Source organism: Vibrio splendidus 12E03 (assembly GCF_000272105.2).
Taxonomy (GTDB): Bacteria; Pseudomonadota; Gammaproteobacteria; order Enterobacterales; family Vibrionaceae; genus Vibrio; species Vibrio splendidus_I.
Window position 1 is genome coordinate 57,672 of the sequence record NZ_AJZD02000032.1, and the last position, 57,671, is coordinate 115,342.

At 44.5% G+C, this 57,671-nt stretch carries 52 protein-coding genes (2 of these 52 cut by a window edge); 15 read left to right on the forward strand and 37 right to left on the reverse strand.

The features are described 5' to 3' along the window. The 5 genes from surA to A142_RS03615 form a co-directional block, all read left to right on the forward strand. Positions 1-307, forward strand: the 3' end of a protein-coding gene (gene surA / locus A142_RS03595; RefSeq protein ID WP_019826916.1) for a peptidylprolyl isomerase SurA. The gene continues 992 nt to the left of window position 1, outside the view; only the last 307 of its 1,299 coding nucleotides appear in the window; the start codon falls outside the window, past its left edge; its stop codon occupies positions 305-307. Beyond that, positions 294-1,286, forward strand: a complete 993-nt coding sequence (pdxA, locus tag A142_RS03600) for a 4-hydroxythreonine-4-phosphate dehydrogenase PdxA (RefSeq protein WP_029405752.1) — start codon at positions 294-296, stop codon at positions 1,284-1,286. Before surA ends, pdxA begins: the two co-directional genes overlap by 14 nt. Further along, the gene (rsmA, locus tag A142_RS03605) at positions 1,283-2,098 is read left to right on the forward strand and encodes a 16S rRNA (adenine(1518)-N(6)/adenine(1519)-N(6))-dimethyltransferase RsmA (RefSeq protein ID WP_017062942.1); all 816 of its coding nucleotides are present in this window, start codon (positions 1,283-1,285) and stop codon (positions 2,096-2,098) included. Before pdxA ends, rsmA begins: the two co-directional genes overlap by 4 nt. A gap of 88 nt (positions 2,099-2,186) precedes the next feature. Beyond that, positions 2,187-2,567 (forward strand): Co2+/Mg2+ efflux protein ApaG, encoded by a 381-nt coding sequence (gene apaG / locus A142_RS03610; protein WP_004735899.1) that lies wholly within the window; start codon positions 2,187-2,189, stop codon positions 2,565-2,567. A gap of 29 nt (positions 2,568-2,596) precedes the next feature. Then, on the forward strand, positions 2,597-3,400 hold the full coding sequence (locus tag A142_RS03615) for a symmetrical bis(5'-nucleosyl)-tetraphosphatase (RefSeq protein WP_019826920.1): 804 nt from the start codon (positions 2,597-2,599) through the stop codon (positions 3,398-3,400). A 74-nt stretch (positions 3,401-3,474) separates the two neighbouring features. On the opposite strand, the gene folA is transcribed toward A142_RS03615, so the two are convergent. The 6 genes from folA to rplU form a co-directional block, all read right to left on the reverse strand. Then, complete coding sequence (folA, locus tag A142_RS03620; protein WP_017062944.1) at positions 3,475-3,954, reverse strand: type 3 dihydrofolate reductase; 480 nt, start codon at positions 3,952-3,954, stop codon at positions 3,475-3,477. 36 nt (positions 3,955-3,990) lie between these two features. Then, a complete protein-coding gene (locus A142_RS03625; RefSeq protein WP_017068807.1) occupies positions 3,991-4,464 on the reverse strand; it encodes a threonine/serine exporter family protein in 474 nt (157 codons plus the stop codon). After that, positions 4,464-5,231 carry a threonine/serine exporter family protein gene (locus tag A142_RS03630; RefSeq protein WP_017061378.1) on the reverse strand — a complete coding sequence of 256 codons (768 nt, stop codon included), beginning with the start codon at positions 5,229-5,231 and terminating at the stop codon, positions 4,464-4,466. The genes A142_RS03625 and A142_RS03630 overlap by 1 nt, the downstream gene beginning before the upstream one ends. A gap of 164 nt (positions 5,232-5,395) precedes the next feature. Next, a complete protein-coding gene (cgtA, locus tag A142_RS03635) occupies positions 5,396-6,568 on the reverse strand; it encodes an Obg family GTPase CgtA (protein ID WP_017061377.1) in 1,173 nt (390 codons plus the stop codon). Positions 6,569-6,891: 323 nt separating this feature from the next. Beyond that, a complete protein-coding gene (gene rpmA / locus A142_RS03645; RefSeq protein WP_004735905.1) occupies positions 6,892-7,149 on the reverse strand; it encodes a 50S ribosomal protein L27 in 258 nt (85 codons plus the stop codon). A 19-nt stretch (positions 7,150-7,168) separates the two neighbouring features. Continuing rightward, a complete protein-coding gene (gene rplU, locus A142_RS03650; protein ID WP_004740823.1) occupies positions 7,169-7,480 on the reverse strand; it encodes a 50S ribosomal protein L21 in 312 nt (103 codons plus the stop codon). 268 nt (positions 7,481-7,748) lie between these two features. On the opposite strand from rplU, the gene ispB reads away from it, so the two are divergent. After that, positions 7,749-8,720, forward strand: coding sequence for an octaprenyl diphosphate synthase (gene ispB / locus A142_RS03655; RefSeq protein WP_017061376.1), 972 nt, complete (start codon positions 7,749-7,751; stop codon positions 8,718-8,720). A gap of 104 nt (positions 8,721-8,824) precedes the next feature. Here ispB and A142_RS03660 read toward each other — a convergent pair whose 3' ends face one another. Both A142_RS03660 and mdh read right to left on the reverse strand, forming a co-directional pair. Next, entirely contained in the window at positions 8,825-9,016 is a 192-nt protein-coding gene (locus tag A142_RS03660; protein WP_017061375.1) for a hypothetical protein, read from the reverse strand. 123 nt (positions 9,017-9,139) lie between these two features. Then, positions 9,140-10,075 carry a malate dehydrogenase gene (gene mdh, locus A142_RS03665; protein ID WP_009847834.1) on the reverse strand — a complete coding sequence of 312 codons (936 nt, stop codon included), beginning with the start codon at positions 10,073-10,075 and terminating at the stop codon, positions 9,140-9,142. Positions 10,076-10,407: 332 nt separating this feature from the next. Between mdh and argR the strand changes: the two genes are divergently transcribed. The 4 genes from argR (at position 10,408) to A142_RS03685 (ending at position 15,565) form a co-directional block, all read left to right on the forward strand. Continuing rightward, positions 10,408-10,878 carry a transcriptional regulator ArgR gene (argR, locus tag A142_RS03670; protein WP_004740827.1) on the forward strand — a complete coding sequence of 157 codons (471 nt, stop codon included), beginning with the start codon at positions 10,408-10,410 and terminating at the stop codon, positions 10,876-10,878. A gap of 342 nt (positions 10,879-11,220) precedes the next feature. Beyond that, positions 11,221-12,189, forward strand: coding sequence for a TAXI family TRAP transporter solute-binding subunit (locus tag A142_RS03675; protein ID WP_008220541.1), 969 nt, complete (start codon positions 11,221-11,223; stop codon positions 12,187-12,189). A 254-nt stretch (positions 12,190-12,443) separates the two neighbouring features. Further along, the gene (locus A142_RS03680; RefSeq protein ID WP_019826930.1) at positions 12,444-15,023 is read left to right on the forward strand and encodes a TRAP transporter permease; all 2,580 of its coding nucleotides are present in this window, start codon (positions 12,444-12,446) and stop codon (positions 15,021-15,023) included. 104 nt (positions 15,024-15,127) lie between these two features. Then, complete coding sequence (locus A142_RS03685; protein WP_004740830.1) at positions 15,128-15,565, forward strand: universal stress protein; 438 nt, start codon at positions 15,128-15,130, stop codon at positions 15,563-15,565. An 83-nt stretch (positions 15,566-15,648) separates the two neighbouring features. Here A142_RS03685 and A142_RS03690 read toward each other — a convergent pair whose 3' ends face one another. Together A142_RS03690 and A142_RS03695 are read right to left on the reverse strand one after the other, a co-directional pair. Further along, a complete protein-coding gene (locus A142_RS03690; protein ID WP_019826932.1) occupies positions 15,649-16,611 on the reverse strand; it encodes a D-2-hydroxyacid dehydrogenase in 963 nt (320 codons plus the stop codon). 36 nt (positions 16,612-16,647) lie between these two features. Then, positions 16,648-17,382: a pseudouridine synthase gene (locus A142_RS03695; RefSeq protein WP_019826934.1), complete on the reverse strand. Its 735-nt coding sequence runs from the start codon at positions 17,380-17,382 to the stop codon at positions 16,648-16,650. 158 nt (positions 17,383-17,540) lie between these two features. On the opposite strand from A142_RS03695, the gene A142_RS03700 reads away from it, so the two are divergent. After that, the gene (locus A142_RS03700) at positions 17,541-18,812 is read left to right on the forward strand and encodes an NRAMP family divalent metal transporter (protein ID WP_019826937.1); all 1,272 of its coding nucleotides are present in this window, start codon (positions 17,541-17,543) and stop codon (positions 18,810-18,812) included. An 88-nt stretch (positions 18,813-18,900) separates the two neighbouring features. Here the strand turns inward: A142_RS03700 and rapA are convergent, their stop codons facing one another. Then, the gene (gene rapA, locus A142_RS03705) at positions 18,901-21,810 is read right to left on the reverse strand and encodes an RNA polymerase-associated protein RapA (protein WP_019826939.1); all 2,910 of its coding nucleotides are present in this window, start codon (positions 21,808-21,810) and stop codon (positions 18,901-18,903) included. Positions 21,811-22,274: 464 nt separating this feature from the next. On the opposite strand from rapA, the gene A142_RS03710 reads away from it, so the two are divergent. Continuing rightward, positions 22,275-23,654, forward strand: a complete 1,380-nt coding sequence (locus A142_RS03710) for a PhoH family protein (protein ID WP_019826941.1) — start codon at positions 22,275-22,277, stop codon at positions 23,652-23,654. A 101-nt stretch (positions 23,655-23,755) separates the two neighbouring features. Here A142_RS03710 and tldD read toward each other — a convergent pair whose 3' ends face one another. The 26 genes from tldD to A142_RS03840 all read right to left on the reverse strand — a co-directional run bounded on the left by tldD (position 23,756) and on the right by A142_RS03840 (position 54,721). Further along, complete coding sequence (gene tldD / locus A142_RS03715) at positions 23,756-25,201, reverse strand: metalloprotease TldD (RefSeq protein WP_019826943.1); 1,446 nt, start codon at positions 25,199-25,201, stop codon at positions 23,756-23,758. A gap of 19 nt (positions 25,202-25,220) precedes the next feature. Beyond that, complete coding sequence (locus tag A142_RS03720; protein ID WP_019826945.1) at positions 25,221-26,033, reverse strand: carbon-nitrogen hydrolase family protein; 813 nt, start codon at positions 26,031-26,033, stop codon at positions 25,221-25,223. A gap of 65 nt (positions 26,034-26,098) precedes the next feature. Further along, a complete protein-coding gene (locus A142_RS03725) occupies positions 26,099-29,971 on the reverse strand; it encodes a YhdP family protein (protein ID WP_019826947.1) in 3,873 nt (1,290 codons plus the stop codon). Positions 29,972-29,981: 10 nt separating this feature from the next. After that, positions 29,982-31,451: a ribonuclease G gene (gene rng / locus A142_RS03730; RefSeq protein ID WP_004740839.1), complete on the reverse strand. Its 1,470-nt coding sequence runs from the start codon at positions 31,449-31,451 to the stop codon at positions 29,982-29,984. Positions 31,452-31,471: 20 nt separating this feature from the next. After that, positions 31,472-32,095 (reverse strand): Maf family protein, encoded by a 624-nt coding sequence (locus A142_RS03735; protein WP_019826949.1) that lies wholly within the window; start codon positions 32,093-32,095, stop codon positions 31,472-31,474. Between the two features lie 7 nt (positions 32,096-32,102). Next, positions 32,103-32,591 (reverse strand): rod shape-determining protein MreD, encoded by a 489-nt coding sequence (gene mreD, locus A142_RS03740; RefSeq protein ID WP_019826951.1) that lies wholly within the window; start codon positions 32,589-32,591, stop codon positions 32,103-32,105. Then, positions 32,581-33,468 (reverse strand): rod shape-determining protein MreC, encoded by an 888-nt coding sequence (mreC, locus tag A142_RS03745; protein WP_008220573.1) that lies wholly within the window; start codon positions 33,466-33,468, stop codon positions 32,581-32,583. Before mreC ends, mreD begins: the two co-directional genes overlap by 11 nt. A gap of 94 nt (positions 33,469-33,562) precedes the next feature. Then, positions 33,563-34,606 (reverse strand): rod shape-determining protein, encoded by a 1,044-nt coding sequence (locus A142_RS03750; RefSeq protein ID WP_004740843.1) that lies wholly within the window; start codon positions 34,604-34,606, stop codon positions 33,563-33,565. Between the two features lie 150 nt (positions 34,607-34,756). Further along, complete coding sequence (locus tag A142_RS25370; protein WP_019826953.1) at positions 34,757-39,124, reverse strand: DUF6701 domain-containing protein; 4,368 nt, start codon at positions 39,122-39,124, stop codon at positions 34,757-34,759. Beyond that, the gene (locus A142_RS03760) at positions 39,121-39,579 is read right to left on the reverse strand and encodes a hypothetical protein (protein ID WP_019826955.1); all 459 of its coding nucleotides are present in this window, start codon (positions 39,577-39,579) and stop codon (positions 39,121-39,123) included. Before A142_RS03760 ends, A142_RS25370 begins: the two co-directional genes overlap by 4 nt. Beyond that, the gene (locus A142_RS03765; RefSeq protein ID WP_019826957.1) at positions 39,569-40,291 is read right to left on the reverse strand and encodes a PilW family protein; all 723 of its coding nucleotides are present in this window, start codon (positions 40,289-40,291) and stop codon (positions 39,569-39,571) included. Before A142_RS03765 ends, A142_RS03760 begins: the two co-directional genes overlap by 11 nt. Next, a complete protein-coding gene (locus A142_RS03770) occupies positions 40,291-40,653 on the reverse strand; it encodes a type IV pilus modification PilV family protein (protein WP_019826959.1) in 363 nt (120 codons plus the stop codon). The genes A142_RS03765 and A142_RS03770 overlap by 1 nt, the downstream gene beginning before the upstream one ends. Next, a complete protein-coding gene (locus A142_RS03775; RefSeq protein ID WP_019826961.1) occupies positions 40,650-41,147 on the reverse strand; it encodes a type II secretion system protein in 498 nt (165 codons plus the stop codon). The genes A142_RS03770 and A142_RS03775 overlap by 4 nt, the downstream gene beginning before the upstream one ends. A gap of 122 nt (positions 41,148-41,269) precedes the next feature. Next, positions 41,270-41,761 (reverse strand): type II secretion system protein, encoded by a 492-nt coding sequence (locus A142_RS03780; RefSeq protein WP_019826962.1) that lies wholly within the window; start codon positions 41,759-41,761, stop codon positions 41,270-41,272. Positions 41,762-41,796: 35 nt separating this feature from the next. Continuing rightward, positions 41,797-42,372 carry a prepilin-type N-terminal cleavage/methylation domain-containing protein gene (locus tag A142_RS03785; protein ID WP_019826964.1) on the reverse strand — a complete coding sequence of 192 codons (576 nt, stop codon included), beginning with the start codon at positions 42,370-42,372 and terminating at the stop codon, positions 41,797-41,799. A gap of 79 nt (positions 42,373-42,451) precedes the next feature. Beyond that, on the reverse strand, positions 42,452-42,907 hold the full coding sequence (locus tag A142_RS03790; protein WP_019826965.1) for a hypothetical protein: 456 nt from the start codon (positions 42,905-42,907) through the stop codon (positions 42,452-42,454). Between the two features lie 3 nt (positions 42,908-42,910). Next, positions 42,911-44,134, reverse strand: a complete 1,224-nt coding sequence (locus tag A142_RS03795; RefSeq protein ID WP_019826967.1) for a type II secretion system F family protein — start codon at positions 44,132-44,134, stop codon at positions 42,911-42,913. Positions 44,135-44,146: 12 nt separating this feature from the next. Next, complete coding sequence (locus A142_RS03800; RefSeq protein ID WP_019826969.1) at positions 44,147-45,871, reverse strand: GspE/PulE family protein; 1,725 nt, start codon at positions 45,869-45,871, stop codon at positions 44,147-44,149. Next, a complete protein-coding gene (locus A142_RS03805) occupies positions 45,861-47,006 on the reverse strand; it encodes a tetratricopeptide repeat protein (protein WP_029405753.1) in 1,146 nt (381 codons plus the stop codon). Before A142_RS03805 ends, A142_RS03800 begins: the two co-directional genes overlap by 11 nt. A gap of 2 nt (positions 47,007-47,008) precedes the next feature. Continuing rightward, positions 47,009-47,848, reverse strand: coding sequence for an ExeA family protein (locus A142_RS03810; protein ID WP_019826973.1), 840 nt, complete (start codon positions 47,846-47,848; stop codon positions 47,009-47,011). Positions 47,849-47,895: 47 nt separating this feature from the next. After that, positions 47,896-49,554 carry a pilus (MSHA type) biogenesis protein MshL gene (mshL, locus tag A142_RS03815; protein ID WP_019826975.1) on the reverse strand — a complete coding sequence of 553 codons (1,659 nt, stop codon included), beginning with the start codon at positions 49,552-49,554 and terminating at the stop codon, positions 47,896-47,898. Positions 49,555-49,569: 15 nt separating this feature from the next. Then, positions 49,570-49,902, reverse strand: a complete 333-nt coding sequence (locus A142_RS03820; RefSeq protein ID WP_019826977.1) for a hypothetical protein — start codon at positions 49,900-49,902, stop codon at positions 49,570-49,572. Further along, positions 49,895-50,542 carry a type 4a pilus biogenesis protein PilO gene (gene pilO, locus A142_RS03825; protein ID WP_019826979.1) on the reverse strand — a complete coding sequence of 216 codons (648 nt, stop codon included), beginning with the start codon at positions 50,540-50,542 and terminating at the stop codon, positions 49,895-49,897. The genes A142_RS03820 and pilO overlap by 8 nt, the downstream gene beginning before the upstream one ends. Further along, positions 50,542-51,984, reverse strand: coding sequence for an MSHA biogenesis protein MshI (locus tag A142_RS03830; RefSeq protein WP_019826981.1), 1,443 nt, complete (start codon positions 51,982-51,984; stop codon positions 50,542-50,544). Before A142_RS03830 ends, pilO begins: the two co-directional genes overlap by 1 nt. 2 nt (positions 51,985-51,986) lie before the next feature. Next, positions 51,987-54,002, reverse strand: coding sequence for an RNase E specificity factor CsrD (gene csrD, locus A142_RS03835; protein WP_019826984.1), 2,016 nt, complete (start codon positions 54,000-54,002; stop codon positions 51,987-51,989). Between the two features lie 161 nt (positions 54,003-54,163). Then, complete coding sequence (locus A142_RS03840; protein WP_017061342.1) at positions 54,164-54,721, reverse strand: single-stranded DNA-binding protein; 558 nt, start codon at positions 54,719-54,721, stop codon at positions 54,164-54,166. Between the two features lie 278 nt (positions 54,722-54,999). Here A142_RS03840 and A142_RS03845 point away from each other — a divergent pair, with 278 nt between their 5' ends. The 3 genes from A142_RS03845 to uvrA all read left to right on the forward strand — a co-directional run. Further along, positions 55,000-55,647 carry a LuxR C-terminal-related transcriptional regulator gene (locus A142_RS03845; RefSeq protein ID WP_029405754.1) on the forward strand — a complete coding sequence of 216 codons (648 nt, stop codon included), beginning with the start codon at positions 55,000-55,002 and terminating at the stop codon, positions 55,645-55,647. A 156-nt stretch (positions 55,648-55,803) separates the two neighbouring features. Beyond that, the gene (gene galU, locus A142_RS03850) at positions 55,804-56,676 is read left to right on the forward strand and encodes a UTP--glucose-1-phosphate uridylyltransferase GalU (RefSeq protein WP_019826989.1); all 873 of its coding nucleotides are present in this window, start codon (positions 55,804-55,806) and stop codon (positions 56,674-56,676) included. A gap of 150 nt (positions 56,677-56,826) precedes the next feature. Beyond that, positions 56,827-57,671, forward strand: the start of a protein-coding gene (gene uvrA, locus A142_RS03855; RefSeq protein ID WP_019826991.1) for an excinuclease ABC subunit UvrA. The gene runs 1,987 nt beyond the window's last position; only the first 845 of its 2,832 coding nucleotides appear in the window; it begins with the start codon at positions 56,827-56,829; its stop codon lies beyond the right edge, outside the window.

Genomic DNA, 57,671 nt, shown 5'->3' on the forward strand with positions numbered 1-57,671 from the left:
TTCTGCAGTACAAGATGGTGAACTAGGCTACCAAACACCAGATTTGTATGTACCAGAGTTCAAACACCAAGTAGAAACGCTACCTGAAGGCAAAATCAGTGCACCATTCAAAACCGTACACGGTTGGCACATCGTTGAAGTACTAGACCGTCGCGAAGTAGACCGTACCGATTCAGCTTTGAAAAATAAAGCTTACCAAATTCTATTTAACCGTAAATTCAACGAAGAAGCTGGCGCCTGGCTACAAGAAGTAAGAGCAAGTGCCTTTGTTGAAATGGTTGAGGACGACCAAGATGACAACAACTAAACGTATTGTCATAACCGCAGGTGAGCCAGCTGGGATAGGACCAGACTTAACTCTGGCTCTATCTCAAGAGAGCTGGCCTCATCAACTCGTGGTTTGTGCCGATAAAACACTGCTAGCCGAGCGAGCCAAAATACTTGGTATCGAAGTCGATCTGCTAGATTATGACGCAAACGCAACTAAGCAACCGCAACGTGCTGGCACACTGGTAGTGAAACACGTTCCACTTGCTGAAACGGCAGTTGCAGGTCAACTCAACGAGGCTAATGGTCATTACGTATTAAATACTTTAGAAACCGCAGCAATTGGCTGTATGAATGATGAATTTGATGCTATTGTCACCGGCCCTGTTCACAAGGGTGTAATTAACCGAGCTGGCGTTGCTTTTAGCGGCCATACCGAGTTCTTTGCAGAGAAGTCCAATACACCACTAGTGGTGATGATGTTGGCAACAGAAGGGCTGCGTGTTGCGCTAGTAACAACGCACATCCCACTAGCTTATGTATCTCAAGCTGTGACCGAAGACAGATTAGAGCAAATTATTGCTATTCTGAATAAAGATTTGGTTGAGAAATTTGCTATTGAGAAACCAACTATCTACGTATGTGGCTTGAATCCACATGCTGGTGAAGATGGTTGTTTAGGGCGTGAAGAGATTGAAACCATCACCCCGACGCTAGAAAAAATTCGCCAAAAAGATGGCATCAATTTAGTTGGCCCATTGCCAGCAGATACCATCTTTAATGAAAAATATTTGCAAGATGCAGATGCTGTTTTAGGTATGTATCACGACCAAGTACTCCCGGTATTGAAATACAAAGGGTTTGGTCGCTCAGTGAACATCACGCTTGGCTTACCGTTTATTCGTACATCAGTCGACCACGGTACCGCCTTAGACTTGGCAGGGAAAGGCCAAGCCGATACAGGGAGCTTTAGAACAGCGCTCACGCACGCCATTGAATTAGTAGAGAAAAAGCAATGAGAAATGATGTCCACTTAGGGCACAAAGCGCGTAAACGTTTTGGTCAAAACTTCCTTAACGATCCATACATTATTGATGGCATCGTATCGAGTATTAACCCACTACCCGGTCAAAACTTGGTAGAGATCGGTCCTGGTCTAGGCGCAATTACTGAGCCTGTGGGTAAGCTTGTCGATAAATTTACCGTTATCGAATTGGATAGAGACCTTGCAGAACGTCTTCGTAACCATCCAGATCTTGCTGACAAGCTAACGATCCGTGAAGGCGATGCGATGAAGTTCGATTTCCAAGAACTGGTTAAGCCGAACAATAAACTACGTATCTTTGGTAACTTGCCATACAACATCTCTACACCATTGATGTTCCACCTTTTTGAATTCCATAAAGACGTGCAAGACATGCACTTTATGCTTCAAAAAGAAGTGGTTAACCGTCTAGCAGCTGGCCCTGGCAGCAAAGCTTACGGTCGCCTTACTGTAATGGCTCAATACTACTGTAAAGTGACGCCAGTGCTAGAAGTGCCACCAACAGCCTTCGTTCCGCCACCGAAAGTAGACTCAGCAGTCGTTCGCCTACAGCCATACGAAGTGCTGCCTTACCCGGCAAAAGATCTGAAATGGCTAGATCGCGTGTGTCGTGAAGGCTTTAACCAGCGTCGTAAAACAGTTCGTAACTGCTACAAGAGCTTAATCGATAAGGAAGTGCTTGAAGAGCTAGGTATCAACCCAAGCATGCGTCCTGAGAACTTAACGCTCGAGCAGTTTGTCGACATGGCAAACTGGTTGTACGACAGTCACAACGCTGACAAATAAATAAAAAAGGCTCCTACACTTCGGTTAGGAGCCTTTTTTATGTAATACTTTAATTACATTAAGTATATCAACAACAAAAGGTGCGAATATGGATATATCTACGCCTTGTATCAAATGCCAAGTTCACTCTAAGTACATAGAAGAACAATCTGAGCCAACGAAGAATCGTTATGTCTTCGCCTACATTATTACCATAAAAAACCTAAGTAAAACAACGGTGCAGCTTATGTCTCGCCGCTGGTTAATTACCGACTCTAACGGCAAGCAACTCACCATTGAGGGTGATGGTGTGGTTGGGCAACAACCCGTGATTGAAGCCAACGACGAATACACCTACACAAGCGGTACTGTCATCGAAACCCCTGTTGGCGTTATGCAAGGTCACTATGTGATGACCGATAATAAAGGAATTGATTTTATTACCGAAGTTGACCCATTCAGACTCGCTATCCCTAATATTCTTAATTAGCCGTACATCCGTATCTACAGGAAATTATTGTGTCGAATTATATTGTCGGAGACATCCAAGGGTGCTTCGACGAACTTCAATTACTGCTTGAAACCATCAACTTTGATAAACACCAAGATACTTTATGGGTCGCTGGAGACTTAGTTGCTCGAGGCCCTAAATCATTGGAGACGCTACGCTTTATTCGTAGCCTTGGTGACGCAGCTAAGGTTGTATTAGGCAACCACGACTTACACCTTTTGGCGGTGTCCTTAGGGCTATTTCCAGCGAAACCAAAAGATAAGACTCAAGCGATTCTTGATGCTGAAGATCGTGAAGTGCTACTCGAATGGTTAAGACAACAGCCTTTGCTTCAGGAACATCCAGAGTTCGTGATGTGCCATGCGGGTATCTCACCTCAGTGGAATATGGAAAGAGCACGTATTGAAAATCGAGAGATCGTATCCTTGCTGAAGTCGGACAGGTGGCAATGGCTAATCGAAAACATGTACAGCAACGCACCTGATTTATGGCATCAGGATTTAAATGATATTGAGCGCTATCGTTATGCGATCAATAGCCTGACAAGAATGCGTTTCTGTTTTGAAGATGGCCGTCTCGACATGGCATGTAAGCTACCACCGAATGAAATTACCGATGAACCATTAGTGCCATGGTTTGACCTTCCGCAACGCATAAAGCTCGATAAAACCGTTGTTTTTGGACACTGGGCTGCGCTTGAAGGCTATAACGGAAAAGACGTAATTGGACTTGATACTGGATGCGTCTGGGGAGGTGAATTGACAATTCTTCGCTGGGAAGATAAACAGTTTTTCACTCAGAAAGCGCTATAAAGATACGAGAAACTTGCGCTACCTTGGTAGGGTAACGCAAGCATTTTTCAGAGACTAGCTATTGATAACCACAGTTAACGCTCGAGAATCACAAACTCCATGTTGTGTTTGTTTTTCTCGTCAGCTTGATAGCTCTCGTTAAAGCTCTGCTTCCAACCTTCACCCCAGTCAGGAAATTGTGTATCTCCATCGACGGCGAAATCGATGTAAGTCAGATACAACTTGTCCGCTTTAGGTAAGCAGCTCTCATAAATAGATCCGCCACCAATGATCATCACCTCTTCAACATCACTGAGTAGCTCTAGAGCCTGTTCAATAGAAGTTACCGTCGTTACACCTTCAATCTTTAAACTCTCATCACGGCTGATTACGACATTCAACCGACCCGGCAAAGGGCGTCCAATAGAATCGTAGGTCTTACGTCCCATCACGACTGGTTTACCCATAGTCGAGCGTTTAAACCATGCAAAATCCGCAGGTAAATGCCAAGGCATCTGATTGTCTTTACCAATTATACGGTTATTGGCCATTGCCGCTATCATGCTGATGATCATAAATCGAAAGTCCTGTCCCTAAAAAGAAAATTAACGCTAAACGATAGGTCTACGGCGATAGAATAACAGCCCTGGCACAGCTAAGCCAACCGCCAACCCTGCGATAATGAACATCGATTTTAAAAAGTTCTCCATCAACATTGCCAACAACTCAGGCGTGTAGCCTGCCCTGTTAATCTCCACCATCGCAATCATCGCCTTGAAGGCAAACACACCTGGCACCATAGGAATTAGAGCTGCAACCGTAAACACCTTCGGATGTGCTAACAGTTTATGTGACCAATGAACCCCTATCATACCAACCACGGTTGCGGCGAAGAACGTCGCCCATTCGATTGGAATACCAAAGTGCATCATCAGATACCGGCTACCATGACCGATAGAACCACCGAGTGCACAATAAACTAAAGCACGTTGCGGAACGTTAAACACCAATGCAAACCCAACAGCAGGAATAGCGGCGAAAAACATATCGTTGAGCAGACCTAAAAACAGTTCGAAAATACTCATTAGCTTGCCCACCCCCAAACATCTGATAGACTCATCGCCGCGACAATGCCCAAGCTCGTCGCCAGAGTTAATAAGCTGGCCATGGTAAAGCGCGCTAACCCCATATTAATATGGCCTTTAAGCATATCAGCGACGGAGTTAATCAGAGGAAAACCAGGTACTAACATTAATACAGATGAAGCCATCACGATCGTGGGTTGGCCGCCAATATTGTAAAGTACGGCTTGAGCTGAAATGGTCGTGGTAACGAATGCTGTGATAGCAAAGTTTAATAGCGGATTGAAATGGCGGTGCCCAATTTCTTGTCTGACGATCATACCGCAAGCTGAAGCAATAAAAGTCATCATGAAGACTTGCCAGTCTCCGCCCGCAAGGTGGCTAAAAGAGGCGCACGACAACCCTATCATCACAACCACTAACCAACGGTTGTAGCGCTCGGGGCTGATGTTTTGAATCTTTTTATACGCCAAATCATAATCGAGAATTCCCTTCTCCATCATGATGCAAATGCGTTGAATGTCGGTGATAACCTGCATGTTAATGCCACGATCAGCACAACTTCGAGTAGTGGTAATACAGTGATCATCCATTACGGTAGTTACAACAAGCGCATTGGCTGACAGTGCGACTTCAACCTCATTCACCCCACAAGCAATACCGATGCGACGCATGATATCGCCGACCAGAGTGCTCTCTGCCCCGTGCGCCAATAACATTTGTCCTGATTGAGCGACGAGTCTTGAGATCGCTCTTTGCTTTGATGCCATGATTTCCTTCCCATAGGCGTTAATTATCTAAAGATAAATTTTGCATAAAAAACAGCAAGACGTCATGATTTAGATACAAAAAAACCGCAATTTTCATTGCGGTTTAATAAAACTATCAGTGTACTCGTAAGAAACGACCGATGCGTTATGAGAAACTAAGAGGATTAGTCACGAACATAGATAACATGGCCGTCATCTTCTTCGTCATCCCAATCGTCCCAATCGTCGTCATCTTCAGTAACAACATTCTTACCGCTCATCGCATCTTTATGGTAGTCATCCCACATAAAGTCTACTTTTTCTTCTTCTTCAACTTCTACAACTTCACGAGGTAAGTTTTCCATAAACTCACCTAGTTTGAAGCAAAGATCTTTGGTGCCGATTTTATTCACAGCAGAGATCTTGAAGTACTCGCCTTCCCAGCCCAAAGCATCGATGATTTCTTGAATCTTTTCGTCTGCTTCGTCTTCTGGCATTAGGTCAACTTTGTTGAACACTAACCAACGAGGTTTCTGTGAAACTTTTTCACTGTATTGCTCAAGCTCATCGATGATCGTTAGTGCATTCTGAATAGGATCAGATTGATCGATCGGCATAATGTCGATCATATGCAGAAGAACACGACAACGCTCAAGGTGCTTGAGGAAACGAATACCAAGGCCAGCGCCATCAGCTGCGCCTTCAATTAGACCAGGGATATCGGCAACAACGAAGCTCTTTTCAGGGACAACACTTACCACACCCAAGCTTGGGATCAAGGTAGTGAACGGGTAATCAGCCACTTTTGGTTTCGCAGCAGATACTGAACGAATAAAAGTAGATTTACCTGCGTTTGGTAGGCCAAGCATACCAACGTCAGCTAATAGAAGAAGCTCTAAACGCAGTTCACGAACTTCGCCTTTAGTACCCATTGTCTTTTGACGAGGAGCACGGTTAACAGACGATTTAAAACGCGTGTTACCAAGACCGTGCCAACCACCTTTACCAACCATTACTTTCTTGCCGTGTTCAGCAACTTCAGCAACGATTTCGTTGGTGTGGATATCAACTGCACGCGTACCAACTGGTACTTTCAGCGTAATGTCTTTACCACGTTTACCAGTACAGTTACCGCCGCGACCATTCTCGCCACGCTCTGCATTGTAAAAACGTTGGAAACGGTAATCGATCAGTGTGTTTAAGTTCTCATCCGCTTGGATGTAAACATCACCGCCGTCACCACCGTCGCCGCCATCAGGGCCACCTTTAGCGACGAATTTTTCGCGCCAAAAGCTTACTGTACCATTACCGCCATCACCGGCTTCTATTTTTACTACCGCTTCATCAACGAATTTCATTTTTTAACTCCGCACTTACGTTGCGTTACCACTCATCAAGGAGTGATATAAATTCTAGCAGATCCGTGTTTAGATCGATCACCTAAGATCTAGGCCGACCTGCAACCAAGGAACAAATAAGGAGAGGTTCTTTGCTTCTTATTTTTTACAAAACAAACGGCTTCTTAAAAACCAAACTGTTTCTCAAAAATAAAACGGCTTCTCAAAACCAAAACAAGAGCGTCTGCTTTTTTATTCTTGCTATAAATAAAAAACCCTGCCGAATCGGCAGGGCTTTTGAATTCAGCTTGAAAGCTAATAACATAATCTAGTTAAAGATTAAATTACTCAGCTTCGATGCTTACAAACTTACGGTTTTTAGGACCTTTAACAGCAAATTTCACTTTACCTTCAGTAAGAGCGAAAAGAGTGTGGTCTTTACCGATGCCAACGTTTGTGCCAGCGTGGAACTTAGTACCACGTTGACGAACGATGATGTTACCTGCAAGAACAGATTCACCACCAAAACGCTTAACACCAAGACGTTTGCTTTCTGAATCGCGGCCGTTATTAGTAGAACCGCCAGCTTTTTTATGTGCCATTGTTAAACTCTCCTAATACTTAAGCGTTAATGCCAGTGATTTTCACTTCAGTGAACCACTGACGGTGACCAGCTTGCTTACGCGAGTGCTTACGACGACGGAACTTAACGATTTTTACTTTATCGCCACGACCGTGTTGTACTACTTCTGCAGTAACCTTGCCACCTTCAACAAGAGGTGCACCAACAGCGATTTCTTCGCCGTTAGCAACAAGAAGAACTTTATCAAATTCAACAGTTGCACCAGTTTCAACGTCTAATTTCTCTAAACGAAGTGTTTGACCTTCGCTTACTCGGTGTTGTTTGCCACCAGATTGGAAAACAGCGTACATATTTTACTCCGCTTTTTCCGCACAGCCTATGGTTGTTAATTGTACAACTCGGGTGTGCGCTAAACTAATCAATAGGGCGCAGATTCTACGGGAATCATGGCGCTATGACAAGCCATATTTTTAAAAAATTGGCGAAAACCTGTTCGCCAAAGAAAAGTGCGGCAATCATGCCCTTTAGCGATGTATTAATCAACGTTTTTTAGTGTATTATTCAACAATTAAATACAACGTATAAGCCTTACAGGGTCTAACTTCAGCCGGATGAACAATGGATTTTAAAGCTATCCAAACGCTTACTGCCAATGATATGGCAAAAGTGAATGAAACAATTCAAGCCCAACTTAATTCTGACGTAAGTTTAATCAACCAGCTTGGTTTTTATATCGTTAGCGGTGGTGGCAAACGCCTACGCCCTTTGCTTGCTCTTTTATCTGCTCGCGCACTTGGTTATCAAGGTGAAGCTCATATCACCTCTGCAGCCTTTATCGAGTTTATTCACACCGCAACCCTTCTTCACGACGATGTTGTCGACGAATCGGACATGAGACGCGGTAAAGCGACGGCCAATGCCGCTTTTGGTAATGCCGCTAGCGTTTTGGTGGGTGACTTTATCTACACACGCTCATTCCAAATGATGACAACACTAGGATCCTTAAAGATCCTCGAGCTAATGAGTGAAGCGGTAAACGTAATTGCCGAGGGTGAAGTTCAACAATTAATGAACTGCAATAACCCAGACACCACAGAAGAAAGCTACATGCAGGTGATCTACTCTAAGACCGCTCGCTTGTTCGAAGCTGCAACGCAAATCGGCGCGATTCTTACTGAGTCATCACCAGAGATCGAAACAGCAATGCAGAACTATGGTAAATACCTAGGCACCGCTTTCCAACTGATTGACGATGTGATGGATTACACTGCAGATGGTAAAGAGATGGGTAAAAACGTTGGTGACGATCTAGCCGAAGGCAAACCAACACTGCCTCTACTTTACGCAATGCATAATGGCTCTCCTGAACAAGCAAGCATGATTCGTGAAGCGATTGAGAAAGCGAACGGCATGGAACGTCTTGACGATATTATGGCTGTAATGAAAGAGACAGGCTCTTTAGAGTACACAACAAATAAAGCCTACGAAGAGGCCGATAAAGCCATCGCTGAGCTTTCTGTACTTCCTGACTCAGAATATAAGCAAGCGCTAACCACGCTCGCACACTTAGCTGTTAAACGCAGTAAGTAAGCAGGTTAATAGACAACTCGCTTCTAGCTTCTATATAAATAACAAAAAAAGAGCCTCAGGGCTCTTTTTTCAGTTTTGAACAAATATTTGTAAGAGCGCCAAATTCAATATCGGCTCGCTTCTAATGATAACGGCAGTTGAGCTTCAATTTCTTCAAGCTCTTCCATTGGCACTGCGTATTGCTCATGCCCGTTGTAAGTCTCTACTAACGCGTACTGCTCTTGCTCATCAATGACCAACACTTTTCCTAAGTGCCCCAAATATTCGACATTCATACCTTTCTGAACAGTAGCCATCACATTTACCTTCACCTTGGTTTTGGAGGTACATACGAATAGCTTTAACTGCAGGATCAAAAAAGCCGATCATAATGACCGGCCCTCATTAGCAATGTTAACCTGAGTTAAATGCTGTATCGCTTATTTAGCGAATTCAACACCAATCTCGATGTCGCCATTTAGCGTTTCAAGCATACTATCTAAAGCGTTACGTTCGAAGTCGCTCAGCTCACCATAGCTAAGGATCGCTTCAGCGCCCTCTTTGCCTAGTTTAACTGGCTGTGCGAAGAATGGAGCGTGCTCACCTTCACCTTCAACGTATGCACATTCAATCACGTTCTCTTCACCTTGAAGCGCTTTCACTAGAGCAAGACCGAAACGACAAGCCGCTTGACCCATAGACAGTGTCGCACTGCCGCCGCCAGCTTTAGCTTCTACTACTTCAGTACCTGCATTTTGGATGCGAGTCGTTAGCGCTGCAATTTCTTCATCAGTGAACTCTACGCCTTCAACTTGAGAAAGCAGAGGAAGGATCGTTACGCCTGAGTGACCGCCGATAACAGGAACACGAATGTCGCCTGGATCTTTGTCTTTTAGTTCAGCAACGAACGTTTCAGAACGAATCACATCAAGAGTCGTAATACCGAATAGGCGACGCTTGTCGTAAACACCTGCTTTCTTGAGTACTTCAGCCGCGATTGGCACTGTTGTGTTTACTGGGTTAGTGATGATACCAACACAAGCAGTAGGACAAGTAACTGCGATTTTCTCTGCAAGAGACTTAACAATGCCAGCGTTCACATTGAAAAGATCCGCACGATCCATACCAGGCTTACGAGCAACACCTGCTGAAATAAGTACAACATCAGCACCTTCTAGTGCTGGTGTTGGATCTTCACCCGCGTAACCTTTGATCGAAACGGGCGTTGGGATATGGCTAAGATCGGCAGCAACACCCGGTGTTACCGGTGCGATATCGTAAAGTGCAAGATCTGAACCAGCAGGTAGGCGGTTCTTAAGTAGTAGGGCTAGGGCTTGACCGATGCCACCAGCGGCACCAATAACAGCTACTTTCATTGTTATTCTCCTTGAGAGCTTTCTCTTATAGATTCTTTGTAGGGTAATTCTTGAGCTAAATCTAAGTTAAAAAACTATATTAATCACAAAGTGATTACAATCAATTAACGCTAGCTTTGCGACTTCGCGCAAGTCAATAAAACCGTGCTACACAGCAAGTTCGCATTATGGCGATAATCGACTGAAATAACAAAATAAGTCGTCGCAAATAACACATTATTCTATTAAATATTTACAGTGATATGACTAACAAATTACAGGGATGTTTTGGCTAAAATTGAATATGTATGCGAGAATATGCAAACATCTTTGTTAATGAATAAGAATGACATATGCGCAATACAGAAAAGCAAGACAACTTAGTTCGTGCATTTAAAGCCTTACTAAAAGAAGAACGTTTTGGCTCACAAGGCGAAATTGTAGATGCCCTAAAACACGAAGGTTTTGAAAGCATCAACCAGTCTAAAGTCTCGCGTATGTTAACCAAGTTTGGTGCCGTTCGAACTCGTAACGCAAAAATGGAGATGGTTTACTGTCTTCCTGCTGAACTGGGTGTTCCGACAGTTTCTAGCTCTTTACGAGAATTAGTACTAGATATTGACCACAACAATGCATTAGTTGTGATACACACTGGCCCTGGTGCAGCTCAGCTTATCGCTCGCTTATTAGACTCACTAGGTAAGTCGGAAGGCATACTGGGTGTGGTCGCGGGTGATGACACTATCTTTATTACTCCAACGTTATCGGTTACCACTAAGCAACTGTTTGATTCTGTGTGCGAACTGTTTGAATACGCAGGATAATTGATCACTGTTTCATAACTATCAGCCTTACTAATGGATCACGAACATCTATTCGCTTCGTGATCCAAATCACATCCTAGAATATCCATACACCCTTCCTGAAATTACACTAAATCATTGATTTTAAAAAACTCAGTAGTAAATTAAACACGAGATCTAGACATCATTTGTTAGATTTTTCAGCTATACCTTTTAACATTCGAGTAATTTTCTGCCAATTTTTGATATTATTCAGACACTTTTTCATCACATGGATTGAAAAAGGTGCCGTTTCCAAATAGGAAACTCCAGAAACAACTACACTTGTTTTTGGGTTAATAATGAATAAAGGAAGGGAAATTCATGGCATTTACCAAACTTATCAAAGTTGGTGCTATTGCAGCTGCTGTAATGGGCGCTGGCGCTGTTAACGCTCAAGAGTTCATCACAATTGGTACTGGTTCAGTAACAGGTGTTTACTACCCAACTGGTGGTGCGATTTGTAAGCTAGTGAACAAGGGCCGCAAAGACCACAACATTCGTTGTTCTGTAGAGTCTACTGGTGGTTCAATCTACAACGTTAACACCATCCGTGCTGGTGAACTAGATTTCGGTGTTGTTCAGTCTGACTGGCAGTACCATGGCTACAACGGTACAAGTAAGTTCAAAGATCAGGGCGAGTACAAAAAACTACGCGCTATGTTCTCTCTACACACAGAACCGTTCAACATCATCGCTCGTACCGATGCTGGTATTAACAATGTTGCAGACCTAGCTGGTAAGCGTGTAAACATTGGCAACCCGGGCTCTGGTGACCGTGCAACTATGGGTGTTGTAATGGACGCGATGGGTTGGACTAACGACAGCTTCAAGCTTGCTTCTGAACTTAAAGGTTCTGAGCGTTCACAAGCACTTTGTGACAACAAGATTGATGCATTCATCTACATGGTTGGCCACCCGAACGGATCAATCAAAGAAGCAACAACGTCTTGTGACGCAAAACTGGTTTCAGCAACGGGTCCACAGATCGACAAGATCGTAGCTGAAAACCCATACTACGCATACAGCACAGTCCCTGCAGGTATGTATCGTGGTACAGACGCTGACGTAAACAGCTTCGGTGTTGCAGCAACTATGGTAACCACTTCAGACGTTTCTGATGAAGTTGCATACAACGTTGCTAAGGCAGTATTTGAAAACTTTGACACTTTCAAACGCCTACACCCAGCATTTGCTAACCTGAAAAAAGAAGACATGGTTAAAGCGGGTATCTCTATCCCTCTTCACCCAGGTGCAGAAAAATACTACAAAGAAGTGGGCCTTCTAAAGTAATTCTACTTTAAGCCTACTACACCAATAAGGAGGCTGGTCCTCCTTATTGGTTTTTCACGTTTTATAAAAATAACTTAAGTGAAAAGAGCAAACCTTTAAGTTTCTCCAATTTGGCGAACTTACCTTCGTATCAAGCCTAAGACAAAGACGAACAAAAAACGCATTTCCCTATCCATTCACTACACTAGATAGGAAAGAAATAACGTCTCGTTGTTCGTAAGAAAGGCGGACCATCAATAATAAGGATAAAGTACATGACGCAGACAACATCACCGTCTCCAGATGTGCAAGAAATGGTGGCACAATCAGACACTGGTGCGCGTAGCCCTCGCGGTATCCAAGGCCGTATTTTATGGTTTGTGCCTCTATGTTGGTCACTGTTCCAACTTTGGTATGCATCTCCGCTGCCGTTCATTTTTAACTTCGGAATTTTAAACGATACTGAAGCTCGAGCAATTCACCTTACCTTTGCTATTTTCCTAGCATTTACCGCTTATCCAGCTATGAAGAACTCGCCGCGGGACCATATCCCGGCAGTCGACTGGGTATTAGCGCTTGTTGGTAGTTTTTCAGCTTCTTATATTTACATTTTCTATACCGAACTTGCTGGCCGTTCTGGTGCTCCAACGACATTCGATATTGTTGCAGCCGTCTTCGGTATGATTTTACTGCTTGAAGCAACACGACGCGCTTTAGGTCCACCTCTTATGGTTGTGGCTGCAGTATTCCTACTTTACACCTTTGGTGGACCACACATGCCAGACGTTATCGCCCACAAAGGTGCGAGCCTGAACAAGGCAATGTCTCACTTGTGGCTAACAACAGAAGGTGTGTTCGGTGTTGCACTGGGCGTATCAACGTCATTCGTATTCTTGTTTGTACTGTTTGGTGCAATGCTTGAACGTGCGGGCGCAGGTGCTTACTTCATCAAGGTCGCATTCTCACTGCTTGGTCACATGAAAGGCGGTCCTGCAAAAGCAGCTGTTGTGGCTTCTGGCTTATCTGGCCTGGTTTCTGGCTCTTCGATTGCTAACGTAGTAACCACTGGTACCTTCACCATTCCACTGATGAAGCGTGTTGGTTTCCCTGGTACAAAAGCAGGCGCGGTAGAAGTTGCGGCTTCAACCAATGGTCAGCTTACACCGCCTATCATGGGTGCTGCCGCATTCCTGATGGTGGAATATGTGGGTATTTCGTATGTAGAAGTAATCAAAGCAGCCCTATTGCCAGCTCTGATCTCTTACGTCGCTTTGATTTACATTGTTCACCTAGAAGCATGTAAAGCAGGCATGACTGGCCTACCTCGTCGTCACACACCAACTATTGTACAAAGCCTACTCTCTTTCACTGGGACCATTTTAGGTCTATGTGTTATCAGTGCCGCGGTTTACTACGGTGTCGGTTGGACGAAAGATGTATTTGGCGAAGCAGCAACACCAATCGTTACTGTGGCGCTATTAATCGCTTATGTTGCTCTGGTTCGCGTATCAGCAAAATACGCAGCAGAAGGCGGCATGGAGATCGATGCGGATCTAAAGGAAGTTCCAGATCCAGGTCCAACGATTAAATCAGGTTTACACTTCTTACTGCCTATCGTAGTGCTAGTTTGGTGTCTGACGGTTGAACGTTTCTCACCTGGTTTATCTGCCTTCTGGGCAACAGTGTTCATGATCTTCATCTTAATCACCCAGCGTCCTTTGATGACTCTGATGAACAAATCAGACGATCTTGCAGAGCAAACCAAAGCTGGTTTCGTTGACCTAGCAGAGAGCTTGGTTTCAGGCGCGCGTAACATGATCGGTATCGGTGTGGCGACAGCGGCTGCTGGTACTGTTGTAGGTGTGGTGACGCTAACGGGTATCGGTCTTGTAATGACTGACTTCGTTGAGTTTATCTCAGGCGGTAGCATCATCCTTATGCTGCTCTTCACTGCGGTAATCAGCTTGATCCTGGGCATGGGCTTGCCAACCACAGCAAACTACATCGTTGTATCAACGCTGATGGCTCCGGTAATCGTTACTCTGGGCGCAGCGCACGGTTTGATCATTCCACTGATTGCGGTGCACTTATTCGTGTTCTATTTCGGTATTCTTGCGGATGATACACCTCCAGTAGGTCTCGCGGCGTTTGCAGCAGCGGCAATTGCGAAATCAGATCCGATTCGTACTGGTATCCAAGGCTTCACCTACGATATCCGTACCGCAATTCTACCTTTCATGTTCATCTTCAATACTCAACTACTACTGATGGGCATTGATTCTTGGTGGCACTTAGCACTGACTATCTTCTCATCTGTGACTGCGGTACTTATCTTCGCAGCTGCAACACAAGGTTGGTGGTTCACTAAGAACAAGTGGTGGGAAACGGTGCTGCTTATTGCATTAACCTTCACTTTCTTCCGCCCTGGCTTCTGGTGGGACATGATTTACCCAGAGAAAGTTCTTTCGCCTGGAGTTGAGATTGCTCAAATCACAGAAAACCTAGATGTGGGACAATCACTTGAACTTAGAGTGGGTGGCGAAAACTTAGAAGGTGACTATTCTGAAAAGACAGTTCGCCTACCGTTTGAAGATTCTGCGACCTCAAGTGAAGATCGTATTGCCTCTATGGGTCTAATGCTGACTGAATCAGAAGGCAAGATGATTGTTGATATGGTTGAGTTCGGTAGCCCAGCAGAAGCGGCTGGTATTGATTTCGATTGGGAAATTAAATCCGTTATCCAAGATGCAGATCGACCAATGAAAGAGTGGGTATTCTTACCAGCTCTGATCATTTTGATTGGTTTAGCGATGAACCAAAGAAGACGTGCTCGTAAGGATGAGATTAGCGCGTAATGGATAAGGCTGAGTAGTGCTTAGCGCTATTTGGCTTTATTACATGGAAAGGATAATTACAGTGCTAAGTGAAAGCTTAGCGCTGATTAAAAAGAGACGAATACATGTATAAACAAATCCTTGTTCCTGTTGATCTTAATGACAAAGGCTTTTCTGATAAGGCAGTCGAACTGGCGGTATGGCACGCAAAACACAGCAATGCTGAAATCCACATTCTGAACGTACTACCAGGCATTCACATGTCGATGGTGGCGTCTTACTTCCCGAAAGATGCAGCGAACCAAATGAAGCTGGATGTTAAAAATCAGCTGAAAGAGTTTGCCGACAAACACATCGACGATGAAGTAGTTTACAAAGTTCATGTTGCTGAGGGTAAAACCTACGCGACGATTCTTGATTACGCAGAAAAGCTTGGCGCCGACCTTATCGTGATGCCTAGCCATAAGCGTTCGAAAATCGACAAAGTGGTACTTGGCTCGGTTGCAAGCAAAGTAGTACAGAACTCACCAATCAATGTATTGGTGGTTAAACCGCAAGGTTAAGTCATTTAATCGACACACAATCTAAAAAGGTTGGCCTACAGGTCAACCTTTTTTGTTTTAATTCATGCTACATAGCTTTAGAGTCAATTCACTATGTTTTGCGGGCGACCCGCAATAAAGCCATCAATATTATCCATTAAGATATCAGACAGTTTTTGAATCGAGCTGTCGCTGCCCCACGCCACATGTGGAGTGAGTAATAAGTTCGGTAAGTGGCTATTAGCCAATAGTGGATTTGAGTTGTCGGCAGGCTCTTGTGTAAACACATCCATACCTGCGCCTGCAATCTCATGTTTTTTCAAAGCCTCAACTAGGGCTTGTTCATCTACTAGACCTCCGCGCCCGGCATTAATTAATACCGCGCTCGATTTCATCATAGTCAGCTCTCGCTCTGAAATCAGATTTTGGGTCGCATCAGTCAATGGGCAATGTAGACTGATCGCATCCGCTTGCTGCAATACCGCATCAAAAGGTCGATACCCTTCTCGACAAGACTCTGCTCCTTTTCGCTCGGCAAACATCACCTTCATACCAATCGCTTTGGCTAACATTGCTGTGGCTTGACCTAAGCTGCCACTGCCCATTAAACCCAATGTACTGCCTGCCACATCTTGAATCGGATGAGTAAAGAAGCAGAACTGCTTGTCCTTTTGCCACTCCCCCGCCTCAATGTCTTTGTGATAACCAACAAGGTTTCGTTTAAGTGCAAACAGCATTGCGATGACATGTTCAGGAACCGATTGAGTCGCATAACCTTGTACGTTTGTCACTGCAATGTTTTTAGATTTGCAGTATTCCACATCGACATTGTTGACTCCGGTCGCCGAAACCGCGATCAACTTGAGTTTTTTAGTACCAGCTAGGTTCGACTCATTGAGCACCACCTTGTTAGTGATCACCACATCAGCTTCTTCAACTCGCTCAGACACTTGCTCAGGAGTGGTGAAGTCATACTCCACCCACTCATGTTCAAAGCTCAGAGGTTTTAAATGAATTTGAGATGGGATGGTTGCTCTGTCGAGAAACACAACTTTCAACGTTGGCATTCTTCTTCCTTGCTTAAACCTATGAATCCATCCATTCTAAGCTTTTAGCTTACTGTAGTCTGGAAGCTCAGGCGCAATTTCAAAGTGCCGTTCGATTTGGGGAAATGCTTGAGGATAAAAGTCACAGGGAACAAAGGCTTTGAACAACTGATTATTCGCTGGATGATAAAAGCTCAACTCACACGCATGCAAAGCCAACCTATCACTGTATTCAAACGCTTCTGGTGTCGCGTAAAACTCGTCGCCCACAATTGGATTACCTATTTCCATGCAATGCACACGCAACTGATGAGATCGTCCCGTGATAGGCAGTAGCTTCAACAAGGTGGTTTGAGTATCTGTTTGCTCTACCACATAACGAGTCTGTGAAGGTTTGCCAGCATCCAAACACACTTTCTGCCGAGGGCGGTTCGGCCAATCACAGATGAGTGGCAGATCGATCAATCCTGCTTTTTGTTCAACCGCTCCCCATACGCGTGCGTAATACAGTTTGTGTGTCAGGCGATATTGGAACTGCTTCTTCAAGTGACGTTCTGCCTGCTTGTGCTTAGCCAGCAACATCAAGCCTGAGGTCGACATATCCAAACGGTGCACCACTTGAATATCAGCAAACTCCTCCCCCAAGCGACTCCACATGCTGTCGTAATGCTCTGGCAATCTGCCCGGTACTGAAAGTAGGCCCGCAGGCTTATTCACCACCAGAATGTCGTCATCTTGATAAACAATATCAATCCAAGGTTCGCGTGGTGGTGTGTACTGTTCTAGCGCCATTGAAGCCTCTTATTTACTAGTGAACAAATAATTCACAGTTAATTTGTTTATTAATAAATACAATTTTTGATGTTTTCGTACATAAAAGTTGACGCATTTACAAAACATGGTATTGATAGAGTAACGGAAAATAACAAGCCAACATCAAAGGAACAATGATGGACAGTACGGTTAAAGCAACCACAACAAAAACCTCAGCTCCCCTATCCAGTTTAATTAAATCTCTTGGCCCGGGCATTATGATGGCTGCAGCTGCAGTCGGCGGTTCACACTTAGTTGCCTCAACCAAAGCCGGAGCTATCTATGGTTGGCAGCTCGCTGCATTGATCATCTTAGTAAACCTATTCAAGTACCCATTCTTTCGTGCCGGCATCCAATATACGCTTGGTACAGGACAAAGCTTGGTTGAGGGTTACTCAAACCTAGGTCGCCCTTACCTAGTGATCTTTTCGATACTAAGTGCTATTTCAGCCGTCGTAAACACAGCCGCACTACTGCTGTTTAGTGCGAGTTTGCTTAGCTACTTCATTCCTTTTGAGCTAGCAACCAGTACGCTTTGTATGATCGTACTTGCGACCTGCTTGATCATCTTATTTGCAGGACACTATCGTGCTCTGGACACCCTTTCCAAAGCGATCATGGCGATCCTTACGATCACCACTCTAGCCGCTGTCGCCATTGCTATCGGCTCACCTGTCGAACCGGATGCTGCTTTTGTTCCACCATCACCTTGGTCATTGGCAGCAATTGGCTTTATCGTGGTGACCATGGGGTGGATGCCTGCCCCTATTGAGATTTCAAGCATCACCTCTATGTGGCTAAAAAGCCAAAAAGAGAAACAAGAAGTCACTGCTCAATCTGCCTTATTCGACTTTAACGTCGGCTACATTGGTACGGCACTGCTTGCTTTAGTATTTGTCGCTTTAGGCGCGCTGGTACTTCACGGTTCAGGCGTGGAACTGTCTCGCTCTGGTGTAGGCTTTACTCACCAGTTAGTTGGTATTTACGCATCGACGATTGGCGAATGGTCTCGTCCACTGATCGCGATCGTCGCTTTCTTCTGTATCTTTGGCAGCACGATTACGGTTATCGATGGCTACTCACGTGTGCTTGCTGAATCACAGCGTCTGTTGCTCAACAACGAATCGAGCCCACGCATGCTGCAAGGTTGGATCATCATTGTCTCTATCGCAGCACTCGCGATTGTGATGTTCTTTAGCGCTGCATTGATGCCAATGCTTGATTTTGCAATGGTACTTGCCTTTGCAACAACGCCATTCTTCGCTCTGCTTAACTTCATTTTGGTGAACAAAGCTAAGCTTCCAGAAGCGCTAGCCATTGGCAGCAAACTAAAATGGCTGTCTGTCGCTGGCCTAATTTACTTATTTGGTTTCTTAGCCGTATTTGTTTGGTGGAAATGGTTAATGTAATCCACCAACCACTGGCGTTTACAAACTCGAGATAAAAATAAGGCCTTCATAATGAAGGCCTTATTTATTGTTCACTAACTAGCTGATATTAGTTATGAGAAACCACAATCAGGCGTAGCGAATCTAATTGAACCTGAGCTTTGCTGATGTAACCGGTTAGTTCATTGATTTGAGCTTCGATTACCTCTAGCTCTTCATCACGAATGTTAGGGTTCACGGCTTTAAGCGCTTGTAGACGCTCTAATTCACCGTTTAGGTTAGTCTGCATGTCTCGTTGAGCTTGTTGACGCACTTCTTCCACTTTAGGAAGAACTTGTGCCTCACCCGCTTCGATTAGCTTGTGAATTTCACCTTGTACCGAGTTAACTAACTTACTTGCTAGATGACGGTTCACCGGGCTCAACTGGCGGTTAAAGCTATCAAATTCAACCTGAGAAGATAGGTCGTTACCACGGCCATCCATCATCAAGCGAATCGGAGTCTTAGGTAAGAACTGGCTAATACCACTGCGTTTTGGAGCTTGTGCATCCACCAGGTAAACCAATTCAAGCAGGATAGTGCCTACCGGTAGCGCTTTGTTCTTAAGTAGTGATACAGCAGAAGTACCCACCCCTTCGCTAAGTAGTAAATCAATACCACCCTGAATCATTGGGTGTTCCCAGCTAATGAAGTTCATGTCTTCACGAGAAAGTGCGGTATCACGGTCAAATGTGATAGTTGCACCTTCATAAGGTAGGCCTGGGTAGCTTGGTACCATCATGTGCTCAGATGGCGTAACGACTAGCGCATTTTCACCTTTGTCGTCTTGGTTCAAACCAATGGTGTCGAACAAGCTCAACGCAAAAGTAACTAGGTTAGTGTCACCATCGGTCGATGCGATCTTCTCTGCTATTTCATGTGCTTTGTCGCCGCCGTTTGAGTGCATCTCTAGTAGGCGATCGCGACCTTTTTCTAGATCCGCTTTTAGGCTTTGGTTTAGCTTAGCTGACTCTTCGATCACTTCATCAAGCTGTTCTGTGTTGCCAGAAGCCAGCATTTCGATAAGTACATCTGAGTACTTGTCGTAAACCGTGCGACCAGTAGGGCAAGTTTCCGCAAATGCATTCAGACCTTCATCAAACCAACGCGCTAGGATCGCCTGTGATGTGCCTTTCAGATAAGGAACATGAATATCGATATCACGCTGTTGACCGATACGATCCAGACGACCGATACGCTGCTCGAGCAAGTCAGGGTTGAATGGAAGGTCAAACATCACTAGTTGGTTAGCAAACTGGAAGTTACGGCCTTCAGAGCCGATTTCACTACAGATAAGCACCTGAGCACCGCCCTCTTCTTGAGCAAAATAAGCCGCCGCTTTGTCACGCTCTAGAATCGACATGCCTTCGTGGAATACAGTTGCACGTACACCTTCACGCTCGCGCAGTGCCTGCTCTAGTTGCAGAGCCGTACTTGCACGCGATGCGATCACCAGGATCTTTTCGCTACGCTTGTCTTGGATCTTTTCAATCAGCCAGTTAACACGCGAGTCGAACTGCCACCAGCTTGAGTCTTCACCTTCAAACTCTTGGAAGATCTCTTCTGGATAAAGCATCTTCATCGCACGAGCTTCTGGTGCCATCTTGCCACCGATCATGCCTGATACACGCATCGACGTGGTGTACTGCGTTGGAATGTCCATCGGCAGTAGGTTTACGTTACGCTTAGGGAAGCCTTTGATAGCGGCACGTGTGTTTCTGAATAAAACACGACCTGTACCATGGCGATCCATAAGGTTGTCAATCAGTTCTTGGCGAGCTAATGCTTGCTCCTCTTCGCTGCTATCGCCTTCGATAACGCGGAATAGAGGCTCAACATCTTGCTCAGAAAGCAGCTCAGTAATCTGATTCTTAGCGCTGTCTTCAAGCTTCACGCCTGAGAATAGTGCGGTGACAGCATCAGCAACCGGCGCGTATTGATCTTCCTCTTCAACGAAGGCTTCGTAATCGTAGAAGCGGTCAGGGTCCAATAGGCGTAGACGTGCAAAGTGGCTCTCACGACCCAGTTGCTCTGGAGTCGCTGTCAGCAAAAGTACACCAGGAGTATTTTCAGCTAAGCCTTCTACCACTTGGTATTCACGGCTTGGCTTGTCTTGGCTCCACTCAAGGTGGTGCGCTTCATCGACAACCAAAAGATCCCACTCGCCTTCAAATGCTTGCTCGTAGCGCTTGCGGCTCTTACGTAGGAAATCTAACGAACAAAGAACGTATTGCTGCGTATCAAATGGGTTGTCTGACTCTGCAAAGGCTTCAATACAACGCTCTTCATCAAAGATAGAAAAATGAAGATTGAAACGGCGCATCATCTCTACTAACCATTGGTGTTGTAGAGTTTCAGGAACCACAATCAGGATACGCTCCGCACGACCAGACAACACTTGTTGGTGGATAATCATACCCGCTTCGATGGTTTTACCTAGGCCAACTTCATCAGCGAGTAAAACACGTGGCGCATGACGGCGACCCACTTCATGAGCAATGTATAACTGGTGAGGAATTAGGCCAGCACGCATACCACACAAACCACGCATTGGGCTCTTGTGTTGTTGATATTGGTTACTTAGCGCGCGGTAACGCAGCACAAAGTTATCCATACGATCGATTTGACCTGCGTACAGTTTGTCTTGTGGCTTGTTAAATCGGATCTGATTGCTTAAGAAGATTTCACGCAGAGCCACTTCTGATTCTTGGGTATCTTCGCGTGTACCTAGATAGGTTAGTAGCCCTTTATCTTCGATAACTTCTTCAACAGATAGAGACCAGCCTTCTTGGCATTCGATGACATCGCCTACATTAAACGTTACTCGGGTTACGGGAGCATCCGTACGTGCATACACACGGTTTTCTTCTGATGCTGCAAACATTAGTGTCACTGTGCGAGCATCCATTGCTACAACGGTACCTAAACCTAAATCGCTCTCCGTATCGCTTATCCAGCGTTGCCCCAAAGCAAATGTCATGAATCGACTACCTCAATCTTATAGTTGGAATTTGGTCTTTTTAGCTGATATTTCAAACAAGAACATTCCTGCTCTTGAACTAAAAATATAGCCAAAACTGCCTAGTTTGCAGCCACTTTTTAAGTGCGCTCTAGATAATAAATATCTCGAGAAAATGGTGCAGAAAAAGGTCGCTAATCTTACTCGATGCTGTGATTTAGGTCACGTCTAAAGGAGATGATTTCATGCTTTTTTTCTGTTTTCGCCAATGCAATCAAACTGTCAAAAAGTCATGGCTAATCTATTGGTAGCAGATTGCTGCTGTTAATGAATGCGCCATATTCACTCATCACAATATGACGATATTCCTCTCGATGAAGTTTAGGTGAGTAGTTGACTATCACCAGAATGAGATACTAATCTTTAAGTGAGCTTTATCTACGTTCAATGAATGCAAGGCAAGCCGTACGCGGCAAGGAGATGCTATGGGCGAGACCAACCGGAAGCTATTTGTTTTAGACACCAATATCCTACTTCACGAACCCTTCGCTATATTTTCTTTCCAAGAGCACGATGTCGTTATCCCCATGACAGTGCTAGAAGAACTAGACAGAATCAAAGACAGTAAGAGAGACGTTGCCCGAGATGCGAGAATTGCGATACGAACTCTCGAAGATCTATTCAGGGAAGCTACACCAGACCAAATATCGGAAGGTATCCCTTTCACCAAAGACATTAAAGCCTCAGGCAGTATTTCAATACTCGCCGATTACGAACTTCAAGAAAGCATCAAAGCCTTTGCCGACGATAAGGCAGGCGATAACCGAATCCTCAACGCTGTACTCTACCTTCAAAACAAACGCGCGCCACGCGAAGTGGTTCTCATCACCAAAGACATCAACATGCGCTTACGCGCAAAAGGCGCGGGCGTACGTTTCGTTGAAGATTATCAAACCGACCAACTCATCGATGATATCCAATACCTCACTAAAGGTTTCCAACAACTTGAGGGCGCATTTTGGGACGGTATCGACAACGTCGAAAGCAAAAACCTCGGCGGAAAAACCTTACACACGTTAGCAAGAGAGCCTTTCGAGCCGACCTTCCTCAACCAATATGTGATTGATGAAGAGAGCGACTTTGCAGCAAGAGTTGAAGAGATTGATACTGAAACCATCACACTCAGGGACTTAAGCCGTGAACGCTTAATGAACCGAAGAGCTTGGGATATCACGCCAAAAAACATTTATCAGGGAATGGCGATTGATGCGCTACTCGACCCAGATATTGACCTGGTGATCCTAACTGGTGCGGCAGGTAGTGGTAAAACGCTGCTCGCCATGGCTGCTGCACTTGAACAAACCATAGAGCGCAAACAGTTCGATAAGATCATCGTAACCCGAAACACGCCCGATATTGGAGAGTCGATTGGTTTCCTTCCTGGTTCCGAAGAAGAGAAGATGCTGCCTTGGTTGGCTGCTGTGACTGATACACTGGAAGCGCTGCACAAAAACGACCACTGTACCGAAGGGTCCATGAAATACATCTGTGACAAAGCCAATATCCAGTTCAAGTCGATCAACTTTATGCGTGGCCGTTCCATCCAAAATGCGTTTGTGCTTCTCGATGAGTGTCAGAACCTCACTGCATCGCAAATCAAAACCATCATCACCCGCTGTGGTGAAGGGACCAAGATTGTCTGCTCAGGTAACCTAGCGCAGATAGATTCTTCTTACTTAACCCCTGTTACTTCAGGTTTAACCTACATGGTTGAGCGTTTTAAAAACTTCGAAGGCAGTGCCAATATCCACCTCAATGGCGTGGTACGTAGCCGACTGGCAGAGTTTGCCGAAGAGAACATGTAATCGCTTTCTACTACTAACCCTTCCTCAAAGACAAAAAGCGCCTCACGATGGAGGCGCTTTTCACTTTAACTTTGCAGTCATTTTGCTGAGACTAGACTGATTTACTCAGTACCACCAACGGTCAGAGAGTCTAGTTTCAATGTTGGCTGACCAACACCCACCGGCACGCTTTGGCCAGCCTTACCACAAACACCAACACCACGGTCGATACTTAGATCGTTACCCACCATAGACACCTGCTGCATCGCTTCGATACCAGAGCCGATCAGTGTTGCGCCCTTAACGGGATGAGTGATCTTACCGTTTTCAATCATATAAGCTTCAGAAGCTGAGAACACAAACTTACCAGACGTAATATCTACCTGACCGCCGCCGAAGTTTGGTGCGTAGATACCTTTATCGACTGTCGCAATAATCTCTTCTGGTGTGTGCTCACCCGGTAGCATGTAGGTGTTCGTCATACGCGGCATTGGAAGATGCGCGTAAGACTCACGACGACCGTTACCGGTTGGCGCTACACCCATTAGACGAGCATTAAGCTTGTCTTGCATGTAACCTTTTAAGATACCATTTTCGATCAACGTGTTGTACTGACCGTTAACACCTTCATCATCCACGTTCAGTGAACCACGAAGGTCAGTCAATGTACCGTCATCGACAATCGTACATAGGCTTGAAGTAACTTGTTCGCCAACTTTTCCAGAGAATACTGAAGACTCTTTACGGTTGAAGTCGCCCTCTAAACCGTGACCTACGGCTTCGTGCAGCAGAACGCCCGGCCAACCAGAACCGAGAACGACAGGCATTGCCCCAGCAGGAGCAGCAACTGCTTCAAGGTTAACAAGCGCTTGGCGAATCGCTTCATCAGCAAACTGATAAGCTACTTGAGTGCCTTTATCATCGCTTAGGAAGAAGTCGTAACCAAAACGGCCACCACCACCAGCACTACCACGCTCACGGCGATCGCCTTTCTGAGCAAGAACACTAATAGATAAACGAACCAGCGGGCGAATATCGCCAGCGTACGTACCATCAGTCGCGGCAACCAGCATCTGCTCATGCACACCGCTTAGGCTTACCGATACTTCCGTCACCATTGGCTCTTTAGTACGAATGTAAGCGTCCAATGACTTAAGAAGTTCTGTTTTTTGCTGCTTTTCCCAGCTTGCTAACGGGTTGACTGCATCATAATACGCTTGGTTAGAGTTGCGCTTGAAGGCTTGTACCTTGCCGTTTTGACCTTGCTTCGCAATACCACGAGCTGCAATTGCGCTCTGCTTAAGACCATCCAGTTGGATTTGGTCAGAGTAAGCAAAACCGGTCTTTTCACCAGATACTGCACGAACGCCCACACCGCAATCGATATTGAAAGAGCCGTCTTTAATAATGCTGTCTTCTAGCACTAAAGATTCGTGCCAGCTTGACTGAAAGTAGATATCAGCATAATCAATTTGGCGGGTAGCAATGCTCGCCAATGTATCTGCGATATTTTGCTCCGTAAGCCCTGTCGGGTTCAGTAGCGCTTCTTCAATTTGATTAATGCTCATAGATGGCTCTTGTTTGTAATTAAAATTGATTGGTAAATCGAGTGTGTTGTGTGATGGGCATATTTTGCCTAATGGATTCACAACTGGATGTGTCTATCTCGACCACCATACTTTTAGGGTCTTGGTCTAACTGTGCGACCACTCTCCCCCAGGGATCAACCACCATAGAGTGTCCCCATGTTTCTCTTTGGCAAGGGTGCTTACCACCTTGCCCTACCGCAACAATCCACGACTGTGTTTCGATTGCCCGGCATCTTAACAGTGCTTCCCAGTGCGCCTGACCGGTTACCGCAGTAAACGCAGCTGGTACCACGATGATCTGCGCGCCTTGCTGGCGTAACTCTGAATACAAGTGAGGAAAGCGCACATCATAGCAAATACTTAACCCTAAGTGACCAAAAGGCGTTTCCGTTGTCACAACTCGGTCACCCGGTGTGAAAATATCGGACTCTCGATAGCACTTGTGGGCATCGGCGACATCCACATCGAACATATGTAGCTTGTCATAGTGAGCCACTAAGCTGCCAAAGTCATCAATCACCAGAGTCGTTGTAGTGACACCCTTCGCTGTACTTATCGGCATACTGCCCACAATGATCCAAATACGATGAAGCCTAGCTAACTCAGCCAGTTTTTTCTGTAGTGGACCACCATTCAATGGCTCGGCATACTGGTGATAATCCGCTTTGCTACCGAATACCAATGCATTCTCTGGGCAAACGACCCATTTAGCCCCTAACGCCTTACACTTGGCTACCTCTTTGGCGAGATAATCAAGGTTACTGTCAGGGTCAGGGCCCGAAGTCATTTGAATCAAACCAACACAATCCATGTGTACTGCTTCTCCATTCATTATGATTCAGAAATCACTATTTATCTGTATATTAGGGCTTACTTTTACTCAGCCAACTTTCTTAGATTTTCTGGAAGTTGGAACTCACCAGAGCTACGAGAAAGCTCACTTACCGTTGGTGAATCCAGAGGGCCTTTCACCGAGTAATTAACCTGAGTAAAGACCTCAACAACAGGTGAAATAACCGTAGTTACCGCCAACACATACAACGCTGTTTGAGGCGTTACCGCAAACGCTGTTAGCACTGGAATACCCGACGTGATATCTGGAGTAAAGTTTACTTCTGCATCTACCTGACGAGTATTTAGGTTAGCGATGCCTTTGATCTTCATCTCACCCGCCACAGCATCCATGTTCAGGTCATTGGTCAGGAAGATACCATTTTGAATCTCGCCAGTGCCTGTAATGCTGTTAAATGCCATACCTTTATCAAACACATCAGAGAAATCGAGCTGCATCTTACGAATGATCGAATCTAAACTGAACAAACCAAGCAAGCGAGCTGCCCCGCTCACATCTGAGATAATACCTTTACCGAACTTGGTTTTTACGTCGCCATCCAGAGTATCCATCTTGATACCCCAAGGTGAACCGTCCCAGTCAAGTTGAGCTTCTAGCTCAAACGGTGCTTTTTGAATCCCCGAGGTGATACCAAAGCGCTCCATCAACTCACTGTTATTTTCACCTTCCACGTCAACTTTCAGCGATGAATGACTCTGGTCACCATTCAATTCCCACCAGCCACTAACATCCGCTTTGTTGCCGCCGCTGCGTACCTGAATTTTTTTCCACGCAATGCGATTGTCTTCTCTAGCCAATTCTACATCTACCTTGCCAACTTTATAGCCTTGCAGCCAGAAGTCGTTAAGAGTTAGCTTGAGATTTGGCATCACATCATGGATCTTTCTATCCAACTCAGAGATCAGCGGTGCTTCTTGCTCTTTGCGTTGCAGCAATGGTTCCTGGTTTGATTTGTCGCTCCATTCAGGAACAAACAGATGCAAGCGATCCAACGACACGGTTAAATCATAAGGAGGTAGATAATTAATATCCCCTTCTAGCTCTTGGCTCGATACTTCCATTTGCCAAGCTTGTTTATTCTTGCGTGCACTAAAATCCACATCATTCCAAGCAATACCACCCAGAATCAGCTCTTTACTTTCAAAAGTCACACGACTTGGAGCTGGAATCGTTGGTGTGTTCATTTGGCTTAGAACAGCTGTTGATGGCTGTACCGGCTCCATGATCACCGAAAGCCAATCATCAGCATTAAACTTATCCGTGCGAATCAACGCATGGTGACCAACTACCGGGCTAATCTTGTAGCCACCTCGACCTAATACTAGGTTGGTCGCGGTTAACTCAGGCACATCACCCGTGATATCAATTTCAGCTTGGTACTTGGTATTCGGTAACTGCAAACGCGCAGTAATCGCTTCTTGGTTACCCGATGCTTGTAGCCTTGCTGAACCACTCTCTAATGACTTTTTCGCCAATGGGTATGGGTAATCGCTCGCGAGATATTTTAGGTCAGACTGTAAATCTAATTGGTAAGTAAAACCGATATCATTGAGTTGAATATCAATCTGACTTTGCCATTGTGCATGACCAGATAGACGACTCAACCATTGCTCTCCAATATAAGGCTCTAAAGGTTTCACATCCCAATCGCCCAGAACGTCAATATCAACTGCATAGCCAGGGCCATCATTCTGCCCTTTAAAATCAATAGAGATGCCTTGTTTAAGCAAGTCTGCCGCTAAACCATTCGCTGTCACAACATCATTATCAAACTCGATACGACCCGTGGTGTTTTCTAACACCATTGGTGGCGCTTCAATTTCAACATGGTTGCCGCTTAGGTCAGCGTAACCCCACGCTCTGGCTTCTTTATCAGAGTCGAATGGGATATTAAGCTGGAATTCGGAAGAGACATCACCGCTAACTTGCAGTGCGGTTAACGCAGCACCCACGGAGTCAACCAGTGGCGAAGCCGTCATGTAATCACGTACCGCATTACCTGACGCGGTTGCCTTTGCTTCTATCTCGATATGGCCGCCTTCACCCAAATAAGGAATACGACCTGTGATTCGATCGGCAGTCACATCCATTAATTGTGCAGAGCGAGAATCGAGATGCATCGCATCATTCTCAAACAATAGATCAAGTTGCAGGTCTGTAATCAGCGGCCACGCAGTATCAAAACTAAACTTGGCGTCTTCTAATCCAACCCAGATTTGGAAAATACCATCGTGATTCGCGTATGGGTATTGAGCCAATTCACCATGCCACAACAGTTTTACAGTATCTGCCTTACCCGCTTGAATCGCAGTAGATAGGTAATCAGTCAGGTCTTGCCCAAGCGCTAAGGTCGGTAGGTAACGCCATGTTTCGCCAACGTTGTAAGCGTCTGCTTCACCATAAAATGATAAGTAAGGGCTCGCATCTTTAGGGAAATCTAATCGAAATGCACCGAGCACTTGTAAATCTGGCGTGGCTGCCGTGACTTTATCAGACCAAAGCTTCCAGCCGTTTTCATCTTGCTGCCATACAATATCAACCTGACCTTGCTTGATGTTTAAAGGTGCTTGGAAAACATCGCCATACGGGAATACATCGTCAATAACATGTAGGCTGGCTTTTGCTTCGGTCATAGAGCCGAACACGCTACCAGAAACTTGGCTAAAGCCCGGCACTAAATCCCATTGCTCAATCGCAAGATCAGAAAAGCTAGCCGAGTAACGTAAGCTCTCGATACCAGATTCCATCGATAGACGAATATCAGAGACCGTGCCGCCTGGAGACAGCACATTTATCATCTTGGTTGATTCTTCTGAGTCTGGTAGCAGCTTAATCAGCGGAGTAATAGTCGAAATATCAAGCTCAGATACATTAAGCTGCCAAGGGCCTTGTTGCCATTTAAATGCCACATCAAGTTCAGGCCACGGCGTATCATCGGTTCTCAAGTTAAGTGAGTGACCATTTACTTGCCAACCATCATCGATTGGAGACAACTTAAACACGCCCGATTCAAGCATCAAGTCATGCTTGCCATCTTCGTTCCAGGTCAATTCTGAAGGCAGTACCTCGACATAGGCGCTCACAGGCTTACTATTACGTAGTGTGAGCCAACTATTTAGGCTCACGGTCCCCGTTTCAATACCAGACTCAGCCTGCATGTAACGGGTTAACCAAGGTTTAATCGAGATGTTATCTGCGCTGACATAAAACTCACCAGTCACATCTGTCAGTGAACCGCCATCAATAAAGTTAGCGCTTACTGACAAAGAGTTGAGGTTGGCGTCTTTGATGCTCACTACGCCTTCTGCAAGGTGGTGTTTACCTGAGTTCTGCCACTTTAAGGTTTCGATATCAAGCTGACGCTCTTCATCAGAGACAGCACGATACAAAATGGTGGAATCTTTCGCGGTGACATCGACCAAGGTTTTCAGCAGCAGGTTATCGAGCTCATTCATCACTCGCTTAGAAGACCCGGAATCTTTAGGTTTATCAGTCTCGTTTTGCCCAGCAAATAGGTCAATAGAGCGGATATCAAGATACATCTGATTCATGACCAAATCCGCCACAACCGGACGCATCTGAACGAGCGATTGAATCAAGTCAAACTCGACTTCAACACGCTCCACAGAGAAGGCCACGTCTTCTGCATTAGGAAGGCTAGCTTTAACACCTTGCAGTGCTATGGAAGGGTGAGTGTTACGCCAAAAACCACCCACGTCTTGAATCGAAAACTCAAAACCGGAATGTTGATTTACCCAAAGCTCAATTTCAGATTGATACTTGTTTAAATTGGGTAAGGCTACACGCAGTGTAGTAACAGCAATGGCTAGCGTTACTAAGAGAGTAACCACTAACCATAAGCATGCACGTAGAATCAGAGTAACGCTTGAACTCACAAAATTTCCATTACATCATAACAACATCAAACTGCTCTTGTATGTACAGAGGCTCAGCCTGGATTTTAACTTGTTTACCAATAAACACTTCAAGCTCAGCAAGCGCATGAGACTCATCGCCCTCTAACGCTTCAGCAACCGCTGCAGCAGCATAAACCACAAACTTGTCAGCGTCGTAGGCACGGTTGACACGAGTGATTTCTCGAAGTATCTCATAACAAACGGTTTCAACTGTCTTCACGCTGCCACGACCTTCACAAGCAGGACAACTCGAACACAGAATATGCTCAATGCTTTCACGAGTGCGCTTACGCGTCATCTCTACTAAACCAAGCTGTGTGAAGCCATTAATATTGGTCTTTACACGATCTTTGTCTAGCGCACTTTCTAGGGAAGTTAGTACTCGCTTACGATGGTCTTCCGACAGCATATCGATAAAGTCGATTATGATGATGCCACCTAGATTACGCAAACGTAGCTGACGAGCAATCGCTTGTGTCGCCTCTACATTGGTATTGAAAATCGTCTCTTCTAGGTTACGACGACCAACAAACGCGCCGGTGTTGATATCAACCGTAGTCATTGCTTCCGTTTGGTCGATGATCAGATAACCACCAGACTTGAGCTCAACTTTACGATCCAGAGAGCGCTGAATTTCGTTCTCAGTATCGTACATATCAAAGATAGGCTTATCGCCTTCATACAGCTCAAGCTTATCTGTCAGCTCAGGCACGTATTCAGAGGTAAACTCTTTTAGGTTTTCATACTCAAGGCGAGAATCGACCTGAATCTTGCTCAGTTCCGTTCCCACGAAGTCACGTAAAATACGCTGACTTAAACACAACTCACCGTACAAACGAGTACGTGCTTTATGCTTGCCACGGCGTTCTAAGACTTTGAGCCATAGACGCTTCAAGAATGCCGCGTCTTGTGCAAGTTCGTTTGAATCAGCGCCTTCTGCAGCAGTACGGATTATAAAGCCACCGTGTTCATCACAGTAATGAGAGACGACCTTCTTAAGACGATTACGCTCTGATTCGCTATCGATACGTTGAGAAACACCAACGTGGCTCGCCCCTGGCATAAACACCAAGTAACGAGATGGCAGGGTGATATCAGTGGTTAGGCGGGCACCTTTGGTACCAAGCGGGTCTTTGACGACTTGCACCACAATGTCTTGTCCTTGACGAACAAGCTCTGAAATGTCGCGAACCTGAAATTGCTTCTTTTCGTTTTCAGCGACACATTCAGTGTGTGGAACAATATCAGAGGCGTGTAGAAAAGCTGCTTTCTCAAGACCGATATCCACAAACGCAGCCTGCATTCCCGGAAGAACACGACTAACGCGACCTTTATAGATATTTCCTACGATTCCGCGTCGAGCGTCTCGTTCGATATGGATCTCTTGAAGAGTTCCCCCTTCAATCATGGCCACGCGAGTTTCACTCGGGGTCACGTTCAGCAACAATTCAGCACTCATGGTGCACCTCAGATTAGTAATTATAAGAATTCTTGCAGTAGCTGGTCCGTTTCAAATAAAGGTAAGCCGACAACGGCGTAATAACTACCTTCGATTCGGGTGACAAAGCGCCCCCCCAAACCTTGGATCCCATAGCTACCGGCTTTATCGCATGGCTCCCCTGTTTGCCAGTATTGTTCTATTTCTTTTTCACTGAGGGGTTTAAACCATACGTCGGTAATAACGATTTCTGTTTTTTGTTTTTCTTTTGAAACCACTGAAACAGCCGTCATCACTTGGTGACGTCTATTCGCTAATTGAGTCAGCATACGCTTAGAGTCAGAAAAATCAGCGGGTTTCTCTAGCACTTGCCCTTGGCTTACCACAACAGTATCAGAGCCAAGAACAACAGCATCAGAACCAAGCACTACAGTATCAGAACCAGAAGCTACATGCTGCTTTTCAGAAGGATTCGTTGTTAATAAAGACAGAGCAGCTAGAGCTTTATCTAAAGATAGTCGCTTAACGTACTCTTCGGCGGTTTCTTGAGCGTGTTTACACTCTTCAACATCGGTCACTAAGACAGAAAACTCATAACCGAGTTGAGATAGTAATTCTTTGCGACGCGGCGAACCGGATGCCAAAACTAAATGTTTCTTTTCCATCGTCACGCTACCTCACATGCCAATGGCGACGTACGCGCCTCATCAACAAGAACATCCAAGGCCAAAGTATACAGTTTATCAATGCACTCCATAACGATAATGGATTGAAAACGACATCTTGGATCAAATATTCACCGAAGAATATCAGCACCTCAAACAATACCGTTAACGCCGCAATGATCATGGCTTGTTGCCACAGTGCCATATTACGAATTACGAGGAAGTTTAACGCAACAATGTACATCACGATTGCCATCATCATGCCTCGAATTCCTAATGTCGAACCAATCAAAAGGTCCCACAATAGGCCCAGAATCAAAGCGCTGCCCACGTTAACACGGTGCGGCAAAGCCAGAACCCAGTAACAAGTAACCAGCAATAACCAAGACGGTCTGAACAAGTCTAAACTGCCTGGCCATGGAATGGTTTGCAGAATAAGCGCGATCAATAATGAACAGCCAATTACTATCTTGCTTCTTAAAACGCTATTGGCCATTTTCATCCTCTAACATTGCTTGCTCTATGTTGGATTGATCGGTTTGTTTCTGTTTGTTTTCGTCAGGCCACACAAGCAGCAGATATCTAAGCTTATCAAACTCAACCACAGGTTCCGCTTTGATTACCGCAAACTCACGTTTCGGATCGTAATCAACCTTAGAGACATAAGCGACTGGGTAACCTTCTGGATAAACACCACCAAGCCCTGACGTTACCAAGAGGTCTTCTTCCTGAATGTCAGTACTGGTTGGAATGTGTTCTAGCTGGATTTCATCAATCATGCCATTGCCAGAAGCAATCACACGGATATCGTTACGGATAACCTGGACGGGAATCGCATTGTTTGCATCCGTCAGTAGCAAGACTCGACTATTGTGAGCCGCAACAAAGGTCACTTGACCAACAATACCTTTCTCGTTGATCACCGGCTGACCTTCATACACCCCATCAATCTGACCTTTATCGATCACGACTTGATGACGGTATGGAGAGGTATCAACGGCCATAACTTCAGTAACGACTTTCTTTTCATCACGGATAAACGGAGAGCCTAATAGCTTACGAAGGCGCTTATTTTCTTCTTGATATTGCTCAAGCAAAATAAGCTCGCTCTTCAGTCGCAAGACTTCTCGTTTCATATTATGGTTTGATTCGATCAGTCCTTTACGAGTGCTAAAACGGTCGTATACACCGTCGAACATCGTACGAGGTAGGTTAGCTGCATATTGAATTGGGGCAACCATGCTGTTCAATAGATAGCGGACATTTGAGAAAGCATCTAAACGACTATCAGCCAGCATAAGGCTGGCTGATAAAATTACAGCAAAAAACAGGCGCAATTGTAGAGAGGGACCTCTACCAAAAATTGGCTTCATTCTATATTTGATCCTAGAGCTACATTTGATCCTATAGACAAGGTCCTAGGCTCTTTACATAAAACTAGATAATAAAAGAGCCTAACACTAGATATTATTCTTCGCTGAACAGATCGCCGCCGTGCATGTCGATCATCTCTAGGGCTTTACCGCCACCTAGAGCAACACACGTTAGTGGCTCTTCTGCAACAACAACAGGGATACCTGTCTCTTCTGTTAGCAGACGATCAAGGTCTTTAAGCAGTGCACCACCACCTGTTAGTACCATACCGTTTTCTGAGATGTCAGAAGCAAGCTCTGGTGGACACTGTTCAAGTGCAACCATCACTGCCGATACGATGCCAGATAGAGGTTCTTGAAGTGCTTCAAGGATCTCATTTGAATTTAGGCTAAAGCTACGAGGCACACCTTCAGCAAGGTTACGGCCACGTACTTCGATCTCTTCTACTTCATCGCCAGGGTAAGCTGAACCGATTTCGTGTTTAATCTTCTCTGCCGTCGCTTCACCGATCAAGCTGCCGTAGTTACGACGAACGTAGTTGATGATAGCTTCATCAAAACGGTCACCACCGATACGAACAGAAGATGAGTAAACCACACCGTTTAGAGAGATAACCGCAACTTCAGTAGTACCACCACCGATATCAACAACCATTGAACCCGTTGGTTCTGATACGCGTAGGCCAGCACCAATCGCTGCAGCCATTGGCTCATCGATTAAGTAAACTTCACGAGCACCAGCACCTAGCGCAGATTCACGGATAGCACGACGCTCAACTTGCGTTGAACCACAAGGTACACAAACCAAAACGCGAGGGCTTGGTTTAAGCACACTGTTGTCATGTACTTGTTTAATGAAGTGCTGAAGCATTTTTTCCGTTACGTAGAAATCAGCAATTACGCCATCTTTCATTGGACGGATCGCTGAAATGTTACCAGGCGTACGACCAAGCATTTGCTTAGCAGCGTGGCCCACAGCAGCGACACTTTTTGCAGAACCCACACGATCTTGGCGAATAGCTACAACTGAAGGCTCATCAAGAACAATGCCTTGGCCTTTTACATATATAAGGGTATTGGCAGTACCTAAGTCAATCGATAGGTCGTTTGAAAACATGCCACGAAGTTTTTTAAACATATTCTTCGCTCATCCTGCAAGAATTAGAAGACAAAAATTGCACTAAATGTACCAATGCCTTGCTGTCACGGCAAGGCATTGAAGTATAAACATGGACTGAAATCCGCAATTTCTTACAGATTCCTAACTTAACCATCAAAAATTATATTATTACTGACCTGTTAAGCCGCTTTCACCTCGGTAAATAACGCGATCGTTACCACGGTAGATGCCAAATGTGACGACGGTGGAGGGATCTTCATCGCCTAGTTGGCGCCAATTGTATTGCAACCAAGGTTGATCTTCGTAATCTGTCGAACATGATATGTCATTTTCGCCCGTCTTCTTGCTTGGTTTCGAATCACCCATTCTTAACCATAGACGGACTTGCTCACGCGGCGTATCTGTACCTGCAGGCGTATTTTGATTCGCGGTGACCTCTTCCTCACCATCATCTACGCTGCCACTGCCGTTAAGCGAAGCTAACGTGGTTATCGCCCCGTCACTGTGCCAAATCACTTGTTTACAAGCTTTTGAACCATCAAAGGCACTGCGACTATCATCATCGTTGACGACAAATTCGCTGCCATCCCAGAATTCAGCTCGCAGCGGAATAGTTAGAGTAGTACCGGAATTACCACCAATATCATCCAGTGCCATTCGGCCATATCTGGCAGGGGGTTGAATCAGAAACTCTACAGAGCCTGTCAAAGTATCTGAATCAGTAAATGACACTGGGTCAGCACCGTCTACCGTTAAACCGAAATGGGTAACTGTAGAATTAGCATCCGATGTATTAAAAGGATCATCCTTGCGACTAACACTATCAGAATCCGTAACTCGCTCAAGAACAGCGGCACTATCGTTCAACAACCAGTGCTTGCGATCAGTAGACCAAGCCCCAGCATCAGTATCTAGTAAGAACCGATTATCGACGGCTGTGTCATCTAGAACACCAAATTTCGCCTGTAAATCTGAATGGAAGAAACGATAATTATTGAGCGCGTTACCAACACTGCTTTCACCAGATGCCATTGGGTACACTTGATGAACAGTTGAGTCGTAAGGTTGACTCAAATAAGCAATGTCGTTTTGATTCGCGACATTCCATTCAGGATTCTCTTGCAGGAAATATTTCGGATAAAAGCGGCCAATTGATTTACTTCCAGAGAAACCACCGAGAATCTTGCCATAAAAGCTATTCGAGTCTTCAGTAACCTCAAAATTAAAACTACCCACTTCTGAATATTCTAAGTTCTTAAACTTATAGCCATTATCAGAAAGTACTATATCGGAGCTAGATTGAGTTAGTTGACTAGTCGGCTCTAAGCTACCTAATACTGCACCACTGTTACTAGGTGTATCTAATGTATGAGTTGCACTCACCGCACCTGCAGAAAGCAAATAATTTTTTGTTACCAAGCTATTATTACATTGCTGACTTGCATCACTCGTGAACCGAATAGGTTTAGCAAACACGTCAAACTCTTCCCCTGCAGCAGCAAACGCACTCCCACTACTACTGTTTCCATCAGAATTGTTGTTCGTGCAGATTGCAAATTTCCAAGGTCGGACATAGACATCAACGACACCTTCTAATGCATCCCAACTTTCACCGTCAGTATCTTCACAATCATATCCTGTAGGGCATTCAAAAGTAGGATCGGAAAGTTTGAAGCTAACCTTACCAGCTTCGCTGTAAATAACTGAACCAGTAGTTTGAGCGGAACTGTCAAATTCAAAGATTACCGAGGTATCACTCCAGTCGCTCTTACTTTTTACCAATAAGTTTCCATCAACTGCTCCTTGAGCAGAGGTGGGGTTCACCAACGAAAAGTCCGATACACCAAGGTTTTTATCACCTTGATAACCGGAAACCAATGTTGCTTCATCGCCTTTGCAAGCTAATACTTTCAAATCAAATGTCGCAGCCTGATCGGCTACCGCATATACATCACTCGCTTCAAATTTATAGAGTGATACTAGAAAATCACCAGAGTCATTTTGGCTTGAGTCAGAAGCTAATTCAGCCTCAATTTTATAAGTCCCAATTGAGTCAGCATCCAAACCGAGCGTCAATATTCCTGATGAATTTGTCGAATAAGAGTTACCACCGTTATGGAGTCCCTCAATAACACTATCAACGGTTATGCCAGTAGGTGTCGTAATATAAACTTCAACTGGCTCCGTAGCTGGACTCCCTTGCGAGTCAGTTATGGTGACTGTCACTTGTGGAATTTCACACAATAAAGAGAAGTCTTTATTTGGGCTTAAATCCAATTGATAACTCGCAGGGGGGCTGTAACAACTATTCTGTCCTAAGATCACAGTATTGGCATCATGTATGGTTAAGCTATTGGTTATAACTGAACCTCCGATCGTTCCACCATTATTAAACTGGATCGAATCAAATAAAATATGCGCATTAACTATTGCCCCTGATGCGATGTTGAATGTGGCATCAGCCTCCGGGCCATAGAAAATCAAATCATCACTAACGTGATCATTGTTCACGTCTGCCGGGCTATTAAAGATTAATGAATCTTTTATTAATATCGCCGACTTAGAGCTCACCTTAATCGTATTATTCGTACTATTAAACTTTAGTGTCTTGAAATAATGATAGGTATTTGCTCCAACCGCCAAAGTAACATTTGAACTATTAGATGTGAGATTACCGATATACACTTTTTTGTTCGCTGGAAATCTGTATTCAACTGGATAATCAGAGCCACCATATCCTAAGGTTAGTGAGTTAAGATCCACATTTATATTGATCACACCATCGCCTTGCCCTGCTGGGTGACATGTATCCCCAACCAAAGCAGCCTCACAACTTCCGGACTGATCAATTTCATCAGGTCTTGAGTTGTTGAACACTACATCACCACTTAACTCTGGAAAGTTAATTGGGGGGAGTTTACTTGCGTCAACCTTTTCACCACCGGTAATACAAGTACCAGTCTGACACGTGTACTGGTAATTGGAATAATCAGTTAATCGGTCAAACCCCATCCTGATATCTTGGCAATTACTTTCGCTTGGAGAGCAAGATTCACCACTCCATCCGCCGATGAAATACTTTAAAGGCTCACCATTAGGAAAATTGGGGGCATTATTGAATGTTACTTGAGAATTATTCTTCCAAGAACTCGCTGGAGCAGGGAATATCTCACAAATATCAATTGAAATATCGTCAATTTCAAAAGCAAAGTAACCAACCTCTTCAGGTATATGTGTGCGGTCTCTAAAGTCCTCATCAACAACAAAGCTAACTTGGTTCGTGTTAATGTTACATCGACGTAACCAACCTCCGTGTCCACCAGCCCTCTCTTGTTTATTAGCTATGATCCCCTCAATATTAGTGAGAGAGGTTGTGGCATATTTATCTTCACAGCCATCTAACATTGGATCATTTCCATTTTGACTAGGTGTATCATACCCTCTTGCAAACTGAACCTTATACCCATCAACCTCAAGGTTAGAGTTAGTCGGCAATGTCGCTAAAAAGGCTATTTTTTCATCTTCATAGTCGAGGTTACTGTTGTGAGAGGCACTCAGCTCTAAAAATAGATCAACATAAGATCGCTCATTAGTTCTTTTTACCTTGCCAGATGTCATCCATTTAGGACTGTTGTTCCGAGTTTGGATCTGATGTAACACGACTGGGTTTGAAGAAAATGTACTTCCACCAAAATCACTGTAGAGAACTCTATCATTATCGTTTGAACCAAACTTTGCACTTGCTTCATCTGTCTCTATGTAACCCGCAATTACTTGATGTCCATTAAAATCAGCAACACCGGGTTCAATGGCAAGATAGCTTACCTCTGTCATTGGTTGGCTGTTTAAATCAGGTCCCCAACCGTTTTTAGGCGCTTTTACCTGCTCGATAGTGGCTTCCGTTTTCGTAACATTAGTCACAACTAACGTTGCTGGAGCATCTAAGTCAGGGTTATTAGAAGTAATAGTAGGCATGACGAACACAAGTGGTGTATTCGTAAAGGGTTTATTTAGAGGTATCTTACATTCTGAGCCTGCACATTGCGCGACTCCAAACTGGTACTGCGCTTGCGAGACATAACTTGGCGGTGGTTGAGTTATATCATCATCGCACTGAATCTCACTAGCTCCATCTCCCGATACAGCAATCGCTGCAGAAAGCCCTGAAAGATCAGCAAATTGAGGGAGCCCAACTTGTCGCCAAGAACTTCCTTCCCATAAATTATAAGTTAGCCAACCAGATTTATTCGAACTACTTTCATATTCAAGCCAAACTTCATAAAACTCACCGTTATTAGTTTCATTGTCATCAATTACTGGACTTTGAACATTGACATCGTTACTCCAAATTGGCGTAGGGCTGCCGCCATTTCTTTTCGTCGCGTAGATAGTATCTCCCCCCGATGCAGGGGATAATTTAAACCATACGGAAAAATCATCTCCAGCATGAAGTGAGCTGCATTGTGACGATGAAAAATCAGCAAAAGAAGGAAAAGAAATAAATAGCAGTATCAATATTATACTCAAATGCTTCATTCAGCCTCCTTCACCCAAAGTTCTTGATTACGCTGTACTTGGCTCACACCAGAACCACAAATTACCGAAGACTCTAAAACATAGAAAACAAAGCCATCAAGCTCTCCCCGATTGGAACACTGTATTCGATCAAGAGAACAATTCACTGGAGTTGTGTTAACCATAGAGCTTGCTACTGCAAAGATCTCACCTCCAGGCTGCAGGTCATTACTGCTACAAACACTAGCAACGGCAGAGGAAGCCGCAGGGTCAGGATTTGGGTAGAACTGAGTCATAACATACTCATTAACCGAATGGCTGAGTAACCAAGCTTGCGTGCCAAGTACAACTCGAGTGTTTGAATCATTATCAGACCAACTCGTTCGACTCAAACTTGTCGCTAAGAAACCAAGCACCACGATAACAAAGATGACCATAACTAGCGCACTACCTCTTTGGCTTGTTTTACGGGACATTAATCACCTGTATATCTTGCTCAAATACTGTGGATTCATTATTTTCTGAAAACTCAAGGGTCAATTCAACGATACCATTGCTCTGAACATTCGCGGGTTGATAACTCAGAGTGCTATTCTCACTCATAACTCGATCGCTTATTGTGACACCATTACGAGTTAATAAATTACCGCTCGCAAGGCAATATTCCACAAGGTTATTTGAGTCAAAAATGTAATGCCTTTTTCCTACAGATTCACTGACAAGAGTGTTAGCTCCATTTGGAATAGAAAAGTATGCAGCGGACGCACTTGGAGGAACTACACTATCGAGGGGGTATATATTATTTAGGTTGCCGATATCAGTATGTGGTCGAGTCGGGTTTATAACCAATGACATGGATTGCAATGAGCTGCTTGTCGCTCCAGAATCACTCACTAGAAAATTAATATCCGCACCGGAGATCACGTAGAAGCCCGAGTCAACAATAGGATAAAATGAGACACATCCGCTACTAACAGAAGCTGGAAACAGGTTAGGTACAGCATGCCTTACTTCACGAGACAGTTTTTCTAATACAAACCTGGCTTCCGTTTGTAGTCGAAAGCGTTCTACAGAGCCAAAATAGCCTCTCATACCAAGTTCAGTAAAATTCGCGACACCAAGCAAGACGATACTTGAGATAACAATAGCTAAAATCATCTCTATGAGCGTAAACCCTTTCCCTTTCATTAATACTCCCCTTTATAAGCGACTAAAGTGATAGGAGGATTATTGCTTGCGGTAATTGTGAGCGTAAACTTCTGCATCGAAGCTGTTGGTGTATCGTTGGTAACAACTAAATCCACATCAAAATTAGCATAAGTGTTGCCGAGTTCAATTGGAGTGCCAGAGCTCACCGAACCGTAATCTCGAGATAAAAGATCGGTCATAATACTTTGACCTAATGCCGAAGCTCGGTTGGAATAATTTACTTGTCCTGAAAGTGCGGATTGTGGTGCAAGAAAAGTAGAAAATGCGAGCATAGCAAAACCAAGTAATACAATAACAATGATCGACTCGATTAGCGTAAAGCCACTATTTTCGTACTTCATGGGCATACCTGATTACTCGGATAAACAAAACCTTGAGAGTTAATACAAACCCAGACTCTGTCTGAACTATTTTTTGATGAGATGGTAATTTGAACACCAGCTGAAGCAGCACTCTCAGGGTTACCCAACAAGTTGAATTCTATTGGGGAAGAGGTCGTAGAGAGAGGTTGAGATGAAAACGTGTAATCATCACTGGAAATAACATCACTTCTGGTTTCAGCTAGATTGTCACAGGCCGATTGAGAGCCAAGGCAACCATTTACTGCCACCAAACGTAAGCTGTCAGCCCCAGACACAGACATATCCATATTCGATTGCATTCTATTGAGCTGAACCTGTCGTACAACAGAAGAAACCTGCTCTTGCAGAGCATATAATTCATAAATTTGGCGACCACCAAATCGGCTGATAGCTGTCACAGAGATAATCGCAAGTAAAAGAATCACCACAATTAATTCTACTAGAGTGAAACCTTTATTTGGCTTTGTATTCATATAAGCCTTAATTGGTTAATTTGACTATCTAGATTATAAATTACTATATGGAAGGATAAAGTAGCAGTTTAAACATATTAAATACAAAAAAAGACCAGCCGAAGCTGGTCTAGAACAAAAATCTAGTTACCACCACAGCCATCAGCTGCAGAACCTAAATTTACAGTAGTAGTTGCAGCACTTGCCGCTGTTGTACCAGTAGCTTGCGTATAAGTAACGATACATGCCGCTGCGTTAGCATTCGCACCTACAAATGAGTATGTAATACTGGTATTTGCAACACTAGCAGTTACAGCCCAATCTGTAGACAAGCCAACAACTGCTGCACCAATACCATCAGCATCCGCTGTTGGGTAACCAAAAGACGTTGTAATGCCTTCCACTTCTGGAGCTGGGTTTGCTGTGTACTCTTGAGACTCAACGCCCTCTACAGCAGCTTTGCCATAAACAATACCAGCAGCACTATCAATTGCACCTTTTAGACCTTGAAGTGAAGACTCACGAGCATCATCTTGCAGGTTAAGGAAACGTGGTGCCGCAGTGACAGCAAGAATACCTAGAATAACAATTACAACCACTAGTTCGATTAGGGTGAAACCGCCTTGTCTTTTCATAGTTAAGCTCTCTCTATGTTTAATTTTACGCAGACTTACTGCAAAGTTACGGTCACACGACCAGTTTTAATTTCGTAAACAAATTCATGCTCGGTACTACCCTCTAATTGAACGTAGGTACAGGTTGCATCACCAGAATTTGCTTGCGCTGAATACTTGTAGTTTGAGTTGTTCGCTACATCTGCAACAGGGCCCACTTTCGGTGGGTTTTGCAGCAAGTTTTCCATCAACTCAGAACATGTTTGGTCTGAAATATCTTGTGGCGCAGTGCCAGAATTGTTGTTCAGGGTCCATGGATAACCATCTCGAAAATCAGTATCCACATTGCTACTGTTCTTTGATCTTGTTAACCAAAAATCAACACCATCATAATTTACAGTATTGTATGTTTCAACACCTATCTTCTCTGACGGCCTTGCTTCTGCTTCCCACTGTGCTCTTGCCGACAAAACAGCCGTTGCAAAGCCACCAGCGACACCTTCAATACTGGATTTCTTGGCTTCATCCGTCACATCAAGAAAACGAGGCAACGCAGCGACCGCCAATAAACCAACAACTACGATCACTATCACTAATTCGACAAGGGAGAAACCCTTTTGATTCTTAAGCATTTTCTACCTACTCATCTAATTATTAACGCGCATTATACATTCGCGCACGTATAAAACCATACTAAAACTGTCAATATTTTCACAAAGCCAAAATATTGGCTTTCACGCTAAACCTTTCGCTCTTAAGTAATATATCTATCTGATATTTATCACCATAATGATAAGTACAATGAAACTGTTTGTTATCACTTTGGTCTTCAACTCTTGGGGAGTTTAGCCCTAGAATGCTCTTCGGTGGATACAATTCATCCAACCAATAATTACAGTCTACCTCCGAGCCTTGAATGGGCATTACCCACCCAGTTCTGCTGTAGCTTTTGGGGTATTCAGAGTTGCTTTTTTGTTCTGCACCTTTAAGCAAATATCGCTGTTTGAACAGGTTTGCTTGTTCAAGGATACGCTTACTTGCCACGATTAATGCCGTATTGGTCGCATCCTCTTCTACTGACTCCCATGCAGAAAGTAGCCCTATAGTTAGAAAAAGAATAACCACAGTCCAAATCACAAAACGTGAGCGTTGTAGGTTATTTAGCATTCCTTAACCTTTGATTGCATCCAGCATTCCCCACATCGGTAAGAAAATACCGAGAGCAAGAATCAACACCATGCCTGCTACTATGGTCAACAAGATCGGTTCTATTCTTGCGGTCAAGGTTTTAAGATCATAATCGACTTCTCGATCATAATAGTCAGCCACTTCGAGTAATAGCTCATCGATACGACCCGTCTCTTCACCTACCGAGATCATTTGTATCACCAGCGGTGTGAAAATTTCGCTGTTAATCGCCGTCGATGAAACCGTACTACCTGCTTCGATAGCCGACTTCATGGCTTGTACCCGTAGCTCTAAAAAGCGGTTATCTAGGGCTTCAGCCGATAGCGCTAAAGATTGATTTAGCGGCACACCCGCTTTCAGCATCAAAGCAAAGGTACGCGAAAAACGTGACAGTAATGCTCGGTTCACGACCCCACCGATGACAGGTATTTTTAAGCGAATCCTGTCCCACTTCTCTAGACCTTTGTCCGTCTTAACCCAGGCTTTAAAAGCAAAGATAAAACCAAAGATCACGCCGAGCATGATTCCCCAGTAATTCACAAAGAACTCAGACATACCGATTAAGATACGGGTCGGCAGTGGCAAATCGACACCAAACCGAGCGAACATGCTGGAGAACTGTGGAATAACCTTGATGTTAAGTATGAACATCGCGATCAAAATAAAGCTGATCACGAAGGTTGGATAGCGCATCGCGGTCTTGATTCGCTTTCGAGTCTCGACTTCTTGTTCGTAGTAACCCGCTAATTGCAACAAAGCCTGATCAAGACGACCTGTATTTTCACCAACACCGATCATAGAAACAAACAGTGGGCTAAACACTTTAGGGTGCATCTGCATCGACGCCGCTAAACCACGACCATTGGTTAACTCAGCAACCACCTCTTCAAGTGCGGCCTTCAACTGCTTATTTTCGCAGTTTTGGGTCAGGCCTTTCATCGATCTTAACAGTGGCACGCCCGCTTTGGTTAAGCTGTATAACTGACGGCAGAACAGCACCAGGACCTCAAGTGGTACACTCGGTGAAAATAGAGCAGAGACATCCATATCCAATACGGAACCACCACTTTTCCCAAGCTTAATCGAGGTTGGGATAATCCCCTTACTCATCAAGCTTTCAGCGGCAAGATCTTCGTTATTCGCGTCTAATTGACCACTTACTTGGCTGCCATCGGAGCTGCGGCCTACATAACAATACGTTGGCATATCACTCTACCCCTACAGATAAATTGGGTCAGTTGAGCCAGATGCGTCACCTTCGCCGAGGTTCATTATCTCGTCGAGGCTCACTACACCTTGCAAAGCCAACTCCATAGCAGAGGCTAATAGTGGTTTGTAGTTTTCAGACTGTCTTGCGGTTTGAGCAAAACCAACGGCATCGTTAGCTCTTAAAGCATCCATCATGTTGTGCTCAAGCTCCAACATCTCGAATACACCGATACGCCCGCGGTACCCGGTTAAATTACAGTTCTGACAACCACGACCTTTCATGAAAGGGACGCCGACCTGATTAGGGAAACGAACGCTCAGCCATTGTTTGCGCGCTTCATCCAGTTCGTCATCAACCTTACAGTCGGTACAAACTTTACGAACCAATCGCTGTGCCACTACTGCTCGGACCGCACTCGCGACTAAGTAACCTGGCGCTCCCATATCCATCATACGCAATGCACTGTCTACCGCATCGTTGGTGTGAAGGGTACTTAGCACTAAGTGACCGGTAAGTGCAGCTCTCAAACCAATCTCGACCGTCTCATGGTCACGCATCTCACCAATAAGAATGATATCGGGATCCTGACGTAAAAAGGTTCTTAAGATAGTAGAGAAGTCGAGATTGATTTTAGGATTAACCTGCACTTGGTTGATTCTAGGCAGGCGATATTCCACCGGGTCTTCCGCAGTAATAATTTTTTTACCCGGTTCATTCAATTCACTTAGCGCACCATAAAGGGTGGTTGTTTTACCCGAGCCCGTAGGACCAGTGACTAGAATCATTCCGTGAGGGCGGCGTAACTGTTTACGAAGACGAACCAGCAGATCACTCGGTATGCCCGACGCTTCCAATTTACGTAAACCAGCAGACTGGTTAAGCAAACGCATTACTACTGACTCACCGTGCTGCACTGGCATAGTCGACATACGAATATCCACAGACTGACCTTTCGCTCGAATATTGAAGCGACCGTCTTGAGGAAGACGCTTCTCTGAGATATCGAGGTTGGCCATCAGCTTTAAACGCAGTACAAGTGCCGAAGCGATATTCACTTCGTTAAGGAGAGTTTCATGTAACACGCCATCAATACGCTGACGAAGACGTAGCACATTAGAATCAGGTTCAATATGGATATCGGAAGCGCCTACTTGAATCGCATCTTCAAACAGCGAGTTGATCAGCTTAACCACTGTCACTTCGTCACTGTCTTCTTCTTCGATATCAAAATCGAAAGCTTCATTAACTTGGTGCTCTGCATGAAGCTGCTCAGCGAATGAGGCGATCTCTTTGGTTCTACGGTAGTAGCGATCAAACCCATCGACCAGCTGTCTTTCTGGTGCAACAACAAATTCGAGTGCGTAATCACCCAATTGACCAAGTAGTGATTCCTGAGCAAACAGATCCGCAGGATCACTCATCGCCACGCGCAGCGTGTCACCTTGACGACCAATAACCAATGCGCGAAGACGGCGGGCATGCACTTCAGGTAAAAGCTGAACAGCTTCAACATCAACGTTCGCTCGACTTAGATCGATAAGAGGAATAGCAAGCTGTTGCGACAAAAAGCTTAGCATTTGTTGCTCAGACAAGAAGCCAAGTTCAATAAGAGCATCACCAAGCTTACGACCAGTACTTTTTTGAGAGGCAAGCGCTTGTTCAACTTGGGCCTCGGTAATAATGCCTTCTTCAACAAGCAAATCACCAAGTCTTTTTCTTAATCTAATTTGCATTGCTGCTCTCCTCTAAAACACTGATTATTTTCAATCGGTCACGCACAAAGCTTTGTGATTGAGATGAGATACCGACTCGAGTTAACGCACCTTGGTATGATTGTTTTGCTGCAGCGAAATCTAACTGTCGCTCTTGCTGTATCGCTAAACCTAGCCACCAGCGAGCGTTCTCAGAATCGACCTCGACCAGCTTTTGGTAACTCTCCAGTGCTATTTCTTCTTGCTGTGACTTTTGGCTCAGCGCAGCACGCATTGCTAAGTATTCTTGAGTTGGATGCGGAGGCATGTGTATCAGAGGGCTTAACGCTGCCTCTGCTTGGTCCGCTTTCACCAACAATTTAGATAGTCCCAAACGTAACTTTTCACTATTGATGTTGAGTTTAATGCCCGACTGAAAAAGTTCGTAAGCTTTACGAGTATCGCCCTTGCCGAAATAGAGAATAGCGAGCTTTTGACGAACATCCTCATTTCTTGGCGTATAACGAAGTGCTTCGTTGTACCCCTTCAATGCACCAGTAAGATCATTTGCATCCAACGCTTTCTGAGCTCGCCCTTGAGCATTTATAGAAAGTTGCTCTGGGGTCAGTTCTACTTGTTCAATCAGTATTCCACTATTTTCTGAATCTTTGGGCTCATCAGAAATAGAAGCTGGGCTGCTCTTCGCAACACTCGCAATCAAGGTCGGCTCAGGAACTTGTGTCGTATTTACTTTTGTTTTTGCTATCGGTTTCGCTTGTATCTGAGGTTTTGTTATTTGTGGCGTTTTAACCACTGACTCCACAACTGGCGCCTGATTCCGAATACTTGTTTCTGAGCGTACTTGAGTTAGATAGGAAGAATCGACCGTTACTAACTTTTTAGTTGGCGATGACGGAGCTTGAGTAACAATGGCAGGCACTTCTGGCGAGCTGTCTACAACAGTAACCTGAACCTGCCTACCTTGAGTCAATATTGAGTTATCGACCGTTGGCCCCTGTGATATCGCCCAACCACCCATGGCTAAGCTCAGAGTAAAACCTGCTGTTACCCACACCAAAGGTGATCGCGTTTTTACCTTAGGCACGACCGCGGCTTCTATTGCTGTCGCTGATTTTTTCTTTGCCAATTCAGACAAGGCGTTATTAATGACGCTCATAATTAATTCCAACCCCACAGTATTGGCGTTTTAAATTTGGGCTTACACACATCGTAAGTTTCATGCATCGCAGAAAACAGATGTTGGTTATCGATACTTTTTTTGCTTTCACTGAACGACAACAGTAAAGCCTTGTGGCATAGCTGATTTATCAACCTTGGGATACCTTGTGAAGAACGACAAATCGCTTTTTTTTGATTCAAACTGAACAGTTCTGGGTTGCCACCAGATTTAGCAATTCGGTTATCAATATAAGCCACCGTCTCATCAAGAGTTAGCGCCCTTAATGTCGAACTAAAAGTGATTCTTTGACGAAATTGTCTTAGATGATAAGCCTCTAAACGAGCGTCTAGTTCTGGCTGTCCAAGTAACACTATCTGAAGTAATTTCTTGTCTTCAGTTTCCAGATTGCCGAACAGTCTCAATGTCTCTAGTGCTTCGTCAGAGAGAGCTTGTGCCTCATCAATAATCGCAACCACTCTTAAGCCTGAATTATGCAGTTCAATCAACTTATGTTGAATGTTATCCACCAGCGAGGCTTCGTTCTCAACCTTTAAATCAAGCTCTTTGGCGACAGCATGACGTAAGTCAGCTCCGGACAACACTGGGTTTGGCAAGTAAATTAATGCAGTACAGTTTTTTAGGTGATTGACCAACATCCGACAAACCATAGTCTTACCGGTGCCTACTTCTCCAGTCACCTTGATGACGCCCTCTCCCATCTCTAACGCCGAAATGACCGTTTGAATCGCCTCAAAATGCGGGGCTAATCCGTAAAAAAAATCGGTATTCGGCGTTAAAGTAAATGGCAGCTGTTCAAAACCAAAATGAGCTTGATACATAGGTTCACCCGGCTTAGTGAAGCGCTGCCAATTCAGAAAGTAAGCATTTACTCTTCATCAGGGAACCATTGCTGAAGCAGATCACGAGAACGTTCAAGCTCAGTTTGCCAAGTATTCACACCCACAACCGTCGGTTTAAGCAAAATCACGAGCTCGGTCTTTTGCGTCAACTGATTGGTGTTGCGGAACAAGTGACCCAAAGCCGGAATGTCGCCTAAGAATGGAACCTTAGAAGTCACGTCACTGGTATTTGATTTCATCAGGCCACCAATAACAACCACATCACCATCTTGTGCACGAATCACTGAATCAGACTCACGAATAGAGCTTTTCGCTAAAGGAAGCTGTACGACACCCGTTGTTGAGCCAAGGTTGAGTTCTTTAACTTCTTCTTCGACTTCGATAACCGCAGGGTGGACATGCAAGAATACGCTGCCTTTATCATCAATTTGAGGGGTCACATCTAATGAGATACCAGAGAAAAACGGCGTTAATTCCACTTCAGGTGCTACGTTGGCATTATCACCACTGCCAACCGCACTTGATAAATCTGTGACGTAATACTCGTCTGTGCCGACTTTGATCACCGCTTTTTGGTTATTTGCAGCTGTGACTCTTGGGCTAGAAAGCACATTGAGGTCGCCTTGAGTATCCATAAAGCTCAATACCGCCTCGAAGCTGCTCCCCGATACAACAATATTGGATTGACCACCAAGTGCTGCACCTATAGGGTCCATCCCAGGTAATGTGCCCGGAATAATAGCTCCTGTCGCATCTTTGACTATAGAACCCATGCCAACAGTGTAATTAGTTCCGTTTGACGAGAACATTTTCGTCCAGTTAATGCCCTGCTGGTAACCATCGCTCAACGTCACTTCCATGATTTTGGCTTCAAGGATAACTTGGCGTTGCAAGCGCTGTTGGGAAACACCTAAGAACTCGCGAACCTCACGAATTTCATCAGGGAATGCACGAACCGTAATCACACTCGCTTGAGGTGTCACGACAACACTTTGCCCATTCCCAGAACCAATTAGGTGTGCAACCGCAGCCTCAAGTTGTGGCCAGAAATCACTTTCAGAAGTGGTCTCAATCTCAGTACCGCCGTTCGAGGTAGAGTTTGAATTATTTGAAGAGTTCGATGAATTTGAGTCAGAACTTGAAGAGCTCGATGAACTGTTGTCTGAGTTAGAGATCGTACCCGTCGTTATCGTAGTCAATGAGCGACCAGCACGTTTAACCTGTAAGTAGTCGACAGGGATTGTCACAGTGCGAAGGCCCGCAGGGTAAACTTGAATCACTTTGCCACGCTTTTCAATATCGTAGCCATACATATCCTGAGCCACAGCCAGCACTTCATCTAGCGTCACATCCGTTAGGTTCAACGTAAGCTTTCCAGAAACACTTGGATGAATCGCTGCGCTGTATTCTGTACCTTTCACTAAACTGGCAAAGAAGGTTCTCGCTTCGACACCTTTTGCTTGAATACGAAAACGCTTCACGGTCTCCATTCCCGGAGACATGGCATCGGAATTAAGCTGAGGCATAAGATCATCTTGTACAGACGAAGGCAGGTCGTGAAGCGCCTTGCTGTTCGCTTCATTAATAGATTCGTTTAAAGACTCTTTTATCTCAACGGGATCACGATGCCCCATCGAACAGCCGACCAAAGATGACACTAGGATTGCTACTACAAGTTTACGCATGTCTTCACTCAAACCTTAATTATTCTTAATATCTAAAGAGAACATCTCTAATTTCCACTGCTTAGAGCTTCTCTGCAGAGTGACGTATTCTGAATCTATTTTCTTAACTCGATACCCTCGTATCGTCTCCCCTTGAGCAACAATTTCACCATTGAGAATGGCGTAGCAAGGCGTATCCGCTTTACACACGATGCTCTCTAAAGACGGTAGGCGATAATGAGTTGGCGATTTCTTCGCCGGCGCTGTTTTTTGTTGAGGCGTCATCCACCCCAGAGGTGCCGTTGGATCTTGCTCTGCCGACACCAGAGAGCTGGCAAACAGTAATGACAACAATAGAGTTCTAACCACCGATAAACTCCTGTCTGGTACCTAGCGTGTAAACCTCAAATACAAGTCGAGCTTTCGGGTATTCTTCTACTGTGTATTCAAATGTACGCCAGTAGTAACTCACAGGAAGAGATTCAAGAGCCTGAAGGTAAGCTGCAATATCAAAGTAACTACCAGTTAGCTCCATTCTCACCGGGTGAAGAAAATAACCGGAATATTCACTGGTCTCTTTGTTGTTCGAAATCGCTTCTGGCTTAAGTGATTCCAGCGATTCTAATTGCAGCCCAGTACCTGCATTGAGGACACTTTCGAGCAATTGCGACATTTGGGATGGAGAGATCAGCCCATCGACCATCTCGGCTAATTCAAGTGACAGTTCTTGGCTCTCTCGCATCAATTTTTTGTATTCGAGATTGATCTCTTTGTCTGGGTCTTTGTTCAATTTGGCTTGCAGAACAAGTAGCTCACCTTGCTGCCTCTGATTTGATTGAGTCAGGCTGGTCATCTTGGCATTTTTTGCTTGCAGATCGAGGTACACCGGCTCCACCAGTAAGGTAAAAAGCAGCATAAAGATACCAACAAAACCGCACACGAAAAGCAGCCACTTTTCTCTTGGGCTTAATGCAAGAAACTTATCGCTAAGTTGATTCCATTGCTGCATTACTTGCTCTCCCTACGAGTACTTAACTCAAAGCTCACCACATCTTGATCATTACGACCTATTTTCAGTTTTTCAAAAGAGCGGCCAACAAGATTAAGCTCATTTTTGAATTGACCAATCCAGTTAGGGACAACATTGGCATTGCGAGCTAAGCCACTCATATCTAACGTGTCATGGGTCATATAGATGTGCGAAAGAGAGATGTCATTTCGGCCTAATTGAGCTAAGGAATTCATGACGCCAGAATACCCGACTTGCTGAGACTCGTCGTATTGTCCAACCGCCTTTAGCGCCTCTTTTTTTGCTTGAGTCTCACGTTTGAGACGGTCAACTGCCGCCACTTTCTCAGGGGAGGGTTTATGTTGAGTTAACTGACTATTCAGTTGCTTAACTTGTTTGTTAAGCTGATTAGAGTCTTGTTGCAACACTGTTAATTCAGTGTCTAGATTGGAAGCTTGATAGTTCATGACAAAGTAGCTGCCAAGCAACAACGCACTAACCACTCCCCAACTCGCAGCCACATTCGCTAACGTAAAATACTCTTTTTTAGGCTTTAAATGCTCAGGGTAAAGGTTGACCGTAAACGTCTCTTTTTCAGCGGCTAATTGCACTAACAAACTTTCAGAGTTTTCGCGCTCACCTTCAACAAGCAAAGAGACCGTTGAGCTCAGTGTATTATTTAATGCAGTTTGTAATTCAGCTTCATCCTCTTCATCACAACAGATCTTTAGTTGATGAAGTTGGGTGCCTTTAATTTGCGAAGAAAGGTAATCAATCGAGCGTTGAAGCTCTAAAGCGAGGCCATCTAACTGCAGAGCACTTGACGCAACACCCGTTAAAGGTGGGACAACACTGCGGATGGTTCTTTGAAAACAAACGGTATTTTCAACAAACGCACCCAACTTAAAGTGTGAATTAGTGCTGCGCTGTAAAAGAATGAAATTAGACAGTTCGCCAGCGCTGTAACCCCAGATTTCATCTTCGGGAGCAACACCTATTAATTCAACCTGAGCCGAATTAGTGATATTCAGAAGCTTGTCCAACAGCTTTTTAGGCAGGACATATACTTGCAGCTTATTCGACGTCGGTAACGCGACCGCACTCGCGGTGATTTCCGTGACTCTTTCTGAAACAAGGTCTTTGAGTAAAAAAGGCAGTGCTACCGACCATTCACTCTCTGGAATGTCCGGTTTATCAATTTGGTAGGTTTGGTAGTAGTTAGCACAGACAATCAGCTGGAGGCTATTGCTGGTAAACGCCTCACTGCTAAGCGATTTTTTTAGCGCACTCTCCCAGTCCCCATTAACCACGGGAATGCTGGTTACTTGAGGCTCTTGCTCTGTCGATGAAATATAAATGGCATCGTTGCCTAACATGACAACTTGCGAGCTACCTTTATTATTCGTTGGCTTTATCTTGTCTAAAATCGCTTTAAAATTCATTCTTAACTACTACTCTTACGCCATCGATTTCTTCGACCAACTTTGACAACAGATTCCGCTTTCGCGGCCTTTTCTGCTTGATTAGGCAAAGGGATAATTTGTTGTTCTTCGTCGAAATATCTCCCTTGATAGCCGTTAATGCCTAACTCTATCAAGGTATTCTTTTCTTGTTTTGACTCGACTCCAACGGCAATAACTTGAGTTGGAGAATCACCGCACGCCCCAATTAAGCTGCGAACAAACAGTTGGTTCTCATGCCTTTGATCGATTTTCTTTATTAGGCTTCGATGAAGCTTAATATAATTAACCTTCAAATCCTTTATATAGTGGGTGCTAACAATGGTTCGTCCAGCTTGGCCTACCACAACTTTACACCCTAAACCTCGCAACATCTTTGCTACCGGTCTCATATAATCAAGATGAGCAATCAAGTGCCCTTCTGGAAACTCAAACGCAAGCTGAGATCGGTGTTGAGCAGAGAGCTGTAACAACTCACTCCTAAACCACTTAAAATGCTGTTTATTAGCAAACGGGGTAACATTCAGATTCACCGAATAGTTGATAGGTTGAGTTGATTCTTTCAGCGATTTCAATACAACCTTTAGAACCGATTGGTCCATTTGAGCTTGATAACCCACTTGCTCTACCGCAGGCATAAATCGAGACGATTTCAATAAACCTTTATCAGGATCCTGAATTCTAGCGAATATTTCTCTATGTAATTCATTAGCTTGACCAGATTCCGGCATAAGATAACACCGCTGAGCAAAGATTACTAAATTTTCAGGAAGCAGGGCTTTATCAAGTAATGTTCTCCAACGAACACTGCCTCTATCAAGCTCATTCTTATTCTCTTTCGGGTAACGGCTCCAGTTATTAATACGCTCTAACTGAGCACTCTTTAGTGCCGTTTCCGTTTCATCCATGATCTGGCTATGACGCTCACCTTCGGTATACATGGTTACACCAATATGACACCAGTCATCCGACTCTAAAGGCTCTGGCGGAGTTAGCTTATCTAACTGCCTTAAACACTGAGCAGCCAAGGTCGCAATATCTTTTGCGCCCTGATGAGGGATAAATACAGCAAAGTCCGCTTCGTAATAGCGAGAAAAAATGACATCGGGATAGCGTTGAACGATATTCGACAGTACTTCACCGACTTCAATAATAAAGCCGTCAGTGGTTTGCTTATCGTTAGCATCACTAACTTGCTCCCATTCGTCGATACGTATCAGTAACACACCGCCTCGAGCGCCACTTTCATGCAGTGCCGACTCCAGCTTATTATCGAATAAAACTCGGTTTGCCGTTCCCGTGAGTTTATCTAGGAAGGTGTGAGTACGAATAAAGGTATCAAAGCGACTTCGTTCTTGACGAGCATCTTGCAGCTCTTCAATCAATACATCTAAGGCTTCGCTTGCGGTATAAGGCCACTCTCGCTCATCTCCCTTTGCATGAGCTTCAACCTGACCGGCCAAGATCATTCTTCCTCGCTCTTCCAAAATCTCAGAACCCATGAGTTGCTCTTTCAACCAACGAACACCGCGAGCAAGACAGAAAAGGACCAATGCGACAGCCAAAGTAATTGACCACATCGCTTCCATTGAGTAGTTGTAGCCAATATAAGGAGGAAGCGCTTTAAATTCGATTCGGTAGCCTTCATTACGCTCTAAAATGAAGCTTTTCTCATAAAGACGATTGGGATCAATTTGTGGGGAAGTATCTTTGAAACGATAAACGATGCCGGTCTTGTTCGAGAGTTTCATCTCAACAATATTGCTCGCCTGTAACATCTTAGGCATCCAACGCTGCATTGAATACGCGGCATCAGGGTCTTCCATCTCTTTATCTACAACGTCGACAATGCCAACCAAATAATGGTCTAAATATTCCTGTCCAATACGCTTAAAGGAAAGTGTGCCACCAATAAAAAGAATGAACATCGCGCTGATCACTATCACGGTGACAAATGCGACCAATCGAGTGCTCAGTTTTAGTGTCGGGGTATATCTCATGAATAACGAAATCCTTTTCAACTCACATTATACCGTATTGCTACTTATACTATAAATTGACATTGTAAATAAAGCGTTAAGAATTGTAGGTAACAAAAAGCCGCGATGAACGCGGCTTTTTCCAATTTAATACTGTCTTTATAATATATTAAAAACAGGATCTAAAATGGGATGTCATCATCAAAATCCATTGGTGGCTCATTATATTGAGGTTGAGCCTGCTGAGGAGCTTGTTGAGGTGCTTTTGGCTGCTGTTGAGCGGGAGCACTGTATTGTTGCTGCTGTTGTTGTGGCTGCTGTGGCTGACCCCAACCACCTTGCTGTTGGTTGTTACCCATGCCACCTTGAGCAGGAGCACCACCTTGAGCACGGCCGCCAAGCATTTGCATTACACCATTGAAGCCTTGCACAACCACTTCAGTTGTGTAGCGATCTTGACCGCTTTGATCTTGCCATTTACGCGTTTGAAGTTGACCTTCAATGTAAACTTGAGAACCTTTACGTAGGTACTCACCAGCAACTTCCGCTAGCTTGCCAAACAGAGCAACACGGTGCCATTCTGTTTTTTCACGCTGCTCGCCAGTTGCTTTATCACGCCATGACTCTGACGTTGCAATGGTAATGTTCGCTACTGCGCCGCCATTTGGCATGTAACGAATTTCAGGGTCATTACCTAGGTTACCCACTAATATAACTTTGTTAACTCCACGGCTAGCCATGATTTGCTCCGTCTAAATTCATAGTCTCAGAAAATTTTAGCGCACAAGAATAGCATGCTTTTCTGCAGTGATAAATCGCATTCCTATTCTCTCCTCACTACAAAGAATAAAAACGTAACAAATCATGATATTCAGAGCGATGTTGCTTTTTTCTCCACTTACAAACCACTCATTTACTTTGATAATTGATATTCAACGCAAGTCACTATCAAGGCGCTAGAGAAGCTAAAGCCTGCATGACAACGTGGAATCTAATCCCCCTTAAACAGGACGTTTCAATGAGAAAATCAAGATACGCTCGCACTTTACACTTTCTGTGCATCGACCCAAACGACACCTATCTACATGTAAAAGAGATAGAAAAGCACTTATCTATTATTCTCTACAAAATGACGCCCGACGAATTAATGCTAGTTGATAGAAAGCAGAGTAACCGGATCTTGCTTGTCGATTACAGAGAGGTTCCACAACTATTGATTATTTGTCCTAACCTGACTGTTATGTGGAAAAACCATGAGATCATCTTGTTCAATGTCCCTCAGCAACTTCCGACATCTGAGCTTCTTACCTATGGTGTACTAAAAGGGCTATTTTACAACACCGAGCAGAAGGACAAGATTGCTCGTGGTCTTCAAGAAGTCATCGATGGAGAGAACTGGTTACCGAGGAAGGTAACCAATCAACTGCTGTTTTATTATCGTAATATGGTCAATACCAACACCACACCAACCAACGTTGATTTAACCATTCGCGAGATTCAGGTAATTCGCTGTCTTCAGTCAGGGTCATCAAACACACAAATCGCCGATGACTTGTTTATTAGCGAGTTCACGGTTAAATCTCACCTTTATCAGATATTCCGTAAGTTGGCGGTCAAAAATAGGGTTCAAGCGATTGCTTGGGCAAACCAGAACTTGCTTGCATAATCGATCCGCCCCTTAGTCTGACGATAATTTTGAGGGAAGCTCTAGTAAACCATAGGTATTGTTGCTGAATTTTCGACACAACTTATGCTAGAGTTGCCCTCAGAAATATCAACAACTCAGTTGAATCAATAATTATTATAGATAAAGGGTCTTATCATGATCAAAAAGTGCCTTTTCCCGGCAGCTGGCTACGGTACACGTTTTTTACCTGCAACCAAGTCAATGCCTAAAGAAATGATGCCTGTAGTAAACAAACCTCTGATTGAATACGGTGTAGAGGAAGCTATCGAAGCTGGTATGGATGGAATGTGCATCGTTACTGGACGTGGTAAGCACTCGATCATGGATCACTTTGATAAAAACTACGAGCTTGAACATCAGATTAGCGGCACCAATAAAGAAGACCTATTGGTTAATATCCGTGAAACGATTGAAGCGGCAAACTTCACCTACATTCGCCAACGTGAAATGAAAGGCCTTGGTCATGCTATCTTGACGGGTCGTGAGCTTGTAGGTGATGAACCATTCGCAGTAGTACTTGCCGATGACCTTTGTGTTAACGAGCAGCAAGGCGTATTGGCTCAAATGGTTGCGCTATACAAGCAATTCCGCTGTTCTATTGTTGCTGTACAAGAAGTTCCTGAAGAAGAAACTCACAAGTACGGTGTTATCTCTGGCGAAATGATTAAAGATGATCTTTTCCGTGTTGATGACATGGTAGAAAAACCAGAGCAAGGCACGGCACCAAGCAACCTAGCGATCATTGGTCGTTATATTCTGACTCCGGATATCTTTGAACTTATCGAGCAGACTGAGCCAGGCAAAGGCGGCGAAATCCAGATCACTGATGCATTGCTAAAACAAGCAAAAGCGGGCTGCGTATTGGCTTACAAATTTAAAGGTCAACGTTTTGACTGTGGTAGTGTTGAAGGTTATATCGAAGCTACCAACTACTGCTTTGAGAACCTATACAAGAAAGACCAACAGCAAGTCGAGCTAGGTAAACACTCGACACAAAAAGAAGCATAACGACTTGTTAATAACTAGCGTTTCGAATTCTAAAAGGGCGACTCTGTGAGTCGCCCTTTTTTGTTTTACTGTTTTTTTATCCAGTAAAACTTTGCACAAATCTCACTCTATGTAATACTTTAGCCACTTAAAATTACATGGTCTATTGAGATGGATAAAATAGAAATTAGAGGCGCTCGTACGCATAACCTCAAAGACATTAACCTAACCATACCTCGTGATAAGCTGACGGTTATCACCGGATTATCAGGTTCAGGGAAGTCATCACTTGCGTTTGATACCCTTTATGCCGAGGGGCAGCGTCGCTATGTTGAGTCTTTGTCAGCCTATGCTCGTCAATTTCTATCCCTTATGGAAAAGCCGGATGTTGACCACATTGAAGGTTTGTCTCCTGCTATCTCAATAGAACAAAAGTCGACCTCTCACAACCCTCGTTCAACGGTTGGCACCATCACTGAAGTCTATGATTACCTAAGACTCCTTTATGCTCGTGTTGGTGAGCCGCGCTGTCCTGATCACAATATCCCTCTTGCCGCGCAAACTATCAGTCAAATGGTAGACAAGGTACTAGAGTTACCTGCAGGCTCAAAAATGATGCTGCTAGCGCCGATCGTTAAAGAGCGTAAAGGTGAGCATGTTAAAACGCTTGAAAACTTAGCCGCTCAAGGCTTTATCCGCGCTCGAATTGATGGGGAAACCTGTGACTTGTCCGATCCACCAACCCTTGAACTGCACAAGAAGCACACCATAGAAGTTGTCGTTGATCGCTTTAAGGTCCGCCCAGATCTTCAACAGCGTTTAGCTGAATCGTTTGAGACAACATTAGAGCTATCTGGTGGCATCGCCGTAGTCGGTTGGATGGACGAAACAGATCAAGAAGAAATCGTATTTTCTGCTAACTTCGCTTGTCCAAAATGTGGTTACAGCATGCAAGAGCTTGAGCCTCGCCTGTTCTCATTTAATAACCCGGCAGGTGCCTGTGGTACGTGTGATGG

What these genes read in the sequence shown, in the direction of transcription:
- A142_RS03685 (WP_004740830.1), top strand. Translation starts at nt 15,128, where the DNA reads ATGTATAAACAAATCCTTGTTCCTGTTGATCTTAATGACAAAGGCTTT.
- rng (WP_004740839.1), bottom strand. Translation starts at nt 31,451, where the DNA reads ATGAGTGCTGAATTGTTGCTGAACGTGACCCCGAGTGAAACTCGCGTG.
- A142_RS03625 (WP_017068807.1), bottom strand. Translation starts at nt 4,464, where the DNA reads ATGAGTATTTTCGAACTGTTTTTAGGTCTGCTCAACGATATGTTTTTC.
- A142_RS03840 (WP_017061342.1), bottom strand. Translation starts at nt 54,721, where the DNA reads ATGGCTAGCCGTGGAGTTAACAAAGTTATATTAGTGGGTAACCTAGGT.
- A142_RS03765 (WP_019826957.1), bottom strand. Translation starts at nt 40,291, where the DNA reads ATGAAAGGGAAAGGGTTTACGCTCATAGAGATGATTTTAGCTATTGTT.
- rpmA (WP_004735905.1), bottom strand. Translation starts at nt 7,149, where the DNA reads ATGGCACATAAAAAAGCTGGCGGTTCTACTAATAACGGCCGCGATTCA.
- ispB (WP_017061376.1), top strand. Translation starts at nt 7,749, where the DNA reads ATGGATTTTAAAGCTATCCAAACGCTTACTGCCAATGATATGGCAAAA.
- mreC (WP_008220573.1), bottom strand. Translation starts at nt 33,468, where the DNA reads ATGAAGCCAATTTTTGGTAGAGGTCCCTCTCTACAATTGCGCCTGTTT.
- A142_RS03785 (WP_019826964.1), bottom strand. Translation starts at nt 42,372, where the DNA reads ATGCTTAAGAATCAAAAGGGTTTCTCCCTTGTCGAATTAGTGATAGTG.
- A142_RS03830 (WP_019826981.1), bottom strand. Translation starts at nt 51,984, where the DNA reads ATGAATTTTAAAGCGATTTTAGACAAGATAAAGCCAACGAATAATAAA.
- A142_RS03735 (WP_019826949.1), bottom strand. Translation starts at nt 32,095, where the DNA reads ATGGAAAAGAAACATTTAGTTTTGGCATCCGGTTCGCCGCGTCGCAAA.
- A142_RS03775 (WP_019826961.1), bottom strand. Translation starts at nt 41,147, where the DNA reads ATGAATACAAAGCCAAATAAAGGTTTCACTCTAGTAGAATTAATTGTG.
- rplU (WP_004740823.1), bottom strand. Translation starts at nt 7,480, where the DNA reads ATGTACGCTGTTTTCCAATCTGGTGGCAAACAACACCGAGTAAGCGAA.
- A142_RS03770 (WP_019826959.1), bottom strand. Translation starts at nt 40,653, where the DNA reads ATGAAGTACGAAAATAGTGGCTTTACGCTAATCGAGTCGATCATTGTT.
- A142_RS25370 (WP_019826953.1), bottom strand. Translation starts at nt 39,124, where the DNA reads ATGAAGCATTTGAGTATAATATTGATACTGCTATTTATTTCTTTTCCT.
- A142_RS03790 (WP_019826965.1), bottom strand. Translation starts at nt 42,907, where the DNA reads ATGCTAAATAACCTACAACGCTCACGTTTTGTGATTTGGACTGTGGTT.
- A142_RS03750 (WP_004740843.1), bottom strand. Translation starts at nt 34,606, where the DNA reads ATGTTTAAAAAACTTCGTGGCATGTTTTCAAACGACCTATCGATTGAC.
- A142_RS03805 (WP_029405753.1), bottom strand. Translation starts at nt 47,006, where the DNA reads ATGAGCGTCATTAATAACGCCTTGTCTGAATTGGCAAAGAAAAAATCA.
- A142_RS03675 (WP_008220541.1), top strand. Translation starts at nt 11,221, where the DNA reads ATGGCATTTACCAAACTTATCAAAGTTGGTGCTATTGCAGCTGCTGTA.
- A142_RS03680 (WP_019826930.1), top strand. Translation starts at nt 12,444, where the DNA reads ATGACGCAGACAACATCACCGTCTCCAGATGTGCAAGAAATGGTGGCA.
- A142_RS03760 (WP_019826955.1), bottom strand. Translation starts at nt 39,579, where the DNA reads ATGTCCCGTAAAACAAGCCAAAGAGGTAGTGCGCTAGTTATGGTCATC.
- A142_RS03795 (WP_019826967.1), bottom strand. Translation starts at nt 44,134, where the DNA reads ATGCCAACGTATTGTTATGTAGGCCGCAGCTCCGATGGCAGCCAAGTA.
- A142_RS03710 (WP_019826941.1), top strand. Translation starts at nt 22,275, where the DNA reads ATGGGCGAGACCAACCGGAAGCTATTTGTTTTAGACACCAATATCCTA.
- galU (WP_019826989.1), top strand. Translation starts at nt 55,804, where the DNA reads ATGATCAAAAAGTGCCTTTTCCCGGCAGCTGGCTACGGTACACGTTTT.
- A142_RS03810 (WP_019826973.1), bottom strand. Translation starts at nt 47,848, where the DNA reads ATGTATCAAGCTCATTTTGGTTTTGAACAGCTGCCATTTACTTTAACG.
- pdxA (WP_029405752.1), top strand. Translation starts at nt 294, where the DNA reads ATGACAACAACTAAACGTATTGTCATAACCGCAGGTGAGCCAGCTGGG.
- pilO (WP_019826979.1), bottom strand. Translation starts at nt 50,542, where the DNA reads ATGCAGCAATGGAATCAACTTAGCGATAAGTTTCTTGCATTAAGCCCA.
- A142_RS03660 (WP_017061375.1), bottom strand. Translation starts at nt 9,016, where the DNA reads ATGGCTACTGTTCAGAAAGGTATGAATGTCGAATATTTGGGGCACTTA.
- A142_RS03780 (WP_019826962.1), bottom strand. Translation starts at nt 41,761, where the DNA reads ATGAAAAGACAAGGCGGTTTCACCCTAATCGAACTAGTGGTTGTAATT.
- cgtA (WP_017061377.1), bottom strand. Translation starts at nt 6,568, where the DNA reads ATGAAATTCGTTGATGAAGCGGTAGTAAAAATAGAAGCCGGTGATGGC.
- A142_RS03720 (WP_019826945.1), bottom strand. Translation starts at nt 26,033, where the DNA reads ATGGATTGTGTTGGTTTGATTCAAATGACTTCGGGCCCTGACCCTGAC.
- mshL (WP_019826975.1), bottom strand. Translation starts at nt 49,554, where the DNA reads ATGCGTAAACTTGTAGTAGCAATCCTAGTGTCATCTTTGGTCGGCTGT.
- A142_RS03845 (WP_029405754.1), top strand. Translation starts at nt 55,000, where the DNA reads ATGAGAAAATCAAGATACGCTCGCACTTTACACTTTCTGTGCATCGAC.
- mreD (WP_019826951.1), bottom strand. Translation starts at nt 32,591, where the DNA reads ATGGCCAATAGCGTTTTAAGAAGCAAGATAGTAATTGGCTGTTCATTA.
- rapA (WP_019826939.1), bottom strand. Translation starts at nt 21,810, where the DNA reads ATGACATTTGCTTTGGGGCAACGCTGGATAAGCGATACGGAGAGCGAT.
- A142_RS03800 (WP_019826969.1), bottom strand. Translation starts at nt 45,871, where the DNA reads ATGCAAATTAGATTAAGAAAAAGACTTGGTGATTTGCTTGTTGAAGAA.
- apaG (WP_004735899.1), top strand. Translation starts at nt 2,187, where the DNA reads ATGGATATATCTACGCCTTGTATCAAATGCCAAGTTCACTCTAAGTAC.
- A142_RS03690 (WP_019826932.1), bottom strand. Translation starts at nt 16,611, where the DNA reads ATGCCAACGTTGAAAGTTGTGTTTCTCGACAGAGCAACCATCCCATCT.
- A142_RS03700 (WP_019826937.1), top strand. Translation starts at nt 17,541, where the DNA reads ATGGACAGTACGGTTAAAGCAACCACAACAAAAACCTCAGCTCCCCTA.
- csrD (WP_019826984.1), bottom strand. Translation starts at nt 54,002, where the DNA reads ATGAGATATACCCCGACACTAAAACTGAGCACTCGATTGGTCGCATTT.
- mdh (WP_009847834.1), bottom strand. Translation starts at nt 10,075, where the DNA reads ATGAAAGTAGCTGTTATTGGTGCCGCTGGTGGCATCGGTCAAGCCCTA.
- tldD (WP_019826943.1), bottom strand. Translation starts at nt 25,201, where the DNA reads ATGAGCATTAATCAAATTGAAGAAGCGCTACTGAACCCGACAGGGCTT.
- argR (WP_004740827.1), top strand. Translation starts at nt 10,408, where the DNA reads ATGCGCAATACAGAAAAGCAAGACAACTTAGTTCGTGCATTTAAAGCC.
- folA (WP_017062944.1), bottom strand. Translation starts at nt 3,954, where the DNA reads ATGATCATCAGCATGATAGCGGCAATGGCCAATAACCGTATAATTGGT.
- rsmA (WP_017062942.1), top strand. Translation starts at nt 1,283, where the DNA reads ATGAGAAATGATGTCCACTTAGGGCACAAAGCGCGTAAACGTTTTGGT.
- A142_RS03695 (WP_019826934.1), bottom strand. Translation starts at nt 17,382, where the DNA reads ATGGCGCTAGAACAGTACACACCACCACGCGAACCTTGGATTGATATT.
- A142_RS03630 (WP_017061378.1), bottom strand. Translation starts at nt 5,231, where the DNA reads ATGGCATCAAAGCAAAGAGCGATCTCAAGACTCGTCGCTCAATCAGGA.